At 65.2% G+C, this 54745-nt stretch carries 57 protein-coding genes, 1 tRNA gene and 1 pseudogene (2 of these 59 running past the window's edge); 27 read left to right on the top strand and 32 right to left on the bottom strand.

Features of this window, described 5'->3' with window-relative positions; translation table 11 throughout:
- Together CIT40_RS04095 and CIT40_RS04100 are read right to left on the bottom strand one after the other, a co-directional pair.
- Positions 1-411 carry the 5' portion of a F0F1 ATP synthase subunit A gene (locus CIT40_RS04095; protein WP_094890785.1) on the bottom strand. Its footprint begins 339 nt before the window's first position, so 411 of the gene's 750 nt are visible here — the first part of the coding sequence; the start codon lies at positions 409-411; its stop codon lies off the left edge, out of view.
- 111 nt (positions 412-522) lie between these two features.
- Entirely contained in the window at positions 523-897 is a 375-nt protein-coding gene (locus CIT40_RS04100) for an AtpZ/AtpI family protein (RefSeq protein WP_109862212.1), read from the bottom strand.
- Positions 898-1257: 360 nt separating this feature from the next.
- Between CIT40_RS04100 and CIT40_RS04105 the strand changes: the two genes are divergently transcribed.
- Both CIT40_RS04105 and CIT40_RS04110 read left to right on the top strand, forming a co-directional pair.
- Positions 1258-1779 carry a hypothetical protein gene (locus tag CIT40_RS04105; RefSeq protein WP_094895852.1) on the top strand — a complete coding sequence of 174 codons (522 nt, stop codon included), beginning with the start codon at positions 1258-1260 and terminating at the stop codon, positions 1777-1779.
- 153 nt (positions 1780-1932) lie between these two features.
- Positions 1933-2412, top strand: coding sequence for a secondary thiamine-phosphate synthase enzyme YjbQ (locus CIT40_RS04110; protein WP_094896022.1), 480 nt, complete (start codon positions 1933-1935; stop codon positions 2410-2412).
- Between the two features lie 63 nt (positions 2413-2475).
- On the opposite strand, the gene CIT40_RS04115 is transcribed toward CIT40_RS04110, so the two are convergent.
- Complete coding sequence (locus CIT40_RS04115; RefSeq protein WP_193550902.1) at positions 2476-4101, bottom strand: MFS transporter; 1626 nt, start codon at positions 4099-4101, stop codon at positions 2476-2478.
- A 342-nt stretch (positions 4102-4443) separates the two neighbouring features.
- Between CIT40_RS04115 and CIT40_RS04120 the strand changes: the two genes are divergently transcribed.
- Positions 4444-5115 (top strand): response regulator, encoded by a 672-nt coding sequence (locus CIT40_RS04120; protein ID WP_094896023.1) that lies wholly within the window; start codon positions 4444-4446, stop codon positions 5113-5115.
- A 5-nt stretch (positions 5116-5120) separates the two neighbouring features.
- Here CIT40_RS04120 and CIT40_RS04125 read toward each other — a convergent pair whose 3' ends face one another.
- Positions 5121-7961: an ATP-binding protein gene (locus CIT40_RS04125; RefSeq protein WP_094895854.1), complete on the bottom strand. Its 2841-nt coding sequence runs from the start codon at positions 7959-7961 to the stop codon at positions 5121-5123.
- A gap of 197 nt (positions 7962-8158) precedes the next feature.
- Between CIT40_RS04125 and CIT40_RS04130 the strand changes: the two genes are divergently transcribed.
- The 4 genes from CIT40_RS04130 (at position 8159) to CIT40_RS04145 (ending at position 11117) form a co-directional block, all read left to right on the top strand.
- Positions 8159-8578 (top strand): organic hydroperoxide resistance protein, encoded by a 420-nt coding sequence (locus CIT40_RS04130; RefSeq protein ID WP_094895855.1) that lies wholly within the window; start codon positions 8159-8161, stop codon positions 8576-8578.
- Between the two features lie 32 nt (positions 8579-8610).
- Positions 8611-9639 (top strand): alpha/beta fold hydrolase, encoded by a 1029-nt coding sequence (locus CIT40_RS04135; protein WP_094895856.1) that lies wholly within the window; start codon positions 8611-8613, stop codon positions 9637-9639.
- A 72-nt stretch (positions 9640-9711) separates the two neighbouring features.
- Positions 9712-10275: a cytochrome P460 family protein gene (locus tag CIT40_RS04140; protein ID WP_094895857.1), complete on the top strand. Its 564-nt coding sequence runs from the start codon at positions 9712-9714 to the stop codon at positions 10273-10275.
- 17 nt (positions 10276-10292) lie between these two features.
- Positions 10293-11117, top strand: a complete 825-nt coding sequence (locus tag CIT40_RS04145; protein WP_094896024.1) for an SDR family NAD(P)-dependent oxidoreductase — start codon at positions 10293-10295, stop codon at positions 11115-11117.
- Between the two features lie 6 nt (positions 11118-11123).
- Here the strand turns inward: CIT40_RS04145 and CIT40_RS04150 are convergent, their stop codons facing one another.
- Positions 11124-14633, bottom strand: coding sequence for a PAS domain-containing hybrid sensor histidine kinase/response regulator (locus tag CIT40_RS04150; protein ID WP_094895858.1), 3510 nt, complete (start codon positions 14631-14633; stop codon positions 11124-11126).
- Between the two features lie 317 nt (positions 14634-14950).
- Positions 14951-16180, bottom strand: a complete 1230-nt coding sequence (gene hemA, locus CIT40_RS04155) for a 5-aminolevulinate synthase (protein WP_094895859.1) — start codon at positions 16178-16180, stop codon at positions 14951-14953.
- 340 nt (positions 16181-16520) lie between these two features.
- On the opposite strand from hemA, the gene aroQ reads away from it, so the two are divergent.
- On the top strand, positions 16521-16952 hold the full coding sequence (gene aroQ / locus CIT40_RS04160) for a type II 3-dehydroquinate dehydratase (RefSeq protein WP_094895860.1): 432 nt from the start codon (positions 16521-16523) through the stop codon (positions 16950-16952).
- A 59-nt stretch (positions 16953-17011) separates the two neighbouring features.
- On the opposite strand, the gene CIT40_RS04165 is transcribed toward aroQ, so the two are convergent.
- The 4 genes from CIT40_RS04165 to CIT40_RS04180 form a co-directional block, all read right to left on the bottom strand.
- Complete coding sequence (locus tag CIT40_RS04165) at positions 17012-18073, bottom strand: MBL fold metallo-hydrolase (protein WP_094895861.1); 1062 nt, start codon at positions 18071-18073, stop codon at positions 17012-17014.
- Positions 18074-18208: 135 nt separating this feature from the next.
- Positions 18209-20359 (bottom strand): methyl-accepting chemotaxis protein, encoded by a 2151-nt coding sequence (locus CIT40_RS04170; RefSeq protein WP_094895862.1) that lies wholly within the window; start codon positions 20357-20359, stop codon positions 18209-18211.
- A 160-nt stretch (positions 20360-20519) separates the two neighbouring features.
- Positions 20520-21242, bottom strand: coding sequence for an outer membrane protein (locus CIT40_RS04175; RefSeq protein WP_094896025.1), 723 nt, complete (start codon positions 21240-21242; stop codon positions 20520-20522).
- Positions 21243-21467: 225 nt separating this feature from the next.
- Positions 21468-21788, bottom strand: a complete 321-nt coding sequence (locus tag CIT40_RS04180) for a hypothetical protein (RefSeq protein ID WP_094895863.1) — start codon at positions 21786-21788, stop codon at positions 21468-21470.
- A 197-nt stretch (positions 21789-21985) separates the two neighbouring features.
- Between CIT40_RS04180 and CIT40_RS04185 the strand changes: the two genes are divergently transcribed.
- Together CIT40_RS04185 and CIT40_RS04190 are read left to right on the top strand one after the other, a co-directional pair.
- Entirely contained in the window at positions 21986-22270 is a 285-nt protein-coding gene (locus CIT40_RS04185; RefSeq protein WP_094895864.1) for a hypothetical protein, read from the top strand.
- Positions 22271-22378: 108 nt separating this feature from the next.
- Positions 22379-22651, top strand: coding sequence for a hypothetical protein (locus CIT40_RS04190; protein ID WP_094895865.1), 273 nt, complete (start codon positions 22379-22381; stop codon positions 22649-22651).
- Here the strand turns inward: CIT40_RS04190 and CIT40_RS04195 are convergent.
- Positions 22579-22983 (bottom strand): annotated as a pseudogene (locus CIT40_RS04195) (hypothetical protein); the annotation flags it as partial. The gene CIT40_RS04190 and the pseudogene CIT40_RS04195 overlap by 73 nt on opposite strands.
- 217 nt (positions 22984-23200) lie before the next feature.
- Between CIT40_RS04195 and CIT40_RS04200 the strand changes: the two are divergent.
- Complete coding sequence (locus tag CIT40_RS04200) at positions 23201-24277, top strand: hypothetical protein (protein ID WP_193550903.1); 1077 nt, start codon at positions 23201-23203, stop codon at positions 24275-24277.
- A gap of 65 nt (positions 24278-24342) precedes the next feature.
- Here CIT40_RS04200 and CIT40_RS04205 read toward each other — a convergent pair whose 3' ends face one another.
- The 4 genes from CIT40_RS04205 to CIT40_RS04220 all read right to left on the bottom strand — a co-directional run bounded on the left by CIT40_RS04205 (position 24343) and on the right by CIT40_RS04220 (position 29422).
- The gene (locus CIT40_RS04205; protein WP_162307345.1) at positions 24343-25962 is read right to left on the bottom strand and encodes an ABC transporter ATP-binding protein; all 1620 of its coding nucleotides are present in this window, start codon (positions 25960-25962) and stop codon (positions 24343-24345) included.
- Between the two features lie 2 nt (positions 25963-25964).
- Complete coding sequence (locus tag CIT40_RS04210) at positions 25965-26804, bottom strand: ABC transporter permease (protein ID WP_148667165.1); 840 nt, start codon at positions 26802-26804, stop codon at positions 25965-25967.
- A complete protein-coding gene (locus tag CIT40_RS04215) occupies positions 26801-27772 on the bottom strand; it encodes an ABC transporter permease (protein WP_094895867.1) in 972 nt (323 codons plus the stop codon). The genes CIT40_RS04210 and CIT40_RS04215 overlap by 4 nt, the downstream gene beginning before the upstream one ends.
- A gap of 99 nt (positions 27773-27871) precedes the next feature.
- Positions 27872-29422 carry an ABC transporter substrate-binding protein gene (locus CIT40_RS04220; protein ID WP_094895868.1) on the bottom strand — a complete coding sequence of 517 codons (1551 nt, stop codon included), beginning with the start codon at positions 29420-29422 and terminating at the stop codon, positions 27872-27874.
- A gap of 215 nt (positions 29423-29637) precedes the next feature.
- Between CIT40_RS04220 and CIT40_RS04225 the strand changes: the two genes are divergently transcribed.
- The 3 genes from CIT40_RS04225 (at position 29638) to CIT40_RS04235 (ending at position 31789) form a co-directional block, all read left to right on the top strand.
- A complete protein-coding gene (locus tag CIT40_RS04225) occupies positions 29638-30276 on the top strand; it encodes a TetR/AcrR family transcriptional regulator (protein ID WP_094895869.1) in 639 nt (212 codons plus the stop codon).
- Between the two features lie 248 nt (positions 30277-30524).
- On the top strand, positions 30525-31187 hold the full coding sequence (locus CIT40_RS04230; RefSeq protein ID WP_094895870.1) for a DUF3313 domain-containing protein: 663 nt from the start codon (positions 30525-30527) through the stop codon (positions 31185-31187).
- Between the two features lie 32 nt (positions 31188-31219).
- Complete coding sequence (locus CIT40_RS04235) at positions 31220-31789, top strand: DUF2147 domain-containing protein (RefSeq protein ID WP_094895871.1); 570 nt, start codon at positions 31220-31222, stop codon at positions 31787-31789.
- 3 nt (positions 31790-31792) lie between these two features.
- On the opposite strand, the gene CIT40_RS04240 is transcribed toward CIT40_RS04235, so the two are convergent.
- Positions 31793-32104, bottom strand: a complete 312-nt coding sequence (locus CIT40_RS04240; RefSeq protein ID WP_094896026.1) for a hypothetical protein — start codon at positions 32102-32104, stop codon at positions 31793-31795.
- Between the two features lie 177 nt (positions 32105-32281).
- Here CIT40_RS04240 and irr point away from each other — a divergent pair, with 177 nt between their 5' ends.
- Positions 32282-32767, top strand: coding sequence for a Fur family transcriptional regulator Irr (gene irr, locus CIT40_RS04245; RefSeq protein ID WP_094895872.1), 486 nt, complete (start codon positions 32282-32284; stop codon positions 32765-32767).
- A 25-nt stretch (positions 32768-32792) separates the two neighbouring features.
- On the opposite strand, the gene CIT40_RS04250 is transcribed toward irr, so the two are convergent.
- Complete coding sequence (locus CIT40_RS04250) at positions 32793-34340, bottom strand: winged helix-turn-helix domain-containing tetratricopeptide repeat protein (RefSeq protein ID WP_094895873.1); 1548 nt, start codon at positions 34338-34340, stop codon at positions 32793-32795.
- Between the two features lie 133 nt (positions 34341-34473).
- Here CIT40_RS04250 and mddA point away from each other — a divergent pair, with 133 nt between their 5' ends.
- Both mddA and CIT40_RS04260 read left to right on the top strand, forming a co-directional pair.
- Complete coding sequence (gene mddA, locus CIT40_RS04255; protein ID WP_162307346.1) at positions 34474-35262, top strand: methanethiol S-methyltransferase; 789 nt, start codon at positions 34474-34476, stop codon at positions 35260-35262.
- 213 nt (positions 35263-35475) lie between these two features.
- A complete protein-coding gene (locus CIT40_RS04260; RefSeq protein WP_094895874.1) occupies positions 35476-35898 on the top strand; it encodes a GFA family protein in 423 nt (140 codons plus the stop codon).
- A 67-nt stretch (positions 35899-35965) separates the two neighbouring features.
- Here CIT40_RS04260 and CIT40_RS04265 read toward each other — a convergent pair whose 3' ends face one another.
- On the bottom strand, positions 35966-36190 hold the full coding sequence (locus CIT40_RS04265) for a hypothetical protein (protein ID WP_094895875.1): 225 nt from the start codon (positions 36188-36190) through the stop codon (positions 35966-35968).
- Between the two features lie 236 nt (positions 36191-36426).
- On the opposite strand from CIT40_RS04265, the gene CIT40_RS04270 reads away from it, so the two are divergent.
- Complete coding sequence (locus CIT40_RS04270; protein WP_094895876.1) at positions 36427-36720, top strand: hypothetical protein; 294 nt, start codon at positions 36427-36429, stop codon at positions 36718-36720.
- 139 nt (positions 36721-36859) lie between these two features.
- Here the strand turns inward: CIT40_RS04270 and CIT40_RS04275 are convergent, their stop codons facing one another.
- From CIT40_RS04275 to CIT40_RS04295, 5 genes are all read right to left on the bottom strand, one after another.
- Positions 36860-38806, bottom strand: coding sequence for a sensor histidine kinase (locus tag CIT40_RS04275; RefSeq protein ID WP_193550904.1), 1947 nt, complete (start codon positions 38804-38806; stop codon positions 36860-36862).
- Positions 38803-39486 (bottom strand): response regulator, encoded by a 684-nt coding sequence (locus CIT40_RS04280; protein ID WP_094895877.1) that lies wholly within the window; start codon positions 39484-39486, stop codon positions 38803-38805. Before CIT40_RS04280 ends, CIT40_RS04275 begins: the two co-directional genes overlap by 4 nt.
- A gap of 149 nt (positions 39487-39635) precedes the next feature.
- Complete coding sequence (locus CIT40_RS04285) at positions 39636-42392, bottom strand: DUF2235 domain-containing protein (RefSeq protein ID WP_094895878.1); 2757 nt, start codon at positions 42390-42392, stop codon at positions 39636-39638.
- A 261-nt stretch (positions 42393-42653) separates the two neighbouring features.
- Positions 42654-42905 (bottom strand): GCG_CRPN prefix-to-repeats domain-containing protein, encoded by a 252-nt coding sequence (locus CIT40_RS04290; RefSeq protein WP_094895879.1) that lies wholly within the window; start codon positions 42903-42905, stop codon positions 42654-42656.
- 26 nt (positions 42906-42931) lie between these two features.
- Complete coding sequence (locus CIT40_RS04295) at positions 42932-43174, bottom strand: hypothetical protein (protein WP_094895880.1); 243 nt, start codon at positions 43172-43174, stop codon at positions 42932-42934.
- Between the two features lie 288 nt (positions 43175-43462).
- Between CIT40_RS04295 and CIT40_RS04300 the strand changes: the two genes are divergently transcribed.
- A complete protein-coding gene (locus tag CIT40_RS04300; RefSeq protein WP_094895881.1) occupies positions 43463-44422 on the top strand; it encodes an AraC family transcriptional regulator in 960 nt (319 codons plus the stop codon).
- Positions 44423-44464: 42 nt separating this feature from the next.
- On the opposite strand, the gene CIT40_RS04305 is transcribed toward CIT40_RS04300, so the two are convergent.
- Positions 44465-44692 carry a hypothetical protein gene (locus CIT40_RS04305; protein WP_094895882.1) on the bottom strand — a complete coding sequence of 76 codons (228 nt, stop codon included), beginning with the start codon at positions 44690-44692 and terminating at the stop codon, positions 44465-44467.
- Positions 44693-44804: 112 nt separating this feature from the next.
- Here CIT40_RS04305 and CIT40_RS04310 point away from each other — a divergent pair, with 112 nt between their 5' ends.
- A complete protein-coding gene (locus CIT40_RS04310) occupies positions 44805-45266 on the top strand; it encodes a DUF6314 family protein (protein WP_094895883.1) in 462 nt (153 codons plus the stop codon).
- Between the two features lie 41 nt (positions 45267-45307).
- On the opposite strand, the gene CIT40_RS04315 is transcribed toward CIT40_RS04310, so the two are convergent.
- Complete coding sequence (locus CIT40_RS04315) at positions 45308-45610, bottom strand: hypothetical protein (protein WP_094895884.1); 303 nt, start codon at positions 45608-45610, stop codon at positions 45308-45310.
- 359 nt (positions 45611-45969) lie between these two features.
- A tRNA-Leu gene (locus CIT40_RS04320) sits at positions 45970-46054 on the bottom strand.
- 157 nt (positions 46055-46211) lie between these two features.
- Between CIT40_RS04320 and CIT40_RS04325 the strand changes: the two genes are divergently transcribed.
- Positions 46212-46751, top strand: coding sequence for a disulfide bond formation protein B (locus CIT40_RS04325; RefSeq protein WP_094895885.1), 540 nt, complete (start codon positions 46212-46214; stop codon positions 46749-46751).
- Between the two features lie 149 nt (positions 46752-46900).
- Here the strand turns inward: CIT40_RS04325 and CIT40_RS04330 are convergent, their stop codons facing one another.
- Complete coding sequence (locus tag CIT40_RS04330) at positions 46901-47986, bottom strand: AbrB family transcriptional regulator (RefSeq protein ID WP_094895886.1); 1086 nt, start codon at positions 47984-47986, stop codon at positions 46901-46903.
- Between the two features lie 101 nt (positions 47987-48087).
- Entirely contained in the window at positions 48088-48369 is a 282-nt protein-coding gene (locus CIT40_RS04335) for a PsiF family protein (protein ID WP_094895887.1), read from the bottom strand.
- 205 nt (positions 48370-48574) lie between these two features.
- Here CIT40_RS04335 and CIT40_RS04340 point away from each other — a divergent pair, with 205 nt between their 5' ends.
- Positions 48575-49060 carry a hypothetical protein gene (locus CIT40_RS04340; RefSeq protein WP_094895888.1) on the top strand — a complete coding sequence of 162 codons (486 nt, stop codon included), beginning with the start codon at positions 48575-48577 and terminating at the stop codon, positions 49058-49060.
- 47 nt (positions 49061-49107) lie between these two features.
- Here CIT40_RS04340 and CIT40_RS04345 read toward each other — a convergent pair whose 3' ends face one another.
- Entirely contained in the window at positions 49108-49656 is a 549-nt protein-coding gene (locus tag CIT40_RS04345; protein WP_094895889.1) for a TetR/AcrR family transcriptional regulator, read from the bottom strand.
- 104 nt (positions 49657-49760) lie between these two features.
- On the opposite strand from CIT40_RS04345, the gene CIT40_RS04350 reads away from it, so the two are divergent.
- The 5 genes from CIT40_RS04350 to CIT40_RS04370 all read left to right on the top strand — a co-directional run bounded on the left by CIT40_RS04350 (position 49761) and on the right by CIT40_RS04370 (position 52559).
- Positions 49761-50186 carry an acyl-CoA thioesterase gene (locus CIT40_RS04350; RefSeq protein ID WP_094895890.1) on the top strand — a complete coding sequence of 142 codons (426 nt, stop codon included), beginning with the start codon at positions 49761-49763 and terminating at the stop codon, positions 50184-50186.
- Between the two features lie 3 nt (positions 50187-50189).
- Complete coding sequence (locus tag CIT40_RS04355; protein ID WP_094895891.1) at positions 50190-50666, top strand: PaaI family thioesterase; 477 nt, start codon at positions 50190-50192, stop codon at positions 50664-50666.
- Positions 50667-50710: 44 nt separating this feature from the next.
- Complete coding sequence (locus CIT40_RS04360; protein ID WP_094895892.1) at positions 50711-51094, top strand: CidA/LrgA family protein; 384 nt, start codon at positions 50711-50713, stop codon at positions 51092-51094.
- The gene (locus CIT40_RS04365; protein WP_094895893.1) at positions 51091-51813 is read left to right on the top strand and encodes an LrgB family protein; all 723 of its coding nucleotides are present in this window, start codon (positions 51091-51093) and stop codon (positions 51811-51813) included. The genes CIT40_RS04360 and CIT40_RS04365 overlap by 4 nt, the downstream gene beginning before the upstream one ends.
- Positions 51814-51899: 86 nt before the next feature.
- Complete coding sequence (locus CIT40_RS04370) at positions 51900-52559, top strand: DsbA family protein (protein ID WP_162307347.1); 660 nt, start codon at positions 51900-51902, stop codon at positions 52557-52559.
- Positions 52560-52642: 83 nt separating this feature from the next.
- On the opposite strand, the gene CIT40_RS04375 is transcribed toward CIT40_RS04370, so the two are convergent.
- From CIT40_RS04375 to CIT40_RS04385, 3 genes are all read right to left on the bottom strand, one after another.
- Entirely contained in the window at positions 52643-52849 is a 207-nt protein-coding gene (locus CIT40_RS04375; protein WP_094895895.1) for a hypothetical protein, read from the bottom strand.
- An 81-nt stretch (positions 52850-52930) separates the two neighbouring features.
- Positions 52931-54001 carry a dienelactone hydrolase family protein gene (locus CIT40_RS04380; RefSeq protein ID WP_094895896.1) on the bottom strand — a complete coding sequence of 357 codons (1071 nt, stop codon included), beginning with the start codon at positions 53999-54001 and terminating at the stop codon, positions 52931-52933.
- Positions 54002-54023: 22 nt separating this feature from the next.
- Positions 54024-54745, bottom strand: the 3' portion of a protein-coding gene (locus tag CIT40_RS04385; RefSeq protein WP_094895897.1) for a S1C family serine protease. It continues 250 nt past the right edge of the window; the window shows 722 of its 972 coding nt (coding positions 251-972); the start codon falls outside the window, past its right edge — the gene reads right to left on this strand; the stop codon is at positions 54024-54026.

The raw sequence follows: 54745 nt of genomic DNA on the forward strand, positions 1-54745 counted from the left end.
CAGACCGTTCTTGGCGACGCCGTAGATCAGGACCGTGAAGAAGACCAGAAGCGCGAGCGCTGCCGTCACGATCAGATGGCTCGAGATCGTGAAGGTGTAGGGGATGATGCCGACCAGGTTCGAAACGCAGATGAACATGAACAGCGAGAAGATCAGCGGGAAGAACTTCATGCCTTCCGAGCCGGCGGTCGAGCGGATGGTCGAAGCCACGAACTCGTACGAAATCTCGGCGACCGACTGAAGACGCCCGGGAACCAACTGCGTTCCGCTGGCGAGCATCAGGAGCGAGATGATCGCGATCGTCACCAGCATGTAGAGCGACGAATTGGTAAAGGCGATCGTGTGATTGCCGATATGGCCCAGGGTGAAGAGAGGCTCGATGTTGAACTGGTGGATCGGGTCGATTTTCATCAGCGCGGCATCTCTTGGTCTGCCGGGCGATGCCGGCGGGTCTCGGTCTGCCGGCCGGGCCGGCCCGTACCGGCGAAGCCGGCACGATCATTCCTCTCCAGGGCGGATTACCTAGGAACCACCGCGCCTGCTTTGACCCGCGCCCGCCGTTCTCACCACATTCACCACGCCGGCTACGAAGCCCAGCAGCAGGAACACGATAAATCCGAAAGGCGACGTCGACAGCAAGCGGTCGAACCCCCAGCCAATCCCCGCTCCGACAACGACCCCGGCGATCAACTCGGAGGATAACCGGAAACCAAGGGCCATCGCCGAAGCTCTGGCCGCTCTGTCTTCACCGTCACCTGCGGGTTGCTCGGTCTTGATTCGCCGGTCCCGGAATTCGGACAACCGCTGATCAAGATTTCCGAGCCGTTCGGAAAGCGCAGCTTCCTCGGACGATCTATCGCGATCCCCATTCTCGCCGTGTCCCGTGCCCTGTGTCATGCAACGAAGACCCGAAACGCCGCGGCTGAATGGAAATTGCGCCCGCCACCCTCAAAAGCCGCGCGGACCATACTGATGGCCCATAATCAAGTCAAGCCGAGTCACGATTGCGTCGCTTTCGGTTATGTGACTGATTTATTTGATGATATTGGCGTGCGCGGCAGCGCTGCACACAGCGTGACGCCGCACCGCAGCAGCTCGCCTCAGGATCGGCGAATGGTGCCGCCCTTTCGCCACGCTGCCGGGATCGAAGATGCCTCCGCGATCGTTGATACGGTTGCGTGTTTTGGGCGGCGGATCGCCCCACCGGGGTGTAGAATTTTGCCAGGGTGCCACCTTTACGTCGTGGCGGAGAGTGCGATGAGACCAGTGACGTCATCCACAACATCATGGCTTGCGGTGGCGGCGTTCGCCGCCGCGATGGCGATCGGCGGCGACCTCGCGGCCGCGCAATCCACGCCGGACGGCGAGAATGGCCGCTACAGCATGACCCCGATCCCCGAGGGGGTCCTGCGGCTCGACACCCGCACCGGCACGGTATCGACCTGCACCAAGAACGGCGCCGGCTGGGCCTGCTACGCGGTGCCCGACGAACGGACCGCGCTCGACGCCGAGATCGGCAGGCTACAGGCCGAGGTCGAGAGGTTGAAGGGACAGCTCGCGGCCGGGCCGACGGTGTCGGGCAAGATCGACGACGCGCTGCCGAAATCCGATCCGCTGAAGAAAGCCGAGCCCAAGGTCGCCGAGGGCGAGCGCAAGATCGAGATCCCGCTGCCGAGCGACCAGGACGTCGACCGCGTGATGTCGTTTCTGGAAAAGGCCTGGCGGCGGCTGATCGACATGGCCAATCGGGTACAGAGGGACGTGTCGGGGAAGATTTGAGGACCCCTTCGCGCCATCCACGCGTTGAGCTCTCGTAAGGTGGGCAAAGGCGTTCTTACGCCGTGCCCACGGGCCTCTACAACGGTGAAGAAAGACGTGGGCACGGCGCTTCGCGCCTTTGCCCACCTTACGGCAGTGCAGCGAGACCTTATGATGACATCAGCCAAATCCATCACGCGCTCGGCGCCATCGTCAGGGCAAGCCACCACGGTCGCGTCGTCGATGTTGACCGTGCAGACGCCGGGCTGCGGCTTCATCGATCTCACCGGCGAGGCTGCCAAGTTCGTCGCCGAGGTCCGTGCGCGCGATGGCGCGCTGACGCTGTTCATCCGTCATACCTCGGCTTCGCTGACGATCCAGGAGAATGCCGACCCTTCCGTGCTCGTCGATCTCACCACGGCGCTGGCGCGGTTCGCGCCGGACGATGAAGATGCAGGCTGGACTCACGACACCGAAGGGCCGGACGACATGCCGGCGCACGTCAAGACCATGCTGACGGGGACTTCGCTCCACGTGCCGGTCCTGGACGGCAAGCTCGCGCTCGGGACGTGGCAGGCAATCTATCTGATCGAGCATCGGACCCGTCCGCATCGCCGCGAGGTCGTGCTGCAATTCGTCGGCGCGTCGCGGTGACCAAAGCAAAACCGGCCGCGGAGACCGCGGCCGGTTCGTATTGGTTGCGATCGGTGCTTTCGATCAGGTCGCCTTGATGTCGACGTCCTTGGTCTCCGGCAGGAAGAACAAGCCGATCACGACGGTGATCGATGCGAAGATGACCGGATACCAGAGACCGGCATAGATATCGCCGGTCGAGGCCACGATGGCGAAGGCCGTCGCCGGCAACAGGCCGCCGAACCAGCCGTTGCCGATGTGGTAGGGCAGCGACATCGAGGTGTAGCGGATGCGGGTCGGAAACAGTTCGACCAGCATCGCGGCGATCGGGCCGTACACCATGGTGACGAACAGCACCAGGACGAACAGCAGCCCGACGACCGCGGCCACCTGCGGACGGAAGATGTCGAACGGATGTGCCATCTTCACGATGCCGGCGTCGCCGGCCTTCGGATAGCCGGCGGCCTGCACGGCGGCGAGGACTGCCGGGTTGCCGTCCTTGGCGTTGGCGTAGGCGACATCCTTGCCATTGACCATCACCTTCACGCCCGAGCCGGCGGCGCCTGGGCTGGTCGAGTACTTGACCGACGACTGCGACAGGAAGGCACGTGCGGTGTCGCAAGGCGCGGTGAAGACGCGGGTGCCGACCGGGTTGAACAGGTCGCCGCAGCCCGCGGGATCAGCCACCACCTCGACCTTGACCGATTCGATCGCCTTTTCCAGCGCCGGGTTGGCGTTGGTGGTGATCATCTTGAAGATCGGGAAGAAGGTCAGCGCCGCGATCAGGCAGCCGCCGAGGATGATCGGCTTGCGGCCGATCTTGTCGGACAGCATGCCGAACACGATGAAGAAGCCGGTGCCGAGCAGCAGCGACCAGGCGATCAGGAGGTTGGCGGTGTAGCCGTCGACCTTCAGGATCGATTGCAGGAAGAACAGCGCGTAGAACTGGCCGGTGTACCAGACCACGCCCTGGCCCATCACGCCGCCGAGCAGCGCGAGCAGCACGAGCTTGCCGTTCTGCCAGTTGCCGAAGGCTTCCGTCAGCGGCGCCTTCGAGCTCTTGCCCTCGTCCTTCATCTTCTGGAAGATCGGCGATTCGTTCAGCCGCAGCCGGATCCAGACCGAGACGCCGAGCAGCAGCACCGAGACCAGGAACGGAATGCGCCAGCCCCAGGCCGCAAACTCGGTTTCGCCGAGTGCGGAGCGGGTGAACAGGATCACCAGCAGCGACAGGAACAGGCCGAGCGTCGCCGTCGTCTGGATGAAGGAGGTGTAATAGCCCCGCTTGCCGTTCGGAGCATGCTCCGCGACGTAAGTGGCCGCACCGCCATATTCACCGCCGAGCGCCAGACCCTGGGCGAGGCGCAGCGCGATCAGGATGATCGGGGCCGCGATGCCGATGGTCGCCGCGTTGGGCAGCAGGCCGACGATGAAGGTCGACAGGCCCATGATCAGGATGGTGACGAGAAAGGTGTATTTGCGGCCGACGATGTCGCCGACCCGGCCGAACACGATGGCGCCGAACGGACGCACGAGGAAGCCGGCGGCGAAAGCCAGCAGCGCGAAGATGTCGCGGGTTGCCGGCGGATAGGCCGAGAAGAACTGCGCGCCGATGATGCCGGCCAGCGATCCGTAAAGATAGAAATCGTACCATTCGAAAACGGTACCAAGCGAGGAGGCGAGAATGACGAACCGTTCGTCCTTCGTCATCCCTCCCGCACGTGTTTGAGACACAGCCATTGTCGACATGTTTGAATCGCTCCCCGAAATGCGTTTCCTCGCGCCCTGGATGTCCGGCCATGCCGGATCAACCCAAGTCTTGCCCACAAGGTAACATCGGCGTGAAACCCGCCCCAATACGACTTTCGGCCTTGCGCACTGACGCGTAGCTGACGCAGCGGTATCGGGCGCTGGTGGGCAGCCGTGCGGCTTGGGGATTAACCCCTCTGCGGCAAAGGAATAATGTGCCCTTGCATGCCACGGCTGCTCAGGGAAGAATTGGGAGGCTGCGGCGTTGACTCGCCGCCCGGCGTGAACGACAGCAAGAGAACGATGAACGCTCCCTCGACCCATCTCGTCATCGCCGATGACCATCCGCTTTTCCGGGACGCGCTGCGACAGGCGGTGGCCGGCGTCCTGACCACGGCCAGGATCGACGAAGCCGGGTCGTTCGAGGATCTGACCAAGCTCCTGGAACAGACCTCGGGTGTCGACCTGATCCTGCTCGACCTCTCGATGCCCGGGATCTCGGGCTTTTCCGGCCTGATCTATCTGCGCGCGCAATATCCGGCGATCCCGGTGGTGATCGTCTCGGCGTCGGACGACAGCCCCACGATCCGCCGCTCCCTCGATTTCGGCGCCTCCGGCTTCATTCCGAAGCGTTTTGGCGTCGAGACCCTGCGCGATGCCATCCTCAAGGTGATGGAGGGCGACGTCTGGGTTCCCGCCGATACCGATCTGTCGGCGGCGGCCGATCCCGACATGACGCGCCTGCGCGACCGCCTGGTGACTCTGACGCCGCAGCAGGTCCGCGTGCTGATGATGCTGTCGGAAGGGTTGCTCAACAAGCAGATCGCTTACGAGCTCGGCGTCTCCGAGGCCACCATCAAGGCGCATGTCTCGGCCATCCTGCAAAAGCTCGGCGTCGAGAGCCGGACGCAGGCGGTTATCGCCGCAGCGAAGATCGCCGGCGGGCAGTGGAAGCAGGGCACGCCGGCGGGGTGAGGCTGCTACAGCGTCCTCAGGAGCGCATCCGCGGCCCCGATATCTTCAGTCTCGGAACCTGCAGCGAAACCGTCGCGCGCCGATTGGAGCAATAGCCTTGCGTCCTGATGACGACGCCGGACGACAAGAAGCTGCGCCAGATCGGTTGCCGCACGCAACTCCCACGCTTTCGCCCCCTTCGTGCGGCTGAGGTCCAACGCCTGCATCAGGCAGGCCTCGGCCTTGTCGATCCGCGGTACCAACTGGTGCGACAGGACCTTGCCCTTCATGCGCAGCAGTTCGGGCATGTAGAGGTGATCGCCACTTCGCGCGACGAGGCGGATCGCGTCGTCGATCAGGCCTGCGCTCTGCTCGATCCGACCGAGTACCAACAGGCCTTGGACCAGCGCGATGTTGAACGTCGTGGTGAGCAGCTCGTAGCCCGCATCGTGGAGTTCGCGCAGGCAGGCCCTGATCGTCTCGACGCCATCGGTCGCATTTCCGCGTCGGATCGCGATCTCGCCTTTGACGCCGCGACCGACCGCGAGATAGGGACCCATCGAACGCGAATTGGCATGCGCGATGAAACGGTCGATGTTCGTTTCGGCGCCGTCGAGGTCGCCATTCCACAGATCGATCGAGACCGCCCAGATCAGCGCGATGCAGAGTGTGATCGGATGATCCATCTGCGCGGCTTCGTCGATGGTCTGACGCGCCAGCCGCTGTGCATCCGCGGGCCGGCCCTGGAGCCAGAGTTCGCGCGCGAGCGAGATGCCGGCGCGATTGCGATGATCGAAGCCGTGGACCGTGCTGATCCGTTCTGTGCCCGGCCCCCGCCAGGCAGTCTCCAGCATGGCCATCGCTTCGCGATGCTCGCCGGCCAGATGCAAGGACACGCCCAGCAGCGAATGAGCGAGGGCGATCGAGTCGGCATCGCCGAGCGTTTGGGCGACCGCGAGACTTTGCTGGGCGTAACCGAGCGCGGCGTCGAACTGTCCCATCCGCTCGTGAAAGATATGCATGCGGCCGAGCAACTGGAGCTGGTTCGGCGCATCGCCGCGCGCCTCGGCGAGCGCAAGGGCCCTGCGCAACGCAGCATGCGCCGCCTCGCTGCCGCCGCGGGTGAACATCAAGGTCAGCCCGAGCGCAGCCTGGATGTGCATCTCCTCGGCGCTGCCGCGCGAGGACGGATCTATCGCAAGCAAGCTCCGTTCCGACCAGCGGCGGCATTCGGTCAGCAGCGACATCGCAAGGAAGATCGGTGCCGCAGCGGCGGCAAGCGCGATGCCGGCAACGATGTCGCCGCTTGCGCCGAAGCACCAGTCGAGCGCCGCCCGAACATTGTGAAGCGCGGAGAAGTGGACCGCGCGCTCGTCGGCGCTCGGCAGCGTCGCCCATGTCGTGCCGGCCTGTTCCAGCCACTGTCGGTAATAGGTCGCGTGGCGGGCGGAGAGTGCGGCGTCGAAAGGATCGATCTCGAGCAGATAGGCGCGCGTGGTGTCGAGCAGGCGGTAGCGCATCATGGCGCCGATCGGGCGCGGCGCAACCATCGACTTGGCGACGAGACCGTCGATGGCGTCGAACAGGCGGGAGCGGTCGACGCGGTCGTCCGGCACCACCTCGAGGGCGGCGTCGATGGTGAAGTGACCGGCAAAAACCGCGAGCCGGCGCAGCACGAGCCGCTCGGTGTCGGACAGGAGGCTGTAGCTCCAGTCCAGCGTCGCGTGCAGCGTCTTCTGCCGCGGCGGCGCGGTGCGTTGGCCCTGCCAGACCAGATTGAGGCGTTCGTCGAGCAGCGCCGCCGTCTGCTCCAGGCCGTAGGCTTCGACCCGGCCGGCGGCGAGCTCGATTGCCAGCGCCATTCCGTCGAGCTTGCGGCAGATGTTCGCGATGATCGCAGCATTTGCATCGTCGAGTAAGATCTGCGCGCCGCCGGCCGTCGCACGTTCGAGGAACAATTGCAATGCTGGATAGGTCTGGGCCGACGCGGCTGTCATCCCGGCATCGTCGGGCGGAACGGCAAGTGGCGCCAGCCGATACACCTGTTCGCCCTCGACGCGCAGAGACTCGCGGCTCGTGGCGAGGATGTGGACATGCGGTGCGCCGTGAAAGATCTCCGCCGCCAACGGTGCCGCTGCGCCGATGACGTGCTCGCAATTGTCCAGAATGAGCAGCATCCGTTTGTCCCGGAGATGCGCAAGCAATGCGGGGAGAGGATCGTCGGTCTGCGCCGGCAGGCCCAGCATCAGCAGAATCGAGGTGATCACGAGATCGGGATCGCTGAGCGCGGCAAGATCAACGAAATGCGCGGCGTCGCAGAATGTTTCGAGGAGGTCGTGAGCGATCGCCACCGCGACGGCGGTCTTGCCGACGCCGCCGGGGCCTGCGATTGTGACGAAACGGGAGGCGATAAGCCTGTCCGAGATGGCGGCGATTGCTTCCTCGCGCCCGACCATCCGGAGCAGACGGTTGGGGAGTTTTACGGGTGGCGGATCCAGGTTTGGCGTCGCGCGCGGCTCTGCGCGAATCTCCGTTTGCTCAATCGGTGCGACGAAACAATAGCCTCGGCCCGAGAGCGTGGTGATGTAGCGGGCGCCGTCCTTGCCGTCGCCGAGCGCCTTGCGCAGTGCGGCGACGTGGAAGCGCAAATTGGCTTCATCAACGGTGATGCCGGGCCACACCAGTGCCATCAGATCCCATTTGCTGACGACTGCGTTCGGCCGCGACATCAGCGCGATCAGCGTGTCGAAGGCTTTTGCGCCGAGCGGCAGCGCAACGCCATTGCGCGCAACGAGCCGCTCATGTGGCGTTACGGTGAACGGCCCGAACGATAAAGTTCCCGTCGCGGTACTGGCCGGCTCGGTCATGGTGAAATCTGATCCCTTCGAACCGACCGGATAGCCAGATGGCGACGACCGGGCAAGTGCGCACCTGCATCGGCATCAGACCGCGCATGCAGGCCTTGTGAGGCGCCCGCGTGACGACCTCATAATTTCTCACAAGTCCAAACGGGTATGCTCGGACGGTCGCTGCTAGTCATTGCTTCGACGGCAAGGAGACGTTCATGACACAAGCGGCGAAAACACTCTACACGGCCATGACCCACACCAGCGGCGGGCGACACGACGGCATATCACGCAGCTCCGATGGCCGCCTCGACGTCAGGCTGTCGCCGCCGGGTGGCGCAGGCATCGGCACCAATCCCGAGCAATTGTTCGCGGCCGGCTGGTCGGCCTGCTTCGAAGGCGCGATGGAGGTTGCCGCGCGCAAGCGGAAAATCGTGCTTCCGAGAAAAAGCGCGATCGATGCGGAAATCGATCTTCTCCTCGATGAGGGCACCTTCTCTCTAAGGGCGCGCCTCAATGTCAGCCTGCCGGGGCTCGATCCCGAGGTCGCGCGCGGGATCATCGATGATGCCCACCAGACCTGTCCTTACTCCGTCGCCGTGCGCGGCAATATCGACGTCACGGTTGCACTGATCTGACGCGCCACCAACGACCAACGAGGTACACCACCATGAAGCAAATCATCGATCGGAACCGCCGCAAATTCTTTGGCGTCGCCGCAGGAACCGTCACTGTCGGTCTCGGCATCGTCGACTTCGCCCGCGCCGAGACGGAAGCGCCGGGCCCTTCGGTATCGAATGCGTCGTTCGGAACGATCAAGCAGATCGACGCCGGCGTTCTCAATGTCGGCTATGCCGAGGCCGGCCCGTCCATCGGTCCCGTCGCGATCCTGCTGCATGGCTGGCCCTACGACATTCACGCCTTCGTCGATGTTGCGCCGATCCTCGCCAAGGCCGGCTATCGCGTCATCATTCCTTATCTGCGCGGTTACGGATCGACGCATTTCCTCTCCGGCGAGACGCTGCGCAATGGCGAGCCCGCCGCCATGGCGGCGGACATCATCGCGCTGATGGACAAGCTCGACATCAAGAAGGCGGTCGTCGCCGGCTTCGACTGGGGCGCGCGCACCGCCGACATCATCGCCGCGCTGTGGCCGGAGCGCTGCCGCGCGCTGGTGTCAGTCAGCGGCTATCTGATCTCCAGCCAGGCCGCCGGCAACGCGCCGCTGCCGCCATCGGCCGAGCTGCAATGGTGGTATCAGTTCTATTTCGCGACTGAGCGTGGCCGGGCCGGATACGAGAAGTACACGCACGATTTCGCAAAACTGATCTGGAAGCTCGCTTCCCCGCAATGGAAGTTCGACGACGCCACCTTCGCCCGGAGCGCGGCGTCGCTCGACAACAAGGATCATGTCGCGATCACGATCCACAATTACCGCTGGCGGCTGGGGCTCGCCAAGGGTGAAGCGAAATACGAGGAGCTTGAAAAGAAACTCGCGGCAGTTCCAGTCATCAACGTCCCGACGATCACGATGGAAGGCGACGCCAACGGTGCACCGCACCCCGACCCCAGCGCCTATGCCAAGAAATTTTCCGGCCGATACGAATTTCGGCTGATCACCGGCGGTATCGGCCACAATCTGCCGCAGGAGGCGCCGCAGGCCTTTGCCAAGGCTGTCATCGACGCCGACGGCGCTTGAGTAATCGTCAGTGCCTCGGTCCAGCCTCGCCTGGATCGAGGACATTCGTTAATCCCACCCCGGTGAAACATCATGACGTCGACTGAAACTGAAGAGAAGAGATCGTCGTTCCCGACGGTGATCGTGCTCGCTGCGATTGTGATCGTGGTTCTCCTGACATGCGTGCCCTATCTCGTTACGGTCGCGCTTGCGGAGGAGGCGGCGGAACGTGCTACGACCGACGCGTCGCCGATCTTCGGTGTCACGCTTCCGCCCGGCTACAAGCAGTGGGAGTTGATCGCGCCGGCAGAGGAGGCCGCCCCGCTCGACGAGCTTCGCGCTGTCGTCGGCAACCAGACCGCAATCGACGCCTATCAGGCCGGAAAGCTGCCGTTCCCCGACGGCACCATCCTGGTCAAGCGCGCTTGGAAGCGGAAGCAATCGTCTGATTTCGCATCCGCGACGGTTCCTGGCGCCGCGACCACCGTGCAGGTGATGGTCAAGGATTCCCAAAAATATGCCGCGACCGGCGGCTGGGGTTTCGGCCGTTTCATCAACGGCAAGCCGGTCGACGAGGCCCAGCACCGTACCTGCTTCGCCTGCCACGAAGCGCGGGTCAAGAACCGGGATTACGTCTTCACGCGGCTGGCGCCGTGAAGCGCCCGGAAACGATAATGTCGAAGACCTGGTTCATCAGCGGCAGCTCGCGCGGACTTGGCCGCGCGCTCACGGAAGCTGCGCTCGCGGCGGGAAATCGTGTCGTCGCTTCCGCGCGCGACACGGTTCCGCTCGAACCCTTGCTTGAACGTTTCGGGGAGCGATTGCGGCTGGCAAAGCTCGACGTGACCGATGATGCCGCCGCGCAGGCCGCGATCGGTCTCGCCGTGGAGGCATATGGCGACATCGATGTCGTCGTGAATAACGCCGGCTACGGCGAGCTCGGGTCGGTCGAGGACACCACCCTGGCGTCTTTCCGGCAGCAGATCGAGGTCAACCTGATCGGCACCATCATCGTCACCAAGGCGGCGATCCCCGTGCTGCGTCGTCAGCGCCGCGGCCATATCGTGCAGGTCTCGTCCGTCGGCGGACGGATCGGTGCTCCCGCCCGCGCCGCCTATTCCGCGGCGAAATGGGGCATCGAAGGCTTCTCGGAGTCGCTGGCGCGCGAGATGGCGCTGATTGGCGTCCACGTGACGATTGTCGAGCCCGGCGGTTTCAGGACCGGCTTCGCACAGACCGCGCACGCGACCGGAGAGGGGCGTACCGAGTATGATGCCGTCGTCGGCGCGGCCGTCAGGATGCAGCGAGACTACGACGGCCGCCAGCCCGGCGACCCCGCGAAGGCGGCAGCAGTTCTCCTGGAGATCGTCGAGATGGATCGACCACCCTTGCGCATCGCGCTCGGCAGCGATGCCGTCAACGCCATCTCCACGACTGACCGGAAACGTCTCGAAGAGCTCGAGAGCTGGCGCACACTCAGCGTGTCGACGGATTACTGAAGCGCTTTACTCCGCCGCCACCATCTGCTGCGTGCGCCACTGCCCGAGCAGCGCGCGCAGCGACGCCGGCTTCACCGGCTTGTTCAGCACCGCGACCTTCTCGTCGCGTGCGGCCACCTGCACGGCGGGGCTGCGGTCGGCGGTGATCAGGATCGCAGGGATTGCGTCGCCGAAACGGCGGCGGATCTCGCGGATGGCCGCGATGCCGTTGCCGCGGTCGAGATGATAGTCGACAAGGAGACCGGTGACGCGCCGTCCGGCGGCTTCGATCGCGGCGATCGCGCCCTCGGGATCGGCGACCGCGATCACCTCGGCGTCCCAGGCCTTCAGCAGCGTGCGCATGCCGTCGAGGATCGCGGCGTCGTTCTCGATGCACACGATGAGCGCGCCCGAGATCGGCGTGCGCGCCAGCGGCGTCGCGCTGGTCACGGCGGCGGTGTGGGTGATCGCCTTCGCCGTCGGCACCGTCACGGAGAAGACCGAGCCACCGCTTTTATTGCCGTCGATGGCGATGCCGTGCTTGAGCACGCGCGCCAGCCGTTCGACGATCGACAGGCCGAGCCCCAGCCCGCGCGCGATCCGCGCGCCCTGCTCGAGGCGGTGGAATTCCTTGAAGATCTCGCCGCGCTTGACCTGTGGGATGCCGACGCCGGTGTCGTAGACGCAGATCTTGAGCGACGGGCCTTGCCGGCGGCAGCCGACCAGCACGCGGCCGCGAGGGGTGTATTTGATCGCGTTCGAGATCAGGTTCTGCAGCAGGCGACGCAGCAGCAGCCGGTCCGATTCGACCGGCAGCGAGCAGGGCACGAACGCGAGCTTCAGATTCTTGGCGCGCGCGATCGGCGCGAACTCGATCTCCAGCGAGCGCATCAGGTCGGCCATCTTGAAACTCGAGATCGAGGTCGCCATCGCGCCGGCATCCAGCCGCGAGATGTCGAGCAGCGCGCCGAGGATTTCCTCGATCGCTTGCAGCGATTCGTCGATGTTCTCGACCAGCCGCGTCTCCTCGCCGCTGTGCTGTCGCTCGACCAGGCTCGTGACATAGAGCCGCGCCGCGTTCAGCGGCTGGAGAATGTCGTGGCTGGCCGCCGCAAGGAAGCGTGTCTTGGAGATGCTGGCGTCTTCCGCCGCGCTCTTGGCCAGTGCCAGCTCGGAGTTCAGCCGCGTCAATTCCTCGGTGCGGTCGCGCACGCGCTTTTCCAGCGTCGCATTGGCGCGCTCCAGCGCTTCCGCCGCCTCGAAGGTCGGCGTGACATCGGTGAAGGTGATGACGAAGCCGCTGCCCGGCATGCGGTTGGTGAGCACCTCGATCACCATGTGGCGTTCCGGCAGTCGTTCCAGATATGGCTCGCTGTCGGTGGTGTAGGCGGCGAGGCGCCGCTCCAGCATGGTCTCGCGCTCGACCGGGTCGTCCGGATCGCTCACGCCGATGAATTCCAGGATCTCGCGCAGCGGCGTGCCGAACTGGACGATGTGCGGGGGCACGTTGAGGAGATCGCCGAACTGCCGGTTGGAGCAGATCAGCTGCAGGTCGGCGTCGAACACGGCGATGCCCTGGCGCACGTGGTTGAGCGCGGTCTGCAGGATCTCGCGGTTGAAATGCAGGGCCGCGTGCGAGTCGTCGAGCAGTTTGAGCGCGGCCTTCGCCGAGACGGTGCGCTTGCGCAGCAACAGCGACATCACGAGGCGCGAGGAGGCAGCGCCGATCGAGGAGGCGATCAAATGCTCGGCGTGCTGCAGCAGCTCGAAATCGGCGGGCGCTCCGGTCTCCAGCCGAACGTTGCGCCGCGCCGAGAATGCCTCGAAGGAATGCCGGGCGCGCTCGGGTCCCAGATATTGCGCCACCGTGGTCTGGATGTCCTGCACGGTGACGGTGGTGCGCCAGCGGCGGAAGCTCGGCGAGATCGGCGCGAGCGTGTTGGGCACGAACAGATCGGCCTGCAACAGCTCGATGGACGACGGCCGGCGCGCCAGCGACAGCAGTACATAGGTCAGGATGTTGAGCGACAGCGACCAGATCACGCCGTGCATCAGGGGAGACAGATCGGCGCCGAACAGCGCCTGCGGCCGCAGCGCCTCGATGCCGAACGGGCCGTGCTGCAGCAGCAGGATGCCCGATGTCGAGGAATCCATGAAACTCGGGATGAACAGCGTGTAGAGCCACACGACGAAGCCGACCAGCATGCCGCCGATCGCGCCGCGCGCGGTCGCGCGCCGCCACAGCAGACCGCCGAAGAAGCTCGGCGCAAGCTGGGCGATGGCGGCAAAGGAGAGCAGGCCGATCGCCGCGAGCTGGGTATTGCCGAGCGCGCGGTAGTAGAAATAGGCCATCACCATGATGGCGAAGATCGCGAGCCGCCGCGAGCGCAGCAGGAAGTCGCTGAAATCGGCGCCGCCGGTGCGTCCCTCCGGCCGTCGCTGCAGCACCAGCGGCACCACGAGGTCGTTCGAGACCATGATCGAGAGCGCGACGCATTCGACGATCACCATCGCGGTCGCCGCCGACAGGCCGCCGACGAAAATGGCGACGCTGAGAAGCCCCGCACCGCCCTCCATCGGCAGCGCCAGTACGTACATATCGGGGTCGGCCGCGCCGAACGGGAAGCTGACGAGGCCGGCGAGCGCGATCGGGATCACGAACAGATTGATGGCGACGAGGTAGAGCGGGAACAGCCAGCGCGCGCGGCCGACCTCGGCGTCGGAGGAGTTCTCGACCACACTGACGTGGAACTGGCGCGGCAGCAGCATGATCGCGCAGAGCGACAGCAGCGTCATGGTGAGGAAGTTGCCGATCGACGGCGAATAATTGATGGCGCGCACCGCTTCCGGCGTCTTCATGGCGCGCTCGATCAATTCGTGCGGTGAGAACATCCAGAAGGTGACGAAGATGCCGGCGGCGAGGAAGGCGACCAGCTTGATGATGGATTCGGTCGCCACCGCCAGCATCAATCCGTGCTGGTGCTCGGTGGCGTCGGTCTGCCGCGTGCCGAAAAGCACGGCGAAGGCCGCCATCGCCAGCGTCACCATCAGCGCGACGTCGCCGACGATCGGGATGTGGGAGAAGGCCTGGTCTTCGCTCAGGATCGTCTCAAGCGAGGACGCCACCGCCTTGAGCTGCAGTGCGATGTAGGGCACCGATCCGATGATCGCGATCAGCGCCACCGTCGCCGCCACCGCCTGGCTCTTGCCGTAGCGGGCCCCGATGAAGTCGGCGATCGAGGTGATGTTGTGGGCCTTCGCCAGCTGGATTACGCGGCGGAGTACGCCGGCCCCCAGCCCGATCATCAGGATCGGGCCGACATAGATGGCGAGGAAGTCGGTCGAGGTACGGGTGGCGAAGCCGACCGAGCCGAAAAATGTCCAGGAGGTGCAGTAGATCGCCAGCGAGAGCGGATAGATCAGCCCGGGGGCACGCCCGCGCCCGGCCGGCGAGCGGCGGTCGCCATGGCTCGCCACCAGGAACAGGAAGCCGATATAGCCGAAGGCGGCGGCGATCACGCCCCAGTCGTGCAGCATGGCGAGGTGCGCTTCTCCCTGGGCGCCATCGCGCCCGATCTAATTTTCGCTGCAAACCTAGCGCGTTGGACGAGAGGAGGCGACAGCGAAATGCCGGCTGAAGGCGGGAACTGGGGGTGTCGTTAAGGTGAGGACGTGCGGCAGCGTCCTACCCTCCCCTGGAGGGGCAGGGTCGCTCGCGCGCAGCGCGAGCGGGCCGGGGTGATCTTTCCACACGGGTAGTCTTGGCGGGGAAAGACCTTCACCCCACCCCGTCTCACATTGCGCTACGCTTGACGTGAGCCGACCCTCGCCCTCCAGGGAGGGTTGAAGAACGCCTACTCCGCCGCCAGCGACTTCGCGCGCAGCGGCAGGCCGAGACGGTCCCACACCTGCAGCAGGGCTTCGGCGAGCTGATCGATCAGGCCGTCGTCGTGATAGGGCGAGGGCGTGATGCGCAGCCGCTCGCTGCCCTTGGCGACCGTTGGATAGTTGATCGGCTGGATGTAGATGCCGTGCTCTTCCAGCAGCAGGTCGGACGCCTGCTTGCACTTCTCGGCATCGCCGATGAACAACGGTACGATGTGGGTGTCGCTCGACATCACAGGCAGGCCGGCGGCGTTGAGGATCGCCTTGACGCGGGCGGCACGATCCTGGTGGCGCTCGCGCTCCCAGTTCGAGGTCTTCAGATGCTTGATCGCGGCGGTCGCGGCCGAGCAGATCGCCGGTGGCAGCGCGGTGGTGAAGATGAAGCCAGGCGCATAGGAGCGCACGGCGTCGATGATCTGGCCGTTGGCGGCGATGTAGCCGCCGAGGCAGCCAAAGGCTTTCGCCAGCGTGCCTTCGAGGATGTCGATGCGATGCATGACGCCGTCACGCTCGGCAATGCCGCCGCCGCGCGGGCCGTACATGCCGACCGCGTGGACCTCGTCGACATAAGTCATGGCGTCGTACTTCTCGGCGAGATCGCAGATCCTGGCGAGCGGAGCGACGTCGCCGTCCATGGAATAGAGGCTCTCGCAGACGATCAGCTTCGGCCGCTTCGGGTCGGCCGCTTTCAACAGCTGCTCCAGATGCGCAACATCGTTGTGGCGGAACACGACACGCTCGCAGCCGGACTGGCGGATGCCTTCGATCATCGAATTGTGGTTGAGCTCGTCCGAGAGGATGAGGCAGTTCGGAAGGAGCTTTGCGATGGTCGGGATGCCGGTCTGGTTCGAGACATAGCCCGAGGTGAACAGCAGCGCGGCTTCCTTGCCGTGGAGATCGGCGAGCTCGGCCTCGAGCTGGACCAGCGGATGATGCGTGCCGGCGATGTTGCGGGTGCCGCCGGCGCCGGTGCCGACGCGCGTCGCGGTCTCGACCATGGCGCCGACCACCTTCGGGTGCTGGCCCATGCCGAGATAATCGTTGGAGCACCAGATCACGACGTCGCTCTTGCCCTTGGGCGAGTGCCAGACCGCGTGCGGGAATCGGCCGGCCGTGCGCTCCAAGTCGGCGAAAACCCGGTAGCGGCGCTCGGCGTGGAGACGATCGAGGGCGGAATCGAAGAACTCGTTGTAATCCATCGGCGAAAACCTAAGACGGAACTGACCAAGAGGGCCGCATCTTCTTAGAGCTTTTCCAGCTCCAATGTCTATGCGCTATCCCACATTTGGCCGTGAGGAGCATTTGGGCAAAATGCCCTATCGTGCGATTTGAAATTTGATCCCGATCAAGTTTGCGCAACATATGATGTTGCTCTGCAGCATCCGCGGGTGGCGGATTTTGGCCAGCTCGGTCTTCCTTGGCGGCCCCCGGCACGCGCTTTCCTTGACGCTGCTGCCGGCCCGATCAATCCGAATTTCGCAGCGCATGCGCCATTTGCCCGGAGAGCATGCTCAACCAGGTCTTCGAAAGGACCCTTCCATGAAGCGCGTGATGATCCTCAACGGTCCCAACCTCAACATGCTCGGCATCCGCGAGCCGCACATCTACGGCATCACGACGCTCGCCGAGGTCAACGCGAACTGCGAGGCGGCTGCCGCACCGCTCGGGCTCCAGCTCGCCTTCCACCAATCCAACCATGAAGGCGTGCTGGTCGACCTGATCCAGTCGGCGCGGCAGGACGCCGATGCCATCATCATCAATCCGGCCGGCTTCTCCTTCACCTCGGTCTCGATCATGGACGCGATCAAGACGTTCGAAGGTCCGGTGCTGGAAGTCCACATCTCCAACATCCACGCCCGCGACGAATATCACCGCCACTCCAAGATTTCGTTCGTGGCGACCGGGGTGATTTGTGGGCTGGGCCCGTTCGGCTACATCGCGGCGCTGCACGCGATCGCGAACATGAAGTGAGGTGTCTCAAGACCACGATGCGCTCCTCGCTCCGCAAGCGGGGAGAGGCGAAGAAAACCTTACGTCGTCTTGAACTGCAGCACGCCGTCCTTCGTCTCCGCCGTCAGCCGTCCTTCGACGATCATGTAGTTGACGTGCGCGACGAGCTCGCCGGCGGCAAAGCCCATCTGGTGCTCGTCGAGCACATGCTTGTTGAACACGACGGGCACCAGCGCGCGCGAGGTCTGCGGCACCTCGCGGCAGGCTTCCGCGATCAGGCGGCAGCGCTCTTCATGGTGGTCGGCGAGTTGCTTGATGCGGGTCTTCAATCCGTAGAACGGCACGCCGTGGCCGGGCAGCACCAGGACGTCATAGGGCAGCGTCGTGGTGAGGCTGGCCAGCGAGGCCAGGTATTCGCCGAGCGAGTTCTGGTCGGGCTCGACCGCCCAGACGCTGACATTGGGCGAGATCTTGCTCAGCACCTGGTCGGCGGAGAGGAATAGCTTGTCGTCGGCGCAATACAGCATCACCTGGTCGAGCGCGTGGCCGCCGCCGGTGATCACCTTGAAGCGGCGCGTGCCGATTACGACGTCCTCGCCGTGCGAGATGCGACGGTAGGAGGGCGGCAGTACCGAGACGCGCTTGAGATAGTCCTGGCCGCGGCCTAGCAGCTTTTCGGTGAGCGACTCGTCCATGCCGTGGCGACGGAAGAACAGCCGCTGCGCTTCCTGACGCTCCGCGGTGCCGCGGTTCTGGTGATAAACCGATTGCAGATATTCGACCTGCGACATCACCAGCTGGCAGTTGAACCGCTCGACGACCCAGCCTGCAAGCCCGACATGGTCGGGGTGGGAGTGGGTGACGATCAGGCGCGTGATGTGGACGCCCTTCAGCGGTCCGTCGAACAGCTTGGTCCAGGCCTCGATCGTCTCCTCGTTGCCGAAGCCGGTGTCCACCATCGCATAGCCGTCGCCGTCGGCGAGCAGGTAGATGTTCACGTGGTTGAGGCGGAACGGCAGCTTCAGCCGCGCCCACAATACGCCGGGCCTGACCTCGACGACCTCGTCGTGGCCGGGGTGCTGTTCCCAGGGATAGCGCAGGGCCTCGGCCGAGGACTGCGCGGTGTCGGTTTTCGCGTTCATGCTATCGGCTTAAACCCGCCGCGACCGGGGCGCCAGCCGAAAAAGGCTGCGCGGCCCGCTCGCATGGCGGTCATTCCGGGGCAGTTTTCCGTAGCCCGGATTACGCTCGCTCCATCCGGGCTACCGACGAACGGCTTACGCCGCCCGCATGTTGTTGAGGAACGCGTCGATTTCTCCGCGCAGCATGTCGGCTTCGCGCCGGAGCGCGTCGGAGGCGCTCAGCACTTCGTTTGCCGCGGCACCGGCTTCGGCGGAGGCGGTGGAGACGCCGACGATGTTGCTGGAGACCTCGCTGGTGCCGCCGGCCGCGTGCTGGATGTTGCGGGCGATCTCGCGGGTCGCCGCGCCCTGCTCCTCGACCGCGGCCGCAATCGTCGTGGTCACGTCGTCGATCTCGCCGATGATCCGGCCGATGCCCTGGATGGCGCCGACCGCCGACGTCGTGATGTCCTGCATGCTGGCGATCTGGGTGCGGATCTCCTCCGTCGCCTTGGCGGTCTGGCTCGCGAGGCTCTTCACCTCGGAGGCGACCACCGCGAAGCCGCGGCCGGCCTCGCCCGCACGCGCCGCCTCGATGGTGGCGTTGAGCGCGAGCAGGTTGGTCTGCGAGGCGATGGTCTGGATCAGGTCGACCACGACGCTGATGCGGCTCGCGCTGTCGGCGAGGCCCTGCACCGTGGCGTCGGTCGCGCCGGCCTCGTCGACCGCCTTCTTGGCGATCGCGGCCGAGGTCACGACCTGCTTGCTGATCTCCTCGATCGAGGACGACAATTGCTCGGTCCCCGATGACACGGTCTGCACGTTGACCGAGGTCTCCTCGGCGGCGGAGGCGACTGCGTTGACCAGCGCGTTGGACTGATCGGCGGTGGTCGACATGCTCTGCGCGGTCGACTGCATCGAATTGGCCGACTGCGCCAGATTGTCGAGCGCCGAGCGCACCGTGTTTTCGAATTCGGCGATCTTGGCTTCCATGCGCGCGGCCCGCTCCGCCTTGGCGATCCGGTCCTTGTCCTGATCGGCGGCGAGCGCCCGGGCTTCGATCATGCTGTCGCGGAACACGGTCAGCGTGTCGTTCATCGCGCCGATCTCGTCATTGTTCTTGGCGCGCGCGATCTCGGTCTCGAGGTCGCCGGCCGAGAGCAACTGCATGGCGCGTTGCAGGCCGGTGATCCGGCGCAGGATGTTTCGGCCGACATAGAGCCAGACGAACAGCGCCGAGCCGACCAGCATCAAGGCCCCCAGCGCCAGCATCACGGTCGTCGCCAGCGAGGTCTCCTGCTGCGCCTGGGAGGTCGAGGCGTTGGTCTCCTTCTGCACGCCGTCGACGAGTTGCTGCACGCTGATGCCGAGGCCGACATTGAGCTTGCGGGTCTCGTCAAGGATGGTCTGGCCGTAGTCGACGGAGTCGAGCTCCTTCTCACGCAGATTGAACACGCCGGTCTTGCCGGTGCCGAGCGCGAGCAGCTTCTCCGCCGTCTCGCGCAGCATCTTGTTGCCCTGGTTGTCGGGCAGCAGATCGAGGTTGGAGCGCAGGCGGCCCTGGGCCGTCTTGAATCCCTTCTGGATGTCGTCGAGCTTGTCGCTGGTGTTGGCCGACAGCGCCGCACTCATGTCGGCGGCGGCGAGATTGCCGCTGGCGACGACGTTGCCGAGCTGGCCGACGGTCTGTGCGGCGTCGCTGGCATCCGCGGCGGACAGGTCGGCCGAGCCGAGAATGGCATTGACCCGGGTCTGGGCGTCCAGCATGGCCGGGCTGGCCGCGCCGACGAAGGCGCCTTGCGCGTTGCGCAGCGCGTCATATTGCTTGTCGTGAAGGGCGGCAATGTCCAGCCGTTCGCGGGCGGCCTTGGCCAGGCTCTGGGCCGCCTCGTTGATGCTCTTCATCGTTTCGCTGAGGCCGGCGACGACGGTCTTGTCACCGCCGAGCTGGATGATCTCGGTCAGCTTCTGCTGGGTCTGCTCCTGCAATTCCTTGAGCTTCTTGGTGCGCTCGTTCAGGGCTTCCTCGTTTTGCGCCGCGAGCAGGGCCGGTCCTTGTGCCGCAAGGCTCGCACTCAATGCCGACAATTGCAGGCTGGCGGCTAGGCGCGGAATGTCCCGTCCGCTCAGTTCGGTCATCCGTCCGCCGAGATTCTGCAGCGCCAGGCCGGCGCCGGCCGCGATCACGAGGCCCATGCCCGCGACCACCGCAAAGGCCGCGAACAGGCTGCCACGCACGCCCCAGGCCGGCAGTTTGAAGCGAGGCAGAAAACGGCCCAAGCGGCCAAGCCCCAGACGGATCGCCATCGAAATTCCCCCAACATCTTGCTTCTGGTTGTGGCCGGCAGTATCCGCACCGCGGGTTAAAAATTCGCAATCTCCGCAAACGGTTGCGCCAGTTCCGCAGAGCGAAAAAAGGGCCGGCGAAAATCGCCGGCCCCCTGTCATGGTAAGCTTGTGGTAACTATCAGTAGCGCGCGACGGCCGGGCTTGCCCAGTTGAAGCGGTAGTTGACGCCCGCCTTGATGGTGTGGTCGTCGGTGGTGAAGCTGCCGGTGCCCGCGAGCGGACCGCCGGTGAAGCTCGCGTCACCGAAATTGTAGTACTGGTACTCGGCCTTGGCCGACCAGTTCGGGGCGAACATGTATTCGAGGCCGGCGCCGACGGTGTAGCCGTTGCGATGATCGCCGGTGATGACGAAGGCGGCCGGCACGCCGCCGACGGTCACCTTCTCGTTGTTGTCCGAATAGGCGTAGCCGCCCTTCACATAGACCAGGCCGGGGCCCCAGGTGTAGCCGACGCGGCCGGTGATCGAGCCGAGGCCACGCTGGTCGTTGGTGTAGACGCCGCCCGGAAACACGGCGCCGACGCTGCCGGAGAGCCAGGAATACTGGCCTTCGACGCCGACCACGAAATTCGGGTGGAACTGCCAGTCGGCACCGACCTGCACGCCGCCGAGGAAACGGCCGTTGCCGTTGTTGCCGGTGGAGAGGCCGCTGAAATTGTTGTCGCTGGAGAACGCGCCGCCGACATGGCCGCCGATGTAGAAGCCGGTCCAGTTGTAGATCGGCGCGGCATAGGCCGGCGCGGGCGACTTGTAATAGTTGCGGTTGCCGAGATCGGCGCCGACGGCCGGCGCAGCCGCGCCCACCACGAGCAGCGCAACGGTCGCAAACAAAATCTTCTTCATCGTCTTGAACTCCGACACTTTAAGGTCCCCGGCAGGCGCGCTTTCCGCGCCGCATTGGTTTTGCAGATAGCTCCCTTTTGACGAAAATGCTGTCACATGCATGGCACAGCGGCACCCAACCTAACTTATTGGGCTGCAAATGATTTTCGTGCTTAATGCCGACTTAAGAAGCGGTGAAGGAAGGCTTAACTCCACGGCGCTTCGGTAACCTGCGAGCGTCCTTCGTTAACCAAGACGCCGTCGCGCCTCATCCCGCATCTGCTCGCGGAACGCCGCGCGCTTGGCGGGGCGGTCCTCCTCGCGCACGTCATGGCGATCGAAGATGTCGAACTTCTCCAGGATGGGATAGCGCTCGCTGGCCATCGCAAGCACGCGAAGCAGCTTCGTGGCCTCCGGCAAAGGACCGCTCACCTCCCAGCGCCGGATGGTGTCGCCGCCGCCCTTCTCCGGCAATCCGCAGAGCTTTGCCATGTCGGCCGCCGTGAGCTTCCGCTCGAGGGCATCGGAGAGGTCGGCGCGGAGTTGCTTCAGTTCGGGCCCGGTCATGTCGCCTCGATACGCGAAGTCGATGAGGCAATGCCCTAGCGCTGATTCGGGTCCATCCGAAGGCGGGTATGGATCCGTCCGAAGTGGTGGTGACGCCCGTTGCTTCGGCACAATCGCCTGCGCACGAAGTTATGAACTCGTACCTATGGACATAGTCCGATCCATGAACACATGGCACAGCGACCGAGGGATCAACCATGACAAGCATCAAACTTGCGATCGCCGCGCTCGTCACAACCGGGCTGCTTGCCGCGCCCTTCTCGGCTGAAGCGAAGAAGGCGCGGTCGAGCCGACATTACAGCACGAGCGTGGTGGCCCCGACCTATAGCGGTGCCGGCGCGCCCGCGGCGCAGCCGAGGGCGTCTTACGGCTCGTCCGGACAGACGGTCGGAACGGTCACGGCGCCCTCGGTCGGATCGTATAATTGGCCCTCGGTCGGCGTGACCAATGCGGTTCCGACCTGGAGCAACACGACGCGGTAGGGGCGCCGATCGTCTTCCGTCCGCTCCGCCTCGCCAGACCCATGAGGCACAATTTCGTCCACCACGCGTTGTTCGATGACCGATGCACTACATCCGAAAGGATCCTTCATGACGAGAACGAGAATCTTGCTTGCCACGCTCGCTGCAGCCGGAGCTATGGCCCTGTCAGTCCCCGCCGGTGCGCAAACCTCCACGACGGGCGCCCAGAGCAACACCACCGGGACCCCAGGAGTGCCTTCGGCGCAGACCGCGCCCTACGGCAGCTCGGGACAGACCGTCGGAACGGTCACGGCTCCATCGGTGGGAAGCTACAATCGGCCTTCCGTCGGCGTGACCAATTCGGCCCCCACGTGGGGCAACACCAATCCTTCCGCGAAATAGGATCTCGCCGACGAGGGCTCAGTCGGCCGGCGCGCGCTCTTTCCGTCCACCGCCGCCAGCAGCTCGCGCGTATAGTGATGCTCGGGCGCTGCGAACAGTTGCGCGGTCGGCTTCAGCTCGACGACGGCGCCGCGCTGCATCACCGCGATGCGGTCGCATATCTGGGCGGCGACGCGCAAATCGTGGGTGATGAACAGCATCGAGAGGCCGAGTCGCGCCTTGAGGTCTTCGAGCAGCCGCAAGACCTGCGCCTGCACGGAGACGTCGAGGGCGGAGACCGCTTCGTCCGCGACGATGATCTCGGGCTCGAGCGCGAGCGCGCGCACCCTGCCTTGCATCCCGCTCGTCGGGCATCCTGGCGTAGCGCATGCTACGCCGCCACGACGTCTTGCGCAGAACCTCTTCAAGCCCGTGCACGAAGCAACTGTCGGAGCGCGCGAACAGGGGCTTCGCCCGCGCTCCGTCAAGAATGCGTCGCGCCTCTTGCAATCCCTCATTGTTGTGAGCTACCGTCTAAGCCTTTGCGGGTATTTTTTGAGAGATTTTTGCATGTGGCGATTATTGGCCGCTTTGATTCTCGGGATTCAGGTCAGTTCGGTTTCGGCACAATTGCTTCCGCTGCCCATACCCGGTCCGCCGGCAACTACCGCAGAACCAACGCCTCAGGAAGTTGAAGCGAGCGCAAATGAGTTGAGCAAGCAACCAGTGCCCGATAAGGACGCCCTGCTCTTACGAGAATTAGATCGGTTGGATGCCGAAATTTCCCGCGCGACCCAGCAGTTCCAAAGAGCCAACAGTTTCAAAAATCAGCAGTCTGTCATGGCGGCCGCGGGCGACCGTCTTATGGCGCAGGCCAAGGTGTTGTCTCAGTTCGATTGCGCCAACAACATCGCCAAATTTCCTCAGGCTTTGAACTCTTACTTCCGTGCATTCGGTGAACTGACTACCGTCGCCGCCAGCAGTTCGTTGGGCAATCTCGACTTCACGCCTTTCTTTTTTCAGAACGATCCCAATCCCGCCACGTCATGCGCTGAGGCGAAGACGAAGTTCGGGTCATCCGACTATCTTGAGGCGCAAGCTCAGGTGCTTTCAGGAACCCAAAAGGCTCTGGCCGATTTCGTCGCGGCCCAGACAAACCTCGCTAACGCGGAAACAAGGTACCTGGAGGCTTTGAAGAAGCGAAGGGCTTCGGTTCAGGACAAGCTGAACGCTTCGCAGCCGGCGGCTCAGATTGGCAGCAATTTATGGCTTCTCCTCCTGATATTGGCGATCGCATGCGTCGCGACAATTCTCGGAATCAAATTGTTCGAGCCCGAGCTCCAGATGGAATGGGTAGCCTCGGGTCAGGTCATCCAGTTTGTGACTGTGATGATCCTGCTCAGTGTGATCCTGGCGCTCGGTTTGTCCGGAAAGCTGCTAGAGAACACTCTGGGAACGCTTCTTGGCGGGATTGCGGGCTACGTCCTTGCGCAGGGCGTTGGCCGGTCAGCAGCAAGGAATGTTGCCAACGCTGCGGCTGCAGCAAGTGTACCCGCGCCGCCAGCACCTCCATCACCGGCGCCGGCGGCAGCGCGCGTGCCTCCTGCACCGCCAGCACCTCTCCCGCCTGCACCCGCGGCTCCGTGACGCCAAATCCCCGCAAGTAGAGCTAACATCTCGAGGGGCATTTGCTCGCGGCAGCTTGGTACTGCCTACACCGCCGGCGCGCGCTCTTTCCGTCCGGGCACCGCCGCCAGCAGCTCGCGCGTATAGGCATGCTCGGGCGCCGCGAACAGCTGTGCGGTCGGCTTCAACTCGACGACGGCGCCGCGCTGCATCACCGCGATGCGGTCGCAGATCTGGGCGGCGACGCGCAAATCGTGGGTGATGAACAGCATCGAGAGGCCGAGTCGCGCCTTGAGGTCTTCGAGCAGCCGCAAGACCTGCGCCTGCACGGAGACGTCGAGGGCGGAGACGGCTTCGTCCGCGACGATGATCTCGGGCTCGAGCGCGAGCGCGCGCGCAATGCCGATGCGCTGGCGCTGGCCGCCGGAGAATTCATGCGGATAGCGCTCGAGTGCGCCGGCATCGAGGCCCACCATCTTGAGCAGATCGCGGGCGCGGTCGAACGCCGCCTTCGGATCAAGGCCGGCTGCGATCGGGCCGTCGGCAATGATGTGGCCGACCTTGCGGCGCGGATTGAGCGAGGCGAACGGGTCCTGGAAGATCATCTGGATGCGATGGCGCTCGGCGCGCAGCGCCTTGCCCGAGAGCGAGGTGAGTTCTGTATCGCCGATCCACACCGTGCCGCGGTCGGCCTCGATCAGCCGCATCACCAGCCGCGCCACCGACGATTTGCCCGAGCCGGATTCGCCGACCAGGCCGAGCGTCTCGCCCTTGAGGATGTTGAAATTGACCGCGCGCGCGGCATCGACGCGGCGGTCCTCGCGGAACCAGCCGCCCGAGGTGACATAGGTCTTGTCGAGCCCGATCACCTCGACCGCCCTGGCCCTGTCGTCGAGCGGCGCGCGTGCCGGCGGGTCCATCGACGGCACGGCAGCGAGCAGCGCCTTGGTATAGTTGTGCTGCGGCGCGTTGAATACCGTTGCGGCCGGGCCTTCCTCGACCACCTTGCCGTGTCGGAGCACGACGACCTGGTCGGCGATGTCGGCGACGACACCGAAATCGTGGGTGATGAACATCACCGCCATGTTGCGATTGCGCTGCAGGTTGCGGATCAGCTTGAGGATCTGCGCCTGCGTGGTGACGTCGAGCGCGGTGGTGGGCTCGTCCGCGACCAGCACGGCCGGCTCGAGCGCGAGCGCCATCGCGATCATGGCGCGCTGGCGCTGGCCGCCGGAGAGCTGGTGCGGATAGGCGCGCACGATTCGTTCGGGGTCGGGCAGCCCGACCTCGCGCGCCAGCGACAGCGCCTTGGCGCGCCGTTCCCTCGGCGTCAGCAGGCCATGGGCCTCGAACATCTCCGCCATCTGGTCGCCGATCCGCATCAACGGATTGAGCGCGGTCATCGGCTCCTGGAAGATCATCGCGAAACGGCGGCCGCGCAGATCGCGCCAGCCGTCGTCGTCGAGCTTGAGCAGGTCGCGTCCCTCGAACTGGATCTCGCCGGAGGCGACCGAGACCGTATCGGGCAACAGGCCCATCAGCGCATGCGCGCACATCGACTTGCCCGAACCGGACTCGCCGACGACGCAGACGATCTTGCCGGGCCGCAAGTCGAGCGAGACGCCATCGACGGCAAACGGACGCTCGGCGCCCTCAGGCAGCGCGATCCGCAAGTTCTTGATGGAGACGGCGGGCGGAGCGGTCATCGTCAGCGTCCCTCCCGCGACAGGCGCGGGTTGAGCGCGTCGTTGAGGCCTTCGCCGATCAGGTTCAGCCCGAGCACCGAGATCAGGATGGCGACACCGGGAAACACCGTGATCCACCAGGCCTGGCGGATCACCGTGCGGCCGGCGCCGACCATGTAGCCCCAGGAGATCAGATTGGGATCGCCGAGGCCGAGGAACGACAGCGAGGATTCCAGCAGGATCGCGGTCGCCACCATCAGCGAGGCCAGCACGATCACCGGCGACAGCGCGTTGGGCAGGATCTCGCGCATGATGATCCAGGCGTTGCTCTGGCCGGTGACGACAGCGGCCTGGACATATTCGCGCGTCCGCAGCGACAGCACCTCGCCGCGCACGAGGCGGGCGACCGGCGGCCAGCTCACCAGCGCGATCGAGGTCACGATCGAATAGATCGAGGGCTGCAGGATCGCGACCAGCACGATCGCGAGCGCGAAGCTCGGGATAGTCTGGAAGAACTCGGTGAAGCGCATCAGGGCGTCGTCGACCCTGCCGCCGAAATAGCCGGCCATGGCGCCGATGGGAATGCCGACGATCAGCGCAACCAGCGTGGAGACCAGGCCGACGAGCAGCGAGACGCGCGCGCCAAAAATCATGCCGGCGAACACGTCGCGGCCGAGCGCGTCGGTGCCGAGCGGCACGGTCGAGAGCGTGAATGGCGGGAGGAACGGCCGCTGCACCATGCGCCAGGGCGAGTTCGGGAACAGCATCGGCCCGAACAGTGCAACCGAGATCGCGAGCAGCAGGATGATGAGCCCGATGACGCCGCTCGGACTCTTCAGCATCGATTTCCAGAACTGTTTCATGAGGCGAATTCGATGCGCGGATCGACCAGGCGATAGACCAGATCGGTGATGAGGTTGAAGATCAGGACCATGGCCGAGCAGATCACGAAGACGCCGAGCAGCAGATTATAGTCGCGCTGCAACAGCGCGTCGTACATCAGGCGCCCGATGCCGGGCCAGGCGAACACGGTCTCGGTGATGACGGCGCCGCCGATCAGCGTTCCCGAATGCACGCCGGCCAGCGTCACGACGGGCAGCAGCGCGTTGCGCAGCACGTGGCGGCGCTGGATCACGGCGTCGGAAAGGCCCTTCGCGCGCGCGGTCTTGACGAAGTCGAGCCGCTTCACCTCCAGCATCGAGGCGCGCGTCATGCGGGTATAGGTCGCCATGAAGAACAGGCCGAGCGTCATCGCCGGCATGATCAGGTGTTTTCCGACGTCGACCGCGTGGGCAAGGCCGGTCAGATTGGCGCCGACCGTCTCGTAACCGAAACTCGGCAGCCAATCCATGGTGACCGAGAACAGCAGGATGCCCATCAACGCCACCCAGAACAGCGGCATGGCGTAGAAGATCAGTGCGAACACGGTGATGGCGGTGTCGAGGAAGGTTCCGGCAAAGCGCGCGGCGAAGGTGCCGAACATAACGCCGAGCACGAGCGAGATCGCAAATGCCGTCAGCGTCAACAGCAACGTCGCCGGCAGCCGCTCGCCGATCAGCTTGGCGACCGGCGCCTGCTGGCGGAAGGAGAAGCCGAGGTCGAGGGTGACGACGCCCTTGACGTAGATGAAGAGCTGCTCCGGCAGCGGCTTGTCGAGGCCGAATTTTTCCCTGAGCTGCTTGACGAAGACCTGGTCGCTGGCTCCGGCCTCGCCCGCCATCACCACTGCGGGGTCGCCGGGCGCAAGCCGGATCAGGAAGAAATTGAGGACGACGATCGCGAGCAGGACGATCACGCCCTTGAGGACACGCTGGGCAACGAAGGAGAGCATATTAGAGAGTCATACCGGTGGGGTGACCTGCGGCCGCGGAGGCGGAGGTGCTCTTAGAGCACCTCCCCCCGCGAGCGGGGAGAGGTGAAAGAGCAGGGCTCACTTGTCGAGCCATGCGTCCTTGAAGCCGTCATTGACCCCGATCCCCGTGGTGATCAGGTTCTTGACCTTGCAGCGCATGATGGTCGGGAATTGCAGCTCGAGCATCCAGGCCACCGGCACGTCCTCGACCAGGATCTTCTGTGCCTTCTCGTAGATCTCCTTGCGCTTGGAGTCCGGGGTCGCGACCGCGCCGTCGGCGAACAGCTTGTCGATCTCCGGGTTGGAGTAGCCTTCGACGTTGTTGAACACCTGGCCCTTGGCGATGTTGCTGGAGATGTAGTTACGGCCGACGCCGAGCGCGGGATCGCCGTACTGGTAGAGATAGGTGAAGGCGATGTCGTAATCCCAGTCGCCGATCTTCTGGTTGCCGCCGGCGACGTCGGTGGCGATGGTCTCGATGTTGATGCCGACGTCCATGAGGTTCTGCTTCACGGCTTCACCCCAGCGCTGCCAGGTCTCGCCATAGGCGAGCGGCAGCAGGCGGATCTTCTCGCCCTTGTAGCCGGCCTCCTTCAGCAGCGCCTTGGCCTTGGCCGGATCGTACGGGTATTTCTTCACGTCGTCGGTGTAGTACTTGATGGTCGAGGCCGAGGGGCCGGTCGCGACCTTGCCGAGCCCGTTCCAGATCACGTCCTTGGCGAAGTCGCGGTCGATCGCATACATGACCGCCTGCCGCACGCGCTTGTCGGCGAGCGGGCCCTGTCGGTTGTTGAGCCACAGCCAGGCCAGCGGCGAGAAGAACTCCCAGCCGGCGCCGGTGACGCAGGTGTCCTTCAGCTTGGTCAGCCGCGGCACGTCGAAATTCTCGACCGAGCCGCCGGGCAGCACGTCGACCTTGCCGGTCTCGTACGCCACCGACCGCGCCGCGGCGTCGGGAATGATCTGCCAGTAGATCTCGTCGAGATAGGGTTTGCCCTTCTCGTAATAGTTCGGGTTCTTGACCAGGCGGATGAACGAGCCCTTTTGCCATTCCTTGAACATGAAAGGGCCGGTGCCGACCGGGGCGTTGTTGTAGGGATTGGTCTTCCAGTCGGTACCTTCGTAGAGATGCTTCGGCACCATCGGCATCGAGCCGACCTCGAAGATGCCGAGGAACGGGCCAAACGGCTGCTTCAGCGTGAACACCACCGTATGGTCGTCCGGCGCCTCGACCTTGTCGACCTGCGCGAGGTTGGTGCGGGCGCGGGCGTGGGTCTGCTTCAGCATCTCGATCGAGAACAAGACGTCTGCGGCGGTGAAGGGCTTGCCGTCATGCCAGGTGACGCCCTTGCGGAGCTTGAAGGTATAGGTCTTGGCGTCCTCGCTGACGCTCCAGCTCTCGGCGAGCTCCGGCTGCGGCTCGAGCTTGGGGCTGTAGCGCAGCAGGCCCTCGAAGATGTTGCCCGACACCATCTGGGTCGGACCGTTCTGGACCATCGCAAGCATCAGGCCGGGCGGCTCGGGCTGGATCACCGCATTGATCACACCGCCCGTTTTCGGCTCCTGCGCCAGTGTCGGGGCCGCAAGGCCGCAAGCCAGCAGAAGACCAAGCAACACTCGTTTTGGCATATCGTATCTTTCTCAAGCGTGACCAGCCGTCAGCGCTTCGCACGTCATGGCGCGCAAAGCTACGGCCGGTCCATCCCAGTCCCCATCCGGTATCGAGGCTCACACAGTCCTGTTCGGCGCGGCAAGATGAAAGTCGCGACAGTGTTCGCACAAAAAATGTACAGCTCGTCCTGTTTTCACTTGATTCATTGTCGTGTCACGGAGACAAGTCGGCCATGGACAATGCCACGCGCTCCGAACGATCCCGTAATGCTGCGCTCGAGGCGGCGATCGCGATCATCGCGCGCGATGGGCCGGGCCGGTTGACGCTCGACGCGATCGCGCGCGAGAGCGGCCTCAGCAAGGGCGGCGTGATGCACCAGTTCCGCACCAAGGAGGCGGTGCTGAAGGCGTTGCTCGAGCGGCAGATGGCGCATTTCGAGGAATTCTCGACGCGCTACATGGCGAAGGCGAGAGAGACCTCCGCCAATCCAAATCTGGCGACCCAGTTGGCGACCGTGCGCGAAGCGGCGACGTCGCCGAACTCCGACGCGCTGGCGCTGGTTGCGGCCATGGTGGAGAATCCCAATCTGATGGCGCTGCCGCGCGAGCGCGAGATGGAGCGAATGGCGGCGATCAGGGACGAGGCCGCCGATCCGGATCTGGCCATGCTGCGATGGGCCGGAGCGATGGGACTGCTGCTGAGCTCGCTGTTCGGCATGTCGCCGCTCGGCAAGGATGACCATCAGCGACTGTTCGCGCGCCTGCTCGACGATTCGCAATGGACAGGCCTCGAACGGCCAGCGGCAACCGGCGCCGGCAAATCCGGAACGGCACCGGCCGCGAAGGCTGCCGGCCGGCGCAAGCGCGCCTGATTGATCGTTGACGAAGCGTATTCGTGGCCTGCCCAAAGTCGCGCCTGCGGCAAATGGGCCATGCCTGCATTTTCGAACTTTACAAACCGACTGGTCGGTTTTATGTATGCCGGCACTGAGGCAGCCCGAAGCTTCGGCGATGGCCCCAACGAAGTCGAGGGTTGGCAATGGTGAGCGCCGCAGCCGTGTCCCGTCCCAGACGCGGTTGCGGTCGCCGCCGTACTGAACAGTGCCAAGAGGAGTCTGGAATGAATCGCTCGATCGCCGTGCGCGGTCTGGGAACGCTGGTGCTTTGCGTTAACCTGGGCGGCTGCGCCTCGGTCTCGCCGGTGCCCTATTCGGAGCTCGCCTCATCGGCCTACATGGCTCCGGACAAGTCGGACGTCTCCGGACGCATGCCCTATCGCTATTCCACGCCGGTCGACTGGCGCGCCTATAACAAGGTGATCCTCGATCCCGTCGTGGTCTATCGCGGGCGCGATCACCAGTTCGGAGACATATCCGAGAAGGACAAGGCGACGCTCGCTGCCTACATGCACAACTGTTTCGCCGACCGGCTGCGCAGCCGCCTCGCGTTGGTGCGCGAGCGCGGACCAAACACGCTGCGGGTCAGGCTGACGCTCACCGGCGCCGTCGCCAACACGCCGGTGCTCGGCACGCTGTCGCGCTTTGACATGGCCGGCGCGATCTACAACGGCGTGCAGGCCGCTCGCGACGGCGAGGGGACGATGACCGGCTCGGTCATCTACGGCGTCGAGATCTTCGACGCGACGAATTCGCGGCTGCTCTCGGCCTACGTCACCAAGCAATACCCAGCTGCCTACGACATCAAAGCCACCGCCGGCGCGCTCGCGGCCGCCACGGCCGGCATCGACAAGGGCGCCGACGCGCTGATGGCGCAGTTGAACTGACGCCGCGATCCATCCAACGAAAGGTGCTGTTGATGAACATTCTCCTTCGCTTCGTGCTGCGCATCGCAATCACGATCGTGATGCTGGCGTTCGGCGGCCGCGCCGGCGCCGTCACGCCGGCAGATCCGAGCGGCACATGGCTGGTCGAGGACGGCCGCGCCCGCATTCGCCTCGAGCGCTGCGGGCCGTCGCGCGAGCGCCTGTGCGGCTTCATTGTCTGGATGAAGGAGCCGGCCGACAAGCGCGGCCAGCCCTACCGCGACAGCCAGAATCCGGATCCGGACAAGCGCGCCCGCATGCTGCTCGGCCACCAGCTCATCATGGGCTTGCAGGCGACGCCGGAGGGGCGGTTTGCCGGCGAGATCTACAATGCCGAGGACGGCAAGTTCTATTCAGTCTCGCTCTGGCGTGAATCCACCGATCGCCTGAAGCTGAAAGGCTGCCTGATAAAATTCCTGTGCCAGACCCAGACCTGGCAGCAGACCCTCGACGTCGTGCCTGGCCAGCTCGTCGGCCTGACCGGCGATCTCAACGGCCCGCGCGCCGACAAGGAATGGGCGACAGTGCCCGCCCTGAAGCCGATCCCGGCGAAAGCGAAGTAACCGTCAGGATGTCCGCAGCGCCCGCCGCAATTCGTCGAGCGCCTCTGCAAGCTGCTCGCGGTGTGCGATGTCGTCCTTGGGGAGGCCAGCGACGCTGCCGGCGAGCTCACGCAGGATACCGGCGAGCAAGCCGAAATTGAGGTGCAGGTGCACCGATTTGCGTTCGTCGGCGGCGCCCGGATGTTGCAGCACCAGCGCAACGCCGCTGCCGTCGAGCCGCGCCTCGAACCGCGATGAATGCTCGAAGGTGCCGACATAGAACTTGTCGGGATATTCGAGCGCGACCTCCGCCTTGTCGGGAACCGGCCTGGACATCTGAACCTCGTCGATATTGATCAATTGTAGCCGGGAATAAACCGGGCCGCCTTGCGATAGGTCAGAGGCGGCTTTCGGAATTGATCCGGATCAAAGCCAGGCCGCCGCTTCTGCGATCGAATGGCAACTGGCGACGCGGCACCGCGCGTTCAGCGCCTTTCAGCTGTGAGACGATCGATGGACATCCAGGCCACGAACATCCCTGCGGTTGACGATAGCGGATCCGAATTTGCCGGCCTCGAGCCGCCGCCCGATGCAGGCGTGCAGCGCTGTCTGCAATTGCTTGTTGATGCAGGTTTGCGCCCGACGCGCCAGCGCCTGGCGCTTGGCCGATTGCTCTTCCTGCGCGGGCACCGTCATGTCACCGCCGAGAGCCTGTTCGAAGAAGCGATGGCGGCGAGCGCCTATCTGTCGCTCGCGACCGTCTACAACACGCTGAACCAGTTCACCGAGGCCGGCCTGCTGCGCCGGATCGCCGCCGACGGCATCAAGTCGTTCTTCGACACCGACACATCGGTGCATCCGCATTTCTATCTCGAAGGCGAGGATGTGCTGGTCGACGTCGCCGAAGGCCTCGCCTTCACCAGGATTCCCGAAGCGCTTCCCGGCCACGAGATCGCGCGGCTCGACGTCATCGTTCATCTGCGCCGCAAGCGAACCTAGTGCTGTCACGCGAGCCGGGCGCGGCTCATCGCAACCCGGCGCGCCGGAAGCCTTCGAGATAGTGCTCGCGATCGCCGTCATTGGCCCACGGCAGTTGCGTCGCGATCCAGTGCAGCGAGATGTCGGGCTGGGTGCGGCGGAGTTCGCCCAGCGCCGTCTCCGCAAGCATTCCGTCTCCGGTCATGCCGGCGGAGACCGCGAGCACGCGGTAGGCGCCGGTGAGATCGCCGCGATGGCGGATCGCCTCGCGCGCCAGCGCGATGGCCTCGTCATAGCGCCGTTCGGTGAAGCGCGCATAGCCGGCGATGCCGTGATAGATCGCCAGCGACGGATCGCGCGGTGACAGACGGATCGCCCGTTGCGCGGCCTCGAACGATTCCTTCGAACGGCCGGCATAGGATAACGCCAGTGCGTAATAGCCCTGCGCCAGCGAGAAGTTCGGATTGAGCGCGAGCGCCTGCTCGAACGCGGCCAGCGCATCCGCAAGCCTGCGTGTCGAGAAGCAGACGCTGCCGAGCGCGGCATGCGCCCAGGCATCCTCATGGTCGCAGCGCACCGCTGCCAGCGCCGCGGCTTCCGCCGCCGGCGCCACCGCGGCGAGCTCGGTCCAGCCGAGATGCACGCCGAACATGTGGTTTGCCGCCAGCACCGACAGCGCCTGGCCGTAATTCGGATCGATCCCGATCGCGCGTTCGAGCAGTATCCGTGCAGTGTCGTGGTCGCGCCGGGTCACCCGCCAGAAATGCGACAGCGCCCGCATCAGGAGATCCCATGCGTCCAGGCTCGCAGGCGCCTTGCGGTGGGCGCGAAAACTCTCCGCCGCGTGAATCTGCGGTTCGATCGCAGCGGCAATCGCGTTGGTGATCTCGTCCTGGACCGCGAAGACGTCGACCAGCTCGCGGTCATAGCGCTCGGCCCACAAATGGCTGCCCGAATTGGCATCGTTGAGCTGTGCGGTGATGCGCAGCCGGCTGCCTGCCTTGCGCACGCTGCCTTCGACGACGTAGCGGACGCCGAGCTCCTCCGCGATCTGCCTGATGTTGACCGCGCGTCCCCTGTAGGTGAAGGACGAGTTGCGGGCGATCACCATGAACCAGCGCTGCTTCGACAGCGCCGTGAGGATGTCCTCGCTGATGCCGTCGCCGAAATAGTCCTGCGCGGGATCGCCGCTCATGTTCTCGAAGGCGAGCACCGCAATCGCCGGGCGGTCCGCCACGCGCGATGGTGCGGGCCTGGTTTCGGCCGGTACGTTCGATGCTGCCACTTCTTCCCGGACTTCGCCGACGAAACGGAAGCCCTTGCGCGGAATGGTCTTGATCAGCCGCTGCGTCGCGCCGTCGTCGCCGATCGCCTTGCGCGCGGCGTTGATCCGGCTGTTCAGCGCGGAATCCGAGATGATCCGATCGCTCCAGATCTGGCTGATCAGGTCATCCTTGCCGACCACACGCGCGCGTTGCGCCACCAGATAGAGCAGAAGGTCGAACACCTGCGGCTGCAACGGCACGGCTGCCCCGCCGCAGGTGAGTTCCCGCAGGTCGCCGTCGAGCACGTTGTTTTCGAAGCGAAATCGCACGTTTCTGTCGTCTCAAGCAAAAATCAAAGTCGTCTCAGGCGAAAATCAACCGTCCGCCAAAGTCTGCGGACGTCCGATCCGGCATGCTGCAAGGACCAAACAGTGTCGATGTCTCGGCACAACGGAGCATTTCATGACCCAACTTGATCACCAGATCCATTCCATCGGCCCGGAGGTTGCGGGCTCACGCATTCTCAAGCTCGTCGCCTTTTTGTACGGAATTACGGCCTATCTCGTATTCTTCGTCACCATTCTCTACGCCATCGGCTTCGTCATGGGGGTGATGGTGCCGAAGACCATCGACACCGGAACCGACACGCCGACGGTCGAGGCGATCATCGTCAATCTACTCCTGATGACGCTGTTCGCCGTTCAGCACAGCGTGATGGCGCGGAAGCAGTTCAAAGCGTGGTGGACGCAGTTCGTCCCCAAGCCGGTCGAGCGCTCGACCTATGTGCTGTTGGCGAGCCTGTCATTGCTGCTCCTGTTCTGGCAGTGGCGCCCGTTGCCTGCGGTCATATGGAACGTCGAGAATCCGGATCTCGCCGTGACTCTGGTCACGCTGTCCTTCGCGGGCTGGGTGCTGGTGTTCGCCAGTACCTACATGATCAATCATTTCGAATTGTTCGGATTGCATCAGGTGACCAGCCATCTGGTCGGCAAGGAGATGACGCCGCCGCGCTTCAAGACGCCGCTGCTCTACAATTTCGTCCGCCATCCGATCTATCTCGGTTTCATCGTTGCGTTCTGGGCGGCGCCGACCATGACCGCGGGCCATCTGCTGTTCGCAGCCGTCACCACGATCTACATCTTCGTCGGCATCGCGCTGGAGGAGCACGACCTCGTCGCTCTCTTCGGCGACGAGTACCGGCAGTACAAACAACGGGTCTCGATGCTTATTCCCTGGCGCCGATCACTCTAGCCTCTGCGCGGCACCGCGCGCGTCCGCCGAACGGAGGACGCCCGGCCGCGTCAGGTGAGCTACGCGAGCATCTCACACGCCTGTCCCCTCGACGCCCCCGGGGTGATCTCCCCCTTCACCCCGGCACCTCTCCCCGCATCCCATCGGCCCGACATATTGTGGTCGGGGAGCGGGGAGAGGATTTCTTTCCCTTCATCAAACGGAGACGACCCAATGAAACATGTCGGAAACTGCTTCTGTGGCGCGGTCACGATCGAGGTCACGGGCGCACCGGAGGCGATGGGCTATTGCCATTGCCGCTCCTGCCGCTCCTGGTCGGGCGGCCCGGTCAATGCCTTCAGCCTGTGGAAGCCCGAAGCGGTACGCGTCACCGAAGGCGCGCAGAATGTCGAGACGTTTGCAAAGACGCCGCTCAGCCAGCGCAAATATTGCAAGAAATGCGGCGGCCATCTCATGACCAACCATCCGCCGCTCGCACTGGTCGACGTCTTCACCGCCACCATCCCGACGCTCGCATTCGAGCCTGGCGTTCACGTCAACTATGCCGAGACGGTGCTGCCGATGCGCGACGGACTGCCCAAGTTGAAGGATTTCCCGGCCGAGTTCGGCGGCAGCGGCGAGATGATGCAGGAGTAGCGGCGCCGGCTTCGAGAGGGCGGCAGCGCGCGCCGCCCTCTCTTTATTCAGGTGAAACGAGGGCGGATCAACCGCCGCGCGACTCGACGACCTTGCGGCAGCTGTCCGAGAGCTTTGACTTGTTCTCGCGCAGGCAGGCATTCATCTGCGGCGGCTTGCCGATATGTTCGGCGCAGAATTTGCTGGCATCGCCGCGGCAGGCCATTTGCTCCTGGACCGATGGACCGGATTGCGCGGCAGCGGGCAGGGCGGCTGCGGTGAGCAGCAGAGCGGCAAGAACCGAAATCTTCATGAAGCACCTCTTGTAAATCCTCGTTGGTCCCGACCGGGATCAATCGGGCCGGACCATCTCGCGAAGGCCGTGCACGGGTCCATGCCATGTTCATGGCACCGGCAGGCCCTCACGGCCGCGGGACCCCCATCTTCATGGCATGTATCTGCGCGCCGTCTTTTGTCATTCAGGCTGCACCTCGGCTGCGAGACCCGGTGATTGCATCGGGACGCCGAACGGGAAGCAGGAGAGCTAGGATGTCGAAGAGAGCTGGAGCGCTAAGTGCAGGGCTGACGGTCATGGCGCTGGCGGGCGTGGCGATGGTGTCGCTGGGGACGAGCCCGGCGCAGGCGGTGGTCTATTGCAAGACCGTCGGCGTGCCCAAGGGCTGCGTGGTGCGGCCGACGGCGGCGGCGGTGGTCGTGGCGCCGGGAGCGCCGGTCGCGGCGGCGGCAGTCGCAACGCCCGGCGTCGGCGCGCCCGGGGTCGGCGTGCGCGCGGGAACGCCGATGAACCGCGGTGGACCGGTCAATCGCGTCGGCAGGCGCTGACATTTCCATTCGATTGAGTTGATTGCATCGCTTCGGGCCCAGGGCGCGCCTTGCGGACGAACCCCCCGTCCTCCGCCGGCGAATCACCCGGCCCGTTCCCTCTCTCCGTGCGTCCCACACGTTTCGGAGAGGGGGCTTTTCAGCCCGCAGCCGCGTCGCTGTCGGGAAAACGCTGCGGCAAGTGCAGCCGCACGCGCGTCCCTGAGGCATCGGAACTCAGATCGAGCACCGCGCCGCAGCGCGCGGCGCGATTTCTCATGTTGCGCAGGCCGCGCGCGGTCTGGCCGGTGCGTCCGGCTTCGCCGTCGCCGGCCGGTGCAAAGCCATGGCCGTCGTCGGTCACGCTGATCAGGCCGCACGGCCCCTCGCTTGCGTCGAGCGTCTCGATGGTGACCGCGATATGGCGGGCCTGAGCGTGCTTGACCGCGTTGGTCACGGCCTCGTCGAGGATGCGCACGATCTGGATGACGTGCCACGGCCGCAGTTCCGGGTGCAGCGGCAAGCCCTGCACGGTCGCCACGCGCCAGTCGAGCGTGATGTCGTGCGGCCGCAATTGCGCGCTGGCGCGCTCGCGCCAGGAGCCAAGCGCCAGCATCAGGTCGCCGCCGATGTCGTCCATGGAATCGATGACGAGACGCAGATCCTTCAGCGCGGCACGGGCAGCGTCGGTGATGGTCGCGCCCTCATGGCCGCGCTCGGAGAGCGCGACGATGCTGACGAGCTGGCCGCCAAGGCCGTCATGCAGGTCGCGCATCAGGCGCGTGCGTTCATTGGCGAGCGCGGCGGCGCGCGCGCGCTCCTCCTCGCGGACGAAGCTTGCCTTCAGCCGCTCCTCGGCCTCCCGCACGCGCGTCACCAGCTGGCCGGCAAAGCTGTCGACCTGGTTCAGCGCGCGGGCGAAGCGCCAAGTCAACCCCGCGCCGATCGCGACCAGCATCGCCGAATAGGACAGGCGCGAGACGAAGATGCGATCGTTGTTCACGATCTCGAGCACTGTCAGCATGTCCTGGATCCAGCAGACCAGCACGATGGTGACGGCGCAGCCGATCGTGAAGCTTGCGGCGTCCTGCCGCCGCACGACCGCGGTCGTGGTCACCCAGGCCATCAGCAGCAGGCAAAGCCCGACCGTGGGGATGCCGAGCACCAGGAAGAGGATGCGCGGAAGCGGCGGGCCCCCGATCAGCCCGACCACGAACACGACGATCCCCGGCACGAACAGCAACGCGCCGTAGCGTGGCCAGCGCCAGCCGAAGAACAGTACGCCGAACATGACGACCAACGCACTCTCGGTCGGCGCGGACGCCAGCAGCACCGCGGCAAGCCGCGACGTGGCGGCCGGCGGCACCGGCGGCGGGACATACGCCTGCACCACTCCGATCACCATCGCAGCCGCCAGCACGCCGTAGACCGGCTCGCGGCGCCGCATCAGCCACATGATCGCGAGGATGACGGCCAGGATCGACTGCCAGGCCGAGAACACCACCGGCAGGGTGACGAACAGCAGCGTGCGCGTCTCGTAGGCCGGACGCAGGGCTGCGTCCGGTCCGACATAGACGGTGTCGAGAAAGCCCTTCAACGGTCCCCACACGAACAGGCGCACCGTGATTTCGTTGGCGCCCTCGCGCAGCAGCGAAGAGGGAATGGCTGCGATCTGCGGCGTGTTGCGGTCGGGCCGGTTGGCATTGGCATCGCGCCGGGAGTCGAGCACGACGACGCCGTCGACGGCGACCTCCACCGCGTTGCTGAAGCGCGGCAGATAGACCGACCATCCCGATGCCGCTTCGCCCTGGTGGAACGTGAAGCTGCCGGTATAGAGCGGCGGGTCGGCAAGCGAATAGCGCGAGGCCGTGAAATGCGGCAGCGCCACGGGCAGTGTCACGCCGTCCTCCCGCAGCGAAAATCCGCTCAGCGCAAAATCGTCTGGGTCGCTCGGCTGCAGCAGCCGCAGTCCGACAATGGTGGCGATCACGATCAGGGCCTGCAGCAGCAGATAAGGCACGAGGCGCGAGGCGATCAGCCGGCGCCGCGGGCGCGTGGGTGCCCTCGCAGGCGCCTTGGCAGCTACCTTGGCCGCGATCTCGCTCACAGCTTGATCAGACCCTGCTGCACCGCCTCGAACACCGCTTCGCTGCGCGTGTGCACCTCGAGCTTGCGATAGATGTTCTTGATGTGGCCGGGCACGGTTTGCTTGGACAGCCCGAGATGGCTGGCGATCTCGGCATAGCTGAAGCCTTTTGCGATGCCCCAGAGGATGTCGATCTCGCGCGGCGTCAGCCGGGCGGTGTTGAGCACAGGGCCGGGCGGCGGCTCCGCCGAATTCTGCGCGGCGCCCTGTGTCCTGCGCACGATGAAGCGCGCGATCGAGGCCGAGATCGGCGAATGGCCGGCGACCAGGTCGCGCACGGTGGTGGCGATGTCGGTCGGGAAGGCGTCCTTGAGCAGATAGCCGGTGGCGCCGACCGTGATCGCGGAGATCACGCTCTCCTCGTCGCCGAGGGCCGAGATCACCATGATCTCGGTGTCGGGAAAGCGCTGCCTCATCTCGCGGATCAGCTCGACGCCGTGGCCGTCGGGCAGCCGCAGATCGGTCAGCAGCACGCGGGGCGCGCCGGCGGCCAGCGCCGAACGGGCTTCGCCGAGCGTGCCGGCGCTGCGCACCTCGTAGCCGGCCTTGATCAGCGCGTCCTGGAGCCGCCAACAGGTCGGCGCGTCGTCCTCGACGAGGAGGATGGTGATGATTTCACCCGTCTCGCCCTGTTCAGTCATGATCGTGGTCCCGCGGTCCGCGTGTCCCCCGCGGCGCAAGGGCAAGTTTAGCTGCCAGACGCAGGCAGCGACACCCATAATCATGGGGGCGGGATGCCCCGTGCCCAAGCCGCGGCGCGGAGAACTCCGACGCGGATCCCCGCCGGGTCTCAATTGCGCGCCAGCGGTGCTTCCGGCTTGTCCGGCGGCATCGGAGGGGCCGGCAGGCGCTGGACCTTGATCTTCGCAGTGCCGCTATTGTTTCGGTAGAACAGATCGCGCGGTCCCTGGATCGCATCGAGCCAGGACGGGACCCACGATTCCGGAAGCAGCCGCGGGAAGATCTGGACGGCGTCATTGACGTAGAAAAACAGCTCGCCGGACTCGGGCGCGACGAATTCGGCGACGAGGCGGCCGGTCAACAGCTGCTTGGTCCAGACCTGGCCTGCCTCGGCGAGCATGGCCGGTGGAATCGGTTCGAATTTGCCGAGGCCGTCGAGCCGTCCCTTGAACTCGGCGGTGTCGCCGAGGCGCACGGGGTACCTGTTGCGGCTCCTGCTGATGTCGTCCTCCGCGGGCAAGGTGGGCTTCATGCGGCGGGGAAATTCGTCGGCGGGCATCACATTGACGGCATTCAGCGGCAGGTCGTTGATGCCTTTGCTGCCGACGCGCACCACCGGCTGGAACCAGTCCGCGGCAAACAGGCGCCGCTCCGGCAGCGCCACGTAATGATGCGGCTCGTAGGTCGCAAATCCGTTCGCGCCACTCATGATGGTGCGGTCGAACCATGGCTCCTTGATCTCGAGAAAGACGCGGTATTTGCGGCCCTTCTCGACGGCGAGCCCGCTCCACCAGCAAAACTCCCTGACGTCGAACAGCGCGCGCGCCGCGAGCGGCTCGTCCGTCACCGGCGCGCCGGTCTGGAACGAGGGCGAGCCCTCGACCGCAGGCGGCGAGCAGACGGAACCGAGCGCGAGACGTCCGGTGAACAGGCTGCTCGAGGCGATCAGCGCGGCCGAGCCGAAGATCGCGATCAGGAAGACCGCCGGCACCAATCCCTTGGTGATGACGCGCTGCGCCGGGCCGGCATTCAGGCGCATCCAATGTCCGAACCGCATCAACGGCCCCGGCTGGTCGACGTGCGCCATGCTCGCCCTGCGCCGCGGCGTGTTCCAGGCGAGACGCGCCCGCTCCTGGATGTCGTCACGCAACGTTCCGTTCTTGTGCCAGATCCACCAGGTGACGATCACCACGATCGAGGTCAGGAAGGGATAGTAGGTCGCGATGTTGAGCCAGGGGGCCGCATAGGACGGCAGCACGTCTCGCAGCAGATTGGTCAGCGGCGCCGCCACTGCGCCCATCACCCAGTCGATATCGGTGATGAAAGACAGTGCGCCGGTGCCCTCCAGGGCGCGGTCCTCGGACCACTGCACCAGCGCGTGCGCGATCCACGGCCAGGCGGCGATCACGCCGACCATGAACAGAAGCGAGAAATAGGCGACGCGCCGCCACCACACGGTGTCGCGCGTGAGGCTCGACATGGTGGCATCGGGCGTGCTCATCTTGGTGAAGGCCCTGGCCTCCTCGGTACGACGCGGTCCCGTCGCCTTTTGCAGATAGGCGGCCTTCATGGCCTCGCGCGCATGCTGCTCGTCGAGATGCTTGTCGTCGCCTTCCGACCGCAGCGGCAATTTCGTTCCGTCCGGCAGCAGCACCAGGCAGTTCGCCGGAAGCATGATGGGCGCGTAATCGTCACAGCCGAACAGCATGCGCTCGATGACGGCGAAGTGCACCACCGGCAGCCCGCCATTGACGACGCCGCCGACGATCGGACGCGGCCCGTAGCGGTACAGCACCGCTGCGCCGCCGCGGGAATCGTGCCGCGGTCCGAGCGCCGATTGATAGTCGCTGAAATGCTCGATCTCGCCGTCCTTGAAACGCAGCCGGCCGCCGAGCTGCTCGACCATCCAGACCAGCGGCACGAAGGACAGCGTGGATTCCGGATAGCCGCCGCCGATATCGGAATGAACCCCCGTGAACCACACCTCCTTGACGATCTGTCCTTGCGCCAGATGGCTCTGGTCGATCCGCAGCGGATGGAAGGTGGTGCGTTCGTCGTCGAGCGCGAGCGCGTGACAGGCGTGCCTGACCTTGTGCGACAGCCGGTGATTGCGGAACGAGATCGGCCAGATCGCCCAGTCGATGGCGAGACGGAGCTCCTCGACCGGAACGCCGAACGCCTCGACGGTGTCGAACAGGCCGAGGAATGCGATCTTGACCTCGCTGCGCCCGTTCATTTTGCTCCGCACCTCGGCATAGCTGCGGTGCCGGCAAAGCCAGTGATAGACGAACAGCACGAGGTCGCGGATCCAGCGCGTGACCCAGATCGTCGGCAGGCTCCTGGTCCAGGGCACGGTGTCGCGCCGGTACGCGCGCCAGGCGGCTTTGACGTTGCGCCCCATCTCGGCATGCGACACCGGCGTGTCGTCGATCTCCGCCGGCACCAGGCCCTGGCTCGAGATCAGCGCGGCCAGCGTGCGCGCGGTGAAGGCGCCGCGGCTGAAGCCGAAGATGTAGATCTCGTCGCCGGGCCGCCAGTTCCAGCACAGGAAGCGATAGAGCTTGCGGACGTTGCCGGGAACGCCGATGCCGGTGGCACCGTCGAGCGCGGCCAACGGTGCCCAGCCGGCGGTGCCGACACCCTTGATGTAATGTGCGATCTGATCCGGCTGGGTATGGTCCAGCGCCTCATAGAGTCGCCAGACGCTGGATTCCTTCGTGGTGAACGCATTGCCGGTGCCGTCGGCGAACAGCACCAGCTTGCGCGGCGCCCGTGCGTCGGGTGCGTCTGTCGCGGTGCTTGAATCATCCTGCGCATGGTTCGGCCTTGCAGAACCGCCAAGCAGCGCCGCGTCCTGTTGCGTCATGGATTTCTCCCAAAATTCAGGGCGGATGCTTCAAGCCCGCTTGGGCGGCACCCGAAAATTCAATCCGTCAGTTCATCGTGAGAGTAATGGACGCAAGACACCCACAATCGCGCTGAGGTGGTACGAAGAATTGCGCCGTCTTGCTCCGGCCATTTATGAACTCCGCCACAGTCGGCAAAAGAAAAGCCCGGGCGAGCCCGGGCTTTGAGTCCTCTATTGCGATGCGGCCGCGACTGCGAAGCGGCGGCCTGAAGCCGGCTGTTACTTGCCGTTGCCGCGGCAGCGGCCGCCGGGGCCGATATGGTAGCCGCGCGGGCAGGCGTGCGCTGCGGGGTTGGCGTAGTTCCTGAGGCAGCCGCCATAGGGGCCGCGATGCCAGCCGGGGCCGCAGCCGCCGGCGATCGCGATCACGTCGCTGGTCGTGCTTGCGCAGAGTGGGGCAAGCGGCATGGCTTCGGCAACGCCAGTGATGGCGAGAAGCGCGAACGCCGCGGCAAACATGGTTCGTATCATGACTTGTCCTCCCTCATACCGTTGCTTCAATGGCCGGCGGCGAAGGCGATGCCGGCGCGGACCTCGGCGATGGCCTGGTCGACCAGTCCCATCGCCTTTTCGCGATGGCCGCCCTTGTTCGGTTCGGCCTTGCCGAGTTCGGCGCGGGCCGATTGCAGGATCGCAATGGCTTCGCTCATATGCGGTTGCGCGCCGAGCGCGTAGCCGATGCAGAGACTGGTCGCGATGACGCCGCCGAGCACGAGGCTGCGGGGTAGAGAATTTCGCATGTCGTTGTCTCCTCCAGGGGGCGGCAGGCAGGGCCGCCCGGTTTGCCCGGGTACAGTCCCCTTCTGTCGCGGGATGCTGCACCCGCTGCCTGAATAGGACTGGCTCATGCGCGCCGTCTTGGACTGTCCGGCGCCGGCGATGGCGCGGCTTGGACTGACCGGCGCAGCTTGATTCACGTTGGCGTGCTGATAGCCTGTGCCCGACCTGTGTTTATTCCGGGCTCACTCTTGCCAGGCGGGCTTCGGCCATGGCCTTTTTCATAAAGTCTTCTCTTGGACGCTCTTTCGATGTCCGTCATCCGGAAGTCGCTCTCGACCGACATGCTGCCGCCGGATCTGTCCGACCGGCAGCGTTTCATTCGCTTCGCCGAATTGTTCGAGCATTTCTCCAACACGGGCGAGCTCGATCCGGCGTCCGATGTGCCGTTCCGCGCGACCATGAACTCGATTCACGTCGGCACCACCATGCTCGGTCGCTGCGATGGCAGCTTCGTCACGGTCCGTCGGGAGAAGCGACAGGTGGTCGAGACCGGCGACGACCGCTTTTGTCTCGCACGCAACACCGGCGATCGGCCTTCGGATGTGGTCCATCGCGGGCGCGAATTCACCATGCGGCCGGGATCGATGGTGCTGCTCAAGCTGGACGAACCGTTCTTCGCCGCCGACGGCGCCAGCCACAAGCGCTTTACCAACGTGCATCTGCCGGTCGAAACGCTGCGGGCGATGGTGCCCGGTGTCGACGATCTCGTAGGCTGCGAGCTCGAGCCCGGCGGAGCGCTGTCGCTGGCGATGGACTACAGCGACCTCCTGCTGCGTCATGCCTCCGCCGCGGACGAAGCCGGCATGGCGATCGCCGCGCATCTGCTCGATCTCGCTGCGATCGGCCTCGGCGCCCGCGGCGACGTCGTCACTGCCGCGCGACGCCGGGGCCTTCGCGCGGTGCGGCTCAAGGCCGTGCTGTCGGTCCTCCAGGCGCGCTTCCATGAACCGGATTTCTCCGCGCAAAAGCTCGCCGCCGCCACCGCTCTCTCCGAGCGTTACGTCAACGAATTGCTGTTCGAAGCCGGCGCCGGCTTCACCACCCGCCTGACCGAACTGCGCCTGCGCAAGGCCGCCGAGCTCCTCGCTCGTCGCGAGGCCCGCATCAGCGACATCGCGTTCGCCTGCGGCTTCAATGATCTCTCTTATTTCAATCGCTGCTTTCGCAGGAGGTTCGGCCTGACGCCGACCGCGGCGAGAGGGAAGTGAAGTAGCTTTCCCAGGGTGGGTTAGGCGAAACCCTCACCCACCTTACGAGACATCCACCCGCGGCGGCGGATAGCGCCGGGCCAGCATCGACAGCGACAGCCGCCGCTCGTCCTGCGGCAGTTCCAGATAGGCCAGCACCAACGGCCGCTTCCAGTCACCGACGCCGAAATCCATCGCCGTCCATTTCTGCGGCTCGGGGCCTTCGAGGCCCCGAATCCAGACAAAATAGCGGGGAAGGTCATCGGCGTCCGTCGTGCGTGTTCTGGCCATCAAAGCTGCTCACTGCACCCATCGTTGCGATAAGATATAGGTATCCGTTCGCCGAAGTCGAACGCCCCGCTGCCCTGTCCTGAGGCTGGGAGGCATGCGCAGGCCTGAAGATATGAACGAAGTCACGATCGATGGCTGGGGTGACGCCTCGGACGTCACGAACAAGCTGATCGGTTCGTGGTCGCTCGACCGCATCATCGAAGGCCAGGCCACGATGCAGGGTATCGCGATCTTTGCGCCGCTGGACGGGGCGCGCTTGGCCTATCGCGAGCAGGGACATTTGAAGCTCGCGAACGGCACCATCGTGCAGGCCGAACGCGAATACGTCTTCAGCAACTGCGACGGAGGATTTCAGGTCTTCTTCAAGGAGGAGCCGCTGAGGTTGTTTCACGAGATTTTACTGTCCGCATCTTCCGCAGGAGAGCTGTGCGGAAGCGCGCGCCACATTTGTAATCGCGACGAATATCGGTCAGCTTACAGGTTCATGCGGGATGGAACGTTCGCCGTTCGTCACGGGGTGTCGGGTCCTCGCAAGGACTACGCGATCAACACGGCCTATGCGCGTCTGTCGTGATGCCCTAAGGCGATATCGCGGCCAACCGCCATTCCGTCGCGTCATTGCCAGAGCTGACTGTCCGCCACGCGGTTGATGTCGGCGAGGCGGCGCGCGGCGTTTCCGTGCAGATCGAGGCTTTCGACCAGCGTCAGCAGGCGCCGATAGGCGACCTCGGCCGTGTCGACCGGGAGCGGGGACTCGTCAAAGGCCTCGACATAGCTGCCGACGATGCCGCTGAGCAGCCGGCACAGGCCGCGCTGGGCGGGATCGCTGCGGCCGAGCATCTCGAGCTTGTGCTGAAAGGTCTGGAAGGTCCGCAAACCGTGGTGCTGTTGCGAAAGCCACGCGTGCAAATCGTTCATATGAGCTCCTTCGAGGACTGGAAGAAGCTACCGGTTTATACATGGGAGAGGCGGGGATGGCTAGCGGGAGAGCAGGTTCGTTGAGACGGTCCGTCTTCGCCAGGAGGCTTCGCCGGACACGCTTCACCCTTCGGGCTCCGCGTGGCCGCGCCACGCGTAGCCCGAAGGGGGTTACCGATTATACCGTGGAGAGATGTTAAAGTGGTCGAGGAAGGGAGCGGATTCGTTGAGACGGTCCGTCTTCGCCAAGAGGCTTCGCCGGACACGCTTCACCCTTCGGGCTACGCGTGGCTTCGCCGGACACGTTTCGCTCTTCGGCTCGGCGTCGCTGCGCCACGCGTAGCCCGAAGGGCGAAGCGTGGTGCCCCTGGCCGGAATCGAACCAGCACTCCTTGCGGAACTCGATTTTGAGTCGAGCGCGTCTACCAGTTCCGCCACAGGGGCCCTCGGTCGGCCCGATGAGGCGAGCGTCGCGAAGCCGGCGGACTATAGCCATGGACAAAGCGGGGTCAACCCGCGCCAAAGTGATCCCGAGCGTTCTCGACAGCCGCATGGACCGGGATTAGAGCCTTGGGGCGAGAGACCTGCGAAAGAGGCCGCCGTGACGACCCAGAGTGCCGCAATACCTGCGTTCAAGCCGGCAGCCGGCGGCCCCGCGCTGACCGCTTCGCTGCTCGTCACGCTGATTGCGGCTGCGACCATCGCGGGCGCCTGGTTCTTCCAGCTCGTGCTGGAGATCCTGCCCTGTCCGCTCTGCCTGGAGCAGCGCTATGCCTACTATCTCGCGATCCCGCTCGGTGCGTTGACGGCGTTTGCCGCGCGCAGCGGCGCGCCGCGGCCGCTGCTGCTGGCCGGGCTCTCGATCCTCGCGCTGGCGACGCTCGCCAATGCCGGTCTCGGCGCCTATCATTCGGGCGTCGAATGGGGGCTCTGGAAGGGGCCGACCGATTGCACCGGTCCGGTCGTCAACCTCGGCAACGCCGGCGATCTCTTCTCGAAGCTCGACACCGTGAAGGTGGTGCGCTGCGACGAGGTGCAGTGGCGCTTCCTCGGCCTCTCGCTCGCCGGCTACAACGTACTGATCTCGCTGCTCATGGCCGCGATCGCGGCGTGGGGATTTGCAAAGACGGCAAGAGGCTAGGCAAGCCGCCGTAGGGCAAACAAAGCGACTTGTCCGCCGAAGCTCGAAGAGCGAAGGCGGAAGCTGCCCACCATTTTTATCGAGATTGCAGAGGCATGGTGGGCACGGCGCGAATGTGCCTTTGCCCACCCTACGCGAGATCAGCCACGTCAATCATCCACGTCGTCCTGCGTGCGTCCGAACAGATGCACGATGCCGGGCGTCGCGATCGTCACGAACACGAAACGCGACAAATGATGGGCGCCGACGAAGATCGGGTCAATGTGTAACGTGAGCGCCAGCGCCAGCATGGCATCCATCGCGCCCGGCGCGAAGGCGACGACGGTGTCGGAGAATTTGACCTGGGTGGTCAGCGCCACGATGCCGACGAAGATGGCGGAGACGGCGATGGCCACCGCAAACGAGCCCAGTGCCGCGTTGATGTGGCCGGCCAGCGTCTTGAGCCGCATCCTCGCGAAACGGCTGCCGATCAGCGCGCCGATGCCGACCAGCGCCACGCCGCGCACCCAGTTCGGCAGGCCGCCCTCGACCCAGCCGGCGCCGTGCAGCACGCTGGAGGCGATCATGGCGCCGAACATCCAGCTCGCCGGAAACTTGATCAGGCGCAGGACTAGCGCCATGGCCAGCGAGGCCGCGACCAGCTCAACGAGATCGAGCGGGGAGGCGATCGTCGTCGTCAGCGACGGCGCGGCAGAGGGGGCGACGCCTGCAAACGCGAGCACCATCGGCAGCGCCGCGGTGAGGATGATGACGCGCATGGTCTGCACCACCGCGATGCCCGGCAGGTCGGCGCCGCGCTCGACCGCCAGAATCGTGATCTGCGACAGCGCGCCGGGGCTGCCGGCGAGGAAGGCCGAGGTGCGGTCCCAGCCATGGACGCGCTGGAGGTAATAGCTCGAGCCGAAAGTCGAGCAGAAGGTCGCGAGCGCAAGCAGCCCGATGGTGAGGGGATAGGCACCGACCTGCTGAAGCAGATGGCGCGAGACCACCGAGCCCAGCGAAATGCCGAGCAGCACCAGCACGGTCTGGGTCAGGATCGGCGGCAGCGCGAGCTGGCGCCCGGCGATGGCGGCGATCCCGACCGCGATCATCGAGCCGGAGATCAGTCCGCCGGGAAGGCCGGCGAGCAGAAACACGAGGCCGCCGGCGGTGCCGATGACGAGCGTCTCCGCCGTGCTCAGGATCTTGGCACGGCTCGGCCATTCAAATGACAGGGAGGCGGCGATTTGCTTCACGCCGCCTTATCGCAAATCGGCGAGAGGCGCACAATTGCAGGCTCGTCATGCCGCAATGCGCGCGCCTCTCGCTGGAAGCTCGCGGGAGATCGTGTTGGAGGCTATTTCTTGTCGGCAGCCGGTGTGGCGGTGCCGGCCTTGGCGCTCTTGATGCATTCGGAGCGGAATTTCTTGCGCTCCTTGCCGTGCAGGCCCTTGGCGTCGGCCTGCTTGGAGCAGTCGAGCGACTCGGCCGAGCGCTCCTTCGGGGCTTTCTTGTCGGCCGTGGCGGCATCGGTCTTCGTATCGGTCTTGGTCGCGGGCGCGGCGGTCTGCGCGAAGGCGGTCCCGCTGGCGAGCAGGGTGGCGAGGACGATTGCGGCGAGGCGAGAGGCGAGGGTCATGGTGTTGCACTCTTCTTGCGAGAATTACGAAGGGTTGCGAACGTCGGCTCGGGTTGCTGAACGCGACATGAATAATCTGAACGGCGCCTTGACTATATTTTGGCGGCCGGGAGCCATCGCTTCCTTGTCGCAAATGGCCGGCACGCTAGGATAGCAAGTCTTGTTTCACTTCCCCTCGGGGGAACGCCAAGGAGGAGACCTAAGGATGACCATTCAATCGAGATTGCTCTGCGCGATGGCGTTGTCGGGATTGGCCGCTTTGGCGATGTCAGCGCCGGCGCAGGCGCTGACATCGCAGGAGTGCAGCGCCAAATACCAGGCGGCCAAGAAGGACGGCTCGCTCGGCACCATGAAGTGGAATGATTTCCGCAAGGCCCAGTGCGGTGCGGATGCGACGTCGGCTGCTCCTGCACCGACCGCCGCTGCGCCCGCAGCTCCGGCCGAGCCGAAGCAGGCCAAGACGGAGGCGGCCCCGGCTGCCGCGCCGACCCTGCCAGCCGGACCCGCGATCTATCCGAATGCGATCGATCCGAAATATGCCAAGGAGACCCCGGGCAAGGGGCGCCTGCACACCTGCGTCGACCAATACAACGCCAACAAGACCACCAACGGCAACGGCGGCATGAAGTGGATCCAGAAGGGCGGCGGCTATTACAGCGAATGCAACAAGAAGCTGAAGGGCGCCGCCTGAGCCTCGAATTTGGCGCGAAGGCCGGAGCAACGCTCCGGCCTTTTTGCCTAGCCCAGCAGCTTTTCGGCCGATTTCGCCACCAGTTGCGATCGTTTGCGCGGGCCGCGCTCGACGAACAACAGGCTCTGGCCGAAGATGAAGCAGTAGAACAGGAAAGCCTGTGCGTCAGCCTCTTCGGCCGCGAGTCCGGTCGCGCGATAGAGTTCGGCCACATGTTTGAGCCGCGCCGCGTCCACGCCCGTCACGGCTGCCGCGGCGTTCTCGTCGGAGCGGGCCCATTGCCGGATCGCGAGCTCGATCGCCATGGCTTCCGGATTGAGCCGCTCGGAATAGAGCTGGATCACCGCCTTCAGCCGCTCGCGCGGCTGTTGGCCATCGAGGCGCGTCTGCTGCGCAATCGAGGCGGCCCGCCCCTCGCGCCAATGTTGCAGCATGGCATCGAGCAGCGCGGCGCGGTCGGCGAAGCGACGATAGAAGCCGCCCTTGGTGACGCCGAGATTCTTGGCGAGCACCTCGACCCTGACACCTTCGACCCCCGCGCGGGCGAGCTCGGTAAAGCCCGCCTCGACCCAGACGTCGCCTTTGCCGTCGTTCATGAAGTGGCCTTTCCGATTCTTGATACGGTGCCGTATTGCTAACGCGTCCCGTGCCTGATACGCTACCGTATCAAGATTGATAAACTACGAGGGCGGAGACGGCGATGGAGGAGGCGACCTATCGCGGCACGGTCTATCCGTGGCAATGCGACCATGTCGGGCACATGAACATCATGTGGTATGTCGGCAAGTTCGACGAAGCCAACTGGAATCTGTTCGCCCGCCTCGGTCTGACGCCGAGCTATCTGCGCTCCTCCGGCCGCGGCATGGCGGCGGTGCAGCAGAACATCGCCTACAGGCGCGAGCTGCTCGCCGGCGACATCGTCGAGATCCGCAGCCATCTGCTCGAAATCCGCGACAAGTCGATCCGCTTCCGGCACGACATGACGAATGCCGAAACCGGCGAGATCGCCGCAATCTGCGAGATCACCGGCGTGCACATGGACCGGAGCCAGCGCAAATCGGCGCCGTTCGCGGATGCCATCCGCGAGGTCGCCCTGCGCCATCTCGCCGCTCCGGCCGAGGCCTGAACCATGGCCGCATTCGAGCCGAGAAACCCGGGCTATCGCGCGGCGGCGATCGCGATGTTCGAGCGTCAGCCGGCGATGCACACGCTCGGCATCGTGATCGTCCGGCTTGCACCGGGCGAGGCCGAGCTGGCGATGCTGCATTCGCCGGCCCTCACCCAGCAGAACGGCTTTGTCCATGCCGGCATCGTCACCGCAGGCCTCGACAACGCCTGCGGCGTTGCCGCCTTCAGCCTGATGCCACGCGAGGCCGACATCCTTACCGTCGAATTCAAGACGACGCTGCTCGCGCCGGCCCGGGGCGAACGGGTCGTCTTCAAGGCCGAGGTGGTCAAGCCGGGCCGCACGCTCACGTTCTGCGAGGCGAGGGCGTTCGCCGAGCACGAGGGCACCACCACGCTGATCGCCACGATGACCGGCACGTTGATGGCGATGCTGCCCCGCATTGCAGCTTCGCACGAGCCGCGCACGTCTCGTGCATAGCGCCGATTGACAAGCCTGCCGTCGCATCCCTTGATGCGCTGGTCATGCTTGCGAGTCTCGGCCTCATCCTGCTGTGCCAATTGATCGGCGAAGCCGTCGTGCGCGGCCTCGGCCTGCCCTTGCCGGGACCGGTGCTCGGCCTGCTGCTGCTCCTGATGCTGCTGCTTGCCCGCGATCGCTTCACTGTGCTTGCACACGGGCCCCTGCGCAACGACGGCGTGGAAAACGCAAGCAAGGGCCTGCTGGCGCATCTGTCGCTGCTGTTCGTGCCGGCCGGCGTCGGCGTCGTGCAGAAGCTCGACCTGCTCGCGTCGCACGGCATCGCCATCGTCCTGGTGCTCGCGCTCTCCGTGGTCGTCACGCTGTTGGCGACGGTGCTGACATTTCGCCTGGTCAGCCGCCTGTTGAAGCAGCAGGACGCGCGATGAAGGACAATCCGTTCTCGCTCTGGGTCTATCTCTCGCAGTCGCCGCTGCTGTGGCTGACCGTGACACTGCTGGTCTATGCGACCACGGATGCGGTGTCGCTGGCGACGCGGCGCCATCCGCTCGCCAATCCCGTGCTGCACGCGATGTGGATCATCGGAGCGTTCCTGCTCGCGACCGGCACGTCCTATACGAGCTATTTCGCCGGCGCGCAGTTCGTGCACTTCCTACTGGGGCCTGCCACCGTCGCGCTTGCGGTCCCGCTCTACGAGAACCGCCGGCGCGTCGTGTCATCCATCGTGCCGATGCTGGTGGCGCTGCTCGCGGGATCGGTCACCGCGGTGGTGTCGGTGGTACTGCTGGCCGAGCTCGCCGGCCTGCCGCGCGACGTGGTGCTGTCGCTGGCGCCGAAATCGGTCACTGCCGGCGTCGCCATGGGCATCGCCGAATCGCTGCACGCCGATCCCTCGCTGGCGGCGGTTGCGGTCATCCTCACCGGCATCATGGGCGCCATCATCGTGACGCCGCTGATGAACCGCACCGGCGTCACCGATTACCGCGCGCGCGGATTTGCGGCCGGCTTGGCCGCGCATGGCATCGGCACCGCGCGTGCGTTCCAGGTCGACGAGATTGCCGGCGTCTTCTCCGGCATCGCCATGAGCCTGAACGCCTTGGTGACCTCGTTCCTGGTCCCCCTGGCGGTCACGCTGCTGGTGCGATGACATCGCCGCCGCGACACTCTATATGACGGGTAATAACTCCCGGTCCCGAACCGTATTCGGGGGATGGGACCGAAACGGGACGAGATATGGCTGGATTTGGGACTAAGGGCCTTGGGCCGACGCGGCGCGTTGCGTTGACGCTGATCGGGGCAGGCGCCTTGGCACTGACGGGCGGCGCCTCGGTGCGCGCGGCGACCGACGAGAACGAGGTGTTGACCGAGGCCAAGGTGCTGCGCGACCCCGATACGCCCGTCGCCGGCAATCCGAACGGCAACGTCACCATTGTCGAATGGTCCGACTACAACTGCCCCTATTGCCGCAAGCTCGAGCCCGAGTTGCGCCAGGTCGTCCAGGACGACGGCAAGGTGCGGCTGGTGATGAAGGATTGGCCGATCCTCGGGCCGGTCTCGGTCACGGCGGCGCGAACCGCGCTCGCGGCGAAATTCCAGGACAAGTACCACCAGGCCCATGACGCCATGATGGGCGTCAGTTCGCGCCTGACCGAGTCGCGCATCAACGAGCTGCTCGCGGCCGCCGGCGTCGACATGGACCGGCTGAAGCGCGATCTCGCCAGCCGCGGCAGCGACATCGACGCCCTGCTCAAGCGCAACAACGAGCAGGCCGAAGCCTTCGGCTTCCGCGGCACCCCAGCCTTCATCGTCGGCAAGTATCGCGTTCCGGGCGTGCTCAGCATGGCCGAGTTCGAGCAGGTCATCGCCGATGCCCGCAAGGCCAAGATGAACTGATACGCGCGGCATCGATCGCAGCCAACGCAAAGGCGCCGCCGCGGATTCGCGACGGCGCCTCGTTCATGTTCGACAGTGCGGCGTTACTTCTGCGAGATTCGCACCCAGTCCCTATGCGCGCGATCGCGCAGCGCATTCCAATCGGCCTTCGCGACGTCCCAGTTCACGATCGTGCGATTGACGCTCGCGACCTCGCCGTTGGCGACGGACGACGTCTGCATGGAGTCATAGACGTAGACTCCTCCGGCAAGGAGCAGCGCGCCCAAGATCATTCCGAAAAAAGTCCGCATGGCTAACCTCCGGTGACGGCCGATAACGTCGGCCCGAAGCGAAGGTTCCGCAGCACTGCGGCACGGATGAGGTGGACTTGTTCATTCCGCATTCAGCCACTGCACCAGCTCCGCGTTGATCTCACGCGGATAGGTGTGGCTGAGGTCGTCGATCTCGCGATAGGTGACGTCGGCGCCGGCCGCGGCGAGCGCCGCCTGGGTCTGGCGCGCGGTCTGCACCGGAAACATCCAGTCGAGCTTGCCGTGGGTGATGAAGATCGGCAGCCCTTGCAGGCGCGCGGCGTCGGCCATCTCCGCCATCAGCGGATGGAAGGTTGCCGATACCGGCGCCAGATGGGTGAAGGGCGAGGCGCCGTCGAGACCGCTGACGTAGCTGAAGGTGCCGCCGTCGCTCATGCCGGTCAGCAGCATGCGCGAGCTGTCGATGCTCCAGCGGCTGCGCACGGTTTCGAGGATGCGCCTGAGATTGGGCGTATCGGCATCATCGCCCATCAGCGCCCAGGTCGGACCGGTCGCGGTCGGCGCCACCAGGATCGCGCCAAGGCTGCGGGCGTCGCGCAGCCAGCTCCACAGGAAACCGCGTCCGTTGCCGCTGCCGCCATGCAGCGCCATCACCAGCGGCATGGCGCACTCGGGCGTATAATGCTCAGGCACGTAGACCGAGAAGCCGCCGCGGCTGCCGGGTTCGTTGTGATCGTGGAAGATGCCGGTATCTTCGCTCGCGCCGGCTTCGAGCCGCGACAGCAGATCCGCATTGTCGCGATTGGCGGTGTTGAGAAAGAAGCTGCTGACGGGAGGAAATTGCATCGCCAGCGGATAGAGCGCCTCCTGCGCACGCGGCACATGGCGCAGCGCCCGGAAGACGGCGACGAGATCGCCATTGCCGCGCTCGACCTCGCGGATCCCGGCAAAGGCGGCAAGCGTCTCGCCGCAGGCGCGATCAAGCCGCTCGCGGAGGCCCGCGAACTGTTCCGGCCACGCTCCGATAGCCGCGTGTGCGGTTTGCAGCGTCTCGTCCGGTGCGCCGATTGCGTTCATCACGGAAGCGAACGCCGGCGGATGCAATTGACGTTGGAAGAAGCCGAGCGCTTCCAGCGCATTGAGCAGCGGCGGCAGCACGGCCACGATGTCGTCGATCACGGCCTCGCTCATCGCGGCTTCCTCCGGCGTGCGATCAATGCAACTTCGGCGCCTTCAAGAGCTTGAAGCGATCGGTCGAGGTTACCGTGACGTCGAAGGTGACACCTTGGTGGTACACGGTCAGCGGCACGTCGACGCCGGCGGCGCCGAGCGCCCACATCTTCCTGTAGAACGCGGCCTGGCTCGTGACCTTGTCGCCGCTCACGGCGAGGATGATGTCGTCGGTCTTGAGCTCGGCGCGCGCGGCAGGACCGTTGGGGGAAATCCCGATCACGACCACACGGTTGTCGATCTCGGTCGAGTAGAGGCCGAGCCAGGGTCGCGCCGGCTTGTTGACGCGACCGAACTTGCGCAGATCGTCGAGAACCGGCTTCAGGAGGTCGATCGGCACGACCATGTTGACGTGCTCGGCCTTGCCGTCGCGTTCGCGTTCCAGCTGAAGCGAGCCGATGCCGATCAGTTCGCCGCGCTCGTTGAGCAGCGCCGTGCCGCCCCAGTTCGGATGCGCGGGATAGGTGAACATGGCCTCGTCCAGCAGATATTCCCAATAACCGGCGAATTCCTGCTTGGCCACGATCTGGCTGGCGACCGAGCGCGTACGGCCGCCGGCGCCGCCGACCACGACGCGGTCGCCGATCCCGGTTTTCGCCGAACTGCCGATCGGCAACGGCTCGACGTCGAGCTCGCCGAGAGCCTGCACCAGGCCGAAGCCGGTTTCGGAATCGAAGCCGAGCGCATGGCCTTCGACCACCCGCC

Origin of the sequence: Bradyrhizobium amphicarpaeae, from assembly GCF_002266435.3 — a bacterium.
GTDB classification, from domain to species: Bacteria; Pseudomonadota; Alphaproteobacteria; order Rhizobiales; family Xanthobacteraceae; genus Bradyrhizobium; species Bradyrhizobium amphicarpaeae.

Bases quoted from the DNA above. Each gene is read 5' to 3' on its own strand.
- CIT40_RS04100 (WP_109862212.1), bottom strand. From the start codon at position 897: ATGACACAGGGCACGGGACACGGCGAGAATGGGGATCGCGATAGATCG.
- CIT40_RS04105 (WP_094895852.1), top strand. From the start codon at position 1,258: ATGAGACCAGTGACGTCATCCACAACATCATGGCTTGCGGTGGCGGCG.
- CIT40_RS04110 (WP_094896022.1), top strand. From the start codon at position 1,933: ATGACATCAGCCAAATCCATCACGCGCTCGGCGCCATCGTCAGGGCAA.
- CIT40_RS04115 (WP_193550902.1), bottom strand. From the start codon at position 4,101: ATGACGAAGGACGAACGGTTCGTCATTCTCGCCTCCTCGCTTGGTACC.
- CIT40_RS04120 (WP_094896023.1), top strand. From the start codon at position 4,444: ATGAACGCTCCCTCGACCCATCTCGTCATCGCCGATGACCATCCGCTT.
- CIT40_RS04125 (WP_094895854.1), bottom strand. From the start codon at position 7,961: ATGACCGAGCCGGCCAGTACCGCGACGGGAACTTTATCGTTCGGGCCG.
- CIT40_RS04130 (WP_094895855.1), top strand. From the start codon at position 8,159: ATGACACAAGCGGCGAAAACACTCTACACGGCCATGACCCACACCAGC.
- CIT40_RS04135 (WP_094895856.1), top strand. From the start codon at position 8,611: ATGAAGCAAATCATCGATCGGAACCGCCGCAAATTCTTTGGCGTCGCC.
- CIT40_RS04140 (WP_094895857.1), top strand. From the start codon at position 9,712: ATGACGTCGACTGAAACTGAAGAGAAGAGATCGTCGTTCCCGACGGTG.
- CIT40_RS04145 (WP_094896024.1), top strand. From the start codon at position 10,293: ATGTCGAAGACCTGGTTCATCAGCGGCAGCTCGCGCGGACTTGGCCGC.
- CIT40_RS04150 (WP_094895858.1), bottom strand. From the start codon at position 14,633: ATGCTGCACGACTGGGGCGTGATCGCCGCCGCCTTCGGCTATATCGGC.
- hemA (WP_094895859.1), bottom strand. From the start codon at position 16,180: ATGGATTACAACGAGTTCTTCGATTCCGCCCTCGATCGTCTCCACGCC.
- aroQ (WP_094895860.1), top strand. From the start codon at position 16,521: ATGAAGCGCGTGATGATCCTCAACGGTCCCAACCTCAACATGCTCGGC.
- CIT40_RS04165 (WP_094895861.1), bottom strand. From the start codon at position 18,073: ATGAACGCGAAAACCGACACCGCGCAGTCCTCGGCCGAGGCCCTGCGC.
- CIT40_RS04170 (WP_094895862.1), bottom strand. From the start codon at position 20,359: ATGGCGATCCGTCTGGGGCTTGGCCGCTTGGGCCGTTTTCTGCCTCGC.
- CIT40_RS04175 (WP_094896025.1), bottom strand. From the start codon at position 21,242: ATGAAGAAGATTTTGTTTGCGACCGTTGCGCTGCTCGTGGTGGGCGCG.
- CIT40_RS04180 (WP_094895863.1), bottom strand. From the start codon at position 21,788: ATGACCGGGCCCGAACTGAAGCAACTCCGCGCCGACCTCTCCGATGCC.
- CIT40_RS04185 (WP_094895864.1), top strand. From the start codon at position 21,986: ATGACAAGCATCAAACTTGCGATCGCCGCGCTCGTCACAACCGGGCTG.
- CIT40_RS04190 (WP_094895865.1), top strand. From the start codon at position 22,379: ATGACGAGAACGAGAATCTTGCTTGCCACGCTCGCTGCAGCCGGAGCT.
- CIT40_RS04200 (WP_193550903.1), top strand. From the start codon at position 23,201: ATGTGGCGATTATTGGCCGCTTTGATTCTCGGGATTCAGGTCAGTTCG.
- CIT40_RS04205 (WP_162307345.1), bottom strand. From the start codon at position 25,962: ATGACCGCTCCGCCCGCCGTCTCCATCAAGAACTTGCGGATCGCGCTG.
- CIT40_RS04210 (WP_148667165.1), bottom strand. From the start codon at position 26,804: ATGAAACAGTTCTGGAAATCGATGCTGAAGAGTCCGAGCGGCGTCATC.
- CIT40_RS04215 (WP_094895867.1), bottom strand. From the start codon at position 27,772: ATGCTCTCCTTCGTTGCCCAGCGTGTCCTCAAGGGCGTGATCGTCCTG.
- CIT40_RS04220 (WP_094895868.1), bottom strand. From the start codon at position 29,422: ATGCCAAAACGAGTGTTGCTTGGTCTTCTGCTGGCTTGCGGCCTTGCG.
- CIT40_RS04225 (WP_094895869.1), top strand. From the start codon at position 29,638: ATGGACAATGCCACGCGCTCCGAACGATCCCGTAATGCTGCGCTCGAG.
- CIT40_RS04230 (WP_094895870.1), top strand. From the start codon at position 30,525: ATGAATCGCTCGATCGCCGTGCGCGGTCTGGGAACGCTGGTGCTTTGC.
- CIT40_RS04235 (WP_094895871.1), top strand. From the start codon at position 31,220: ATGAACATTCTCCTTCGCTTCGTGCTGCGCATCGCAATCACGATCGTG.
- CIT40_RS04240 (WP_094896026.1), bottom strand. From the start codon at position 32,104: ATGTCCAGGCCGGTTCCCGACAAGGCGGAGGTCGCGCTCGAATATCCC.
- irr (WP_094895872.1), top strand. From the start codon at position 32,282: ATGGACATCCAGGCCACGAACATCCCTGCGGTTGACGATAGCGGATCC.
- mddA (WP_162307346.1), top strand. From the start codon at position 34,474: ATGACCCAACTTGATCACCAGATCCATTCCATCGGCCCGGAGGTTGCG.
- CIT40_RS04260 (WP_094895874.1), top strand. From the start codon at position 35,476: ATGAAACATGTCGGAAACTGCTTCTGTGGCGCGGTCACGATCGAGGTC.
- CIT40_RS04265 (WP_094895875.1), bottom strand. From the start codon at position 36,190: ATGAAGATTTCGGTTCTTGCCGCTCTGCTGCTCACCGCAGCCGCCCTG.
- CIT40_RS04270 (WP_094895876.1), top strand. From the start codon at position 36,427: ATGTCGAAGAGAGCTGGAGCGCTAAGTGCAGGGCTGACGGTCATGGCG.
- CIT40_RS04280 (WP_094895877.1), bottom strand. From the start codon at position 39,486: ATGACTGAACAGGGCGAGACGGGTGAAATCATCACCATCCTCCTCGTC.
- CIT40_RS04285 (WP_094895878.1), bottom strand. From the start codon at position 42,392: ATGACGCAACAGGACGCGGCGCTGCTTGGCGGTTCTGCAAGGCCGAAC.
- CIT40_RS04290 (WP_094895879.1), bottom strand. From the start codon at position 42,905: ATGATACGAACCATGTTTGCCGCGGCGTTCGCGCTTCTCGCCATCACT.
- CIT40_RS04295 (WP_094895880.1), bottom strand. From the start codon at position 43,174: ATGCGAAATTCTCTACCCCGCAGCCTCGTGCTCGGCGGCGTCATCGCG.
- CIT40_RS04300 (WP_094895881.1), top strand. From the start codon at position 43,463: ATGTCCGTCATCCGGAAGTCGCTCTCGACCGACATGCTGCCGCCGGAT.
- CIT40_RS04305 (WP_094895882.1), bottom strand. From the start codon at position 44,692: ATGGCCAGAACACGCACGACGGACGCCGATGACCTTCCCCGCTATTTT.
- CIT40_RS04310 (WP_094895883.1), top strand. From the start codon at position 44,805: ATGAACGAAGTCACGATCGATGGCTGGGGTGACGCCTCGGACGTCACG.
- CIT40_RS04315 (WP_094895884.1), bottom strand. From the start codon at position 45,610: ATGAACGATTTGCACGCGTGGCTTTCGCAACAGCACCACGGTTTGCGG.
- CIT40_RS04335 (WP_094895887.1), bottom strand. From the start codon at position 48,369: ATGACCCTCGCCTCTCGCCTCGCCGCAATCGTCCTCGCCACCCTGCTC.
- CIT40_RS04340 (WP_094895888.1), top strand. From the start codon at position 48,575: ATGACCATTCAATCGAGATTGCTCTGCGCGATGGCGTTGTCGGGATTG.
- CIT40_RS04345 (WP_094895889.1), bottom strand. From the start codon at position 49,656: ATGAACGACGGCAAAGGCGACGTCTGGGTCGAGGCGGGCTTTACCGAG.
- CIT40_RS04350 (WP_094895890.1), top strand. From the start codon at position 49,761: ATGGAGGAGGCGACCTATCGCGGCACGGTCTATCCGTGGCAATGCGAC.
- CIT40_RS04355 (WP_094895891.1), top strand. From the start codon at position 50,190: ATGGCCGCATTCGAGCCGAGAAACCCGGGCTATCGCGCGGCGGCGATC.
- CIT40_RS04360 (WP_094895892.1), top strand. From the start codon at position 50,711: ATGCTTGCGAGTCTCGGCCTCATCCTGCTGTGCCAATTGATCGGCGAA.
- CIT40_RS04365 (WP_094895893.1), top strand. From the start codon at position 51,091: ATGAAGGACAATCCGTTCTCGCTCTGGGTCTATCTCTCGCAGTCGCCG.
- CIT40_RS04370 (WP_162307347.1), top strand. From the start codon at position 51,900: ATGGCTGGATTTGGGACTAAGGGCCTTGGGCCGACGCGGCGCGTTGCG.
- CIT40_RS04375 (WP_094895895.1), bottom strand. From the start codon at position 52,849: ATGCGGACTTTTTTCGGAATGATCTTGGGCGCGCTGCTCCTTGCCGGA.
- CIT40_RS04380 (WP_094895896.1), bottom strand. From the start codon at position 54,001: ATGAGCGAGGCCGTGATCGACGACATCGTGGCCGTGCTGCCGCCGCTG.